At 42.2% G+C, this 57,671-nt stretch carries 44 protein-coding genes and 1 tRNA gene (1 of these 45 running past the window's edge); 17 read left to right on the forward strand and 28 right to left on the reverse strand.

Annotated features, from left to right (window positions below):
• Positions 1–102: 102 nt before the first annotated feature.
• The 3 genes from gyrB to HC965_RS15565 all read right to left on the reverse strand — a co-directional run bounded on the left by gyrB (position 103) and on the right by HC965_RS15565 (position 2,630).
• Positions 103–2,061: a DNA topoisomerase (ATP-hydrolyzing) subunit B gene (gene gyrB, locus HC965_RS15555; RefSeq protein ID WP_191032324.1), complete on the reverse strand. Its 1,959-nt coding sequence runs from the start codon at positions 2,059–2,061 to the stop codon at positions 103–105.
• 199 nt (positions 2,062–2,260) lie between these two features.
• Positions 2,261–2,515: a 30S ribosomal protein S20 gene (rpsT, locus tag HC965_RS15560; protein WP_167961350.1), complete on the reverse strand. Its 255-nt coding sequence runs from the start codon at positions 2,513–2,515 to the stop codon at positions 2,261–2,263.
• A gap of 43 nt (positions 2,516–2,558) precedes the next feature.
• Positions 2,559–2,630 (reverse strand) — tRNA-Glu (locus HC965_RS15565).
• Between the two features lie 342 nt (positions 2,631–2,972).
• Between HC965_RS15565 and HC965_RS15570 the strand changes: the two genes are divergently transcribed.
• The 3 genes from HC965_RS15570 to HC965_RS15580 are packed head-to-tail and all read left to right on the forward strand — an operon-like array spanning position 2,973 to position 4,674.
• Positions 2,973–3,446 (forward strand): RNA polymerase sigma factor, encoded by a 474-nt coding sequence (locus tag HC965_RS15570; RefSeq protein WP_191032325.1) that lies wholly within the window; start codon positions 2,973–2,975, stop codon positions 3,444–3,446.
• 12 nt (positions 3,447–3,458) lie between these two features.
• Entirely contained in the window at positions 3,459–4,040 is a 582-nt protein-coding gene (locus HC965_RS15575; protein ID WP_191032326.1) for a hypothetical protein, read from the forward strand.
• 55 nt (positions 4,041–4,095) lie between these two features.
• Positions 4,096–4,674: a hypothetical protein gene (locus HC965_RS15580; protein WP_191032327.1), complete on the forward strand. Its 579-nt coding sequence runs from the start codon at positions 4,096–4,098 to the stop codon at positions 4,672–4,674.
• Between the two features lie 123 nt (positions 4,675–4,797).
• Here HC965_RS15580 and HC965_RS15585 read toward each other — a convergent pair whose 3' ends face one another.
• The 8 genes from HC965_RS15585 to HC965_RS15620 form a co-directional block, all read right to left on the reverse strand.
• Entirely contained in the window at positions 4,798–6,537 is a 1,740-nt protein-coding gene (locus HC965_RS15585; protein ID WP_191032328.1) for an AAA family ATPase, read from the reverse strand.
• A gap of 479 nt (positions 6,538–7,016) precedes the next feature.
• A complete protein-coding gene (locus HC965_RS15590) occupies positions 7,017–7,742 on the reverse strand; it encodes a DUF5036 family protein (protein WP_191032329.1) in 726 nt (241 codons plus the stop codon).
• A 33-nt stretch (positions 7,743–7,775) separates the two neighbouring features.
• Positions 7,776–8,363, reverse strand: coding sequence for an immunoglobulin-like domain-containing protein (locus HC965_RS15595; protein ID WP_191032330.1), 588 nt, complete (start codon positions 8,361–8,363; stop codon positions 7,776–7,778).
• A gap of 55 nt (positions 8,364–8,418) precedes the next feature.
• A complete protein-coding gene (locus tag HC965_RS15600; RefSeq protein WP_191032331.1) occupies positions 8,419–9,531 on the reverse strand; it encodes a hypothetical protein in 1,113 nt (370 codons plus the stop codon).
• Positions 9,532–9,619: 88 nt separating this feature from the next.
• Positions 9,620–11,266, reverse strand: a complete 1,647-nt coding sequence (locus tag HC965_RS15605) for an MAC/perforin domain-containing protein (RefSeq protein ID WP_191032332.1) — start codon at positions 11,264–11,266, stop codon at positions 9,620–9,622.
• 12 nt (positions 11,267–11,278) lie between these two features.
• Positions 11,279–12,607 carry a hypothetical protein gene (locus tag HC965_RS15610; protein WP_191032333.1) on the reverse strand — a complete coding sequence of 443 codons (1,329 nt, stop codon included), beginning with the start codon at positions 12,605–12,607 and terminating at the stop codon, positions 11,279–11,281.
• Positions 12,608–12,657: 50 nt separating this feature from the next.
• The gene (locus HC965_RS15615) at positions 12,658–13,038 is read right to left on the reverse strand and encodes a DUF3244 domain-containing protein (RefSeq protein WP_191032334.1); all 381 of its coding nucleotides are present in this window, start codon (positions 13,036–13,038) and stop codon (positions 12,658–12,660) included.
• Positions 13,039–13,198: 160 nt separating this feature from the next.
• On the reverse strand, positions 13,199–14,896 hold the full coding sequence (locus HC965_RS15620) for a lipopolysaccharide assembly protein LapB (protein WP_191032335.1): 1,698 nt from the start codon (positions 14,894–14,896) through the stop codon (positions 13,199–13,201).
• Positions 14,897–15,076: 180 nt separating this feature from the next.
• On the opposite strand from HC965_RS15620, the gene HC965_RS15625 reads away from it, so the two are divergent.
• The 3 genes from HC965_RS15625 to recO all read left to right on the forward strand — a co-directional run bounded on the left by HC965_RS15625 (position 15,077) and on the right by recO (position 18,006).
• Positions 15,077–16,015, forward strand: a complete 939-nt coding sequence (locus HC965_RS15625; RefSeq protein ID WP_191032336.1) for a hypothetical protein — start codon at positions 15,077–15,079, stop codon at positions 16,013–16,015.
• Positions 16,012–17,205, forward strand: a complete 1,194-nt coding sequence (locus tag HC965_RS15630) for an acyloxyacyl hydrolase (protein WP_191032337.1) — start codon at positions 16,012–16,014, stop codon at positions 17,203–17,205. The genes HC965_RS15625 and HC965_RS15630 overlap by 4 nt, the downstream gene beginning before the upstream one ends.
• Before the next feature lie 72 nt (positions 17,206–17,277).
• Complete coding sequence (gene recO / locus HC965_RS15635) at positions 17,278–18,006, forward strand: DNA repair protein RecO (RefSeq protein ID WP_191032338.1); 729 nt, start codon at positions 17,278–17,280, stop codon at positions 18,004–18,006.
• A gap of 370 nt (positions 18,007–18,376) precedes the next feature.
• On the opposite strand, the gene HC965_RS15640 is transcribed toward recO, so the two are convergent.
• From HC965_RS15640 to HC965_RS15715, 16 genes are all read right to left on the reverse strand, one after another.
• Positions 18,377–18,826 carry a GatB/YqeY domain-containing protein gene (locus HC965_RS15640; protein WP_167961374.1) on the reverse strand — a complete coding sequence of 150 codons (450 nt, stop codon included), beginning with the start codon at positions 18,824–18,826 and terminating at the stop codon, positions 18,377–18,379.
• A gap of 93 nt (positions 18,827–18,919) precedes the next feature.
• Complete coding sequence (gene ftsZ, locus HC965_RS15645; RefSeq protein WP_191032339.1) at positions 18,920–20,230, reverse strand: cell division protein FtsZ; 1,311 nt, start codon at positions 20,228–20,230, stop codon at positions 18,920–18,922.
• Between the two features lie 55 nt (positions 20,231–20,285).
• Positions 20,286–21,740, reverse strand: coding sequence for a cell division protein FtsA (gene ftsA / locus HC965_RS15650; RefSeq protein ID WP_191032340.1), 1,455 nt, complete (start codon positions 21,738–21,740; stop codon positions 20,286–20,288).
• Between the two features lie 78 nt (positions 21,741–21,818).
• On the reverse strand, positions 21,819–22,556 hold the full coding sequence (locus HC965_RS15655; protein WP_191032341.1) for a cell division protein FtsQ/DivIB: 738 nt from the start codon (positions 22,554–22,556) through the stop codon (positions 21,819–21,821).
• Positions 22,557–22,561: 5 nt separating this feature from the next.
• Positions 22,562–23,938 (reverse strand): UDP-N-acetylmuramate--L-alanine ligase, encoded by a 1,377-nt coding sequence (murC, locus tag HC965_RS15660; protein WP_191032342.1) that lies wholly within the window; start codon positions 23,936–23,938, stop codon positions 22,562–22,564.
• Positions 23,939–24,022: 84 nt separating this feature from the next.
• Entirely contained in the window at positions 24,023–24,949 is a 927-nt protein-coding gene (locus HC965_RS15665) for an HNH endonuclease (RefSeq protein ID WP_191032343.1), read from the reverse strand.
• A gap of 3 nt (positions 24,950–24,952) precedes the next feature.
• Positions 24,953–26,086: an undecaprenyldiphospho-muramoylpentapeptide beta-N-acetylglucosaminyltransferase gene (gene murG, locus HC965_RS15670; protein ID WP_191032657.1), complete on the reverse strand. Its 1,134-nt coding sequence runs from the start codon at positions 26,084–26,086 to the stop codon at positions 24,953–24,955.
• 53 nt (positions 26,087–26,139) lie between these two features.
• Positions 26,140–27,465: an FtsW/RodA/SpoVE family cell cycle protein gene (locus HC965_RS15675; RefSeq protein ID WP_191032344.1), complete on the reverse strand. Its 1,326-nt coding sequence runs from the start codon at positions 27,463–27,465 to the stop codon at positions 26,140–26,142.
• 37 nt (positions 27,466–27,502) lie between these two features.
• Entirely contained in the window at positions 27,503–28,837 is a 1,335-nt protein-coding gene (gene murD, locus HC965_RS15680) for a UDP-N-acetylmuramoyl-L-alanine--D-glutamate ligase (protein ID WP_191032345.1), read from the reverse strand.
• A gap of 144 nt (positions 28,838–28,981) precedes the next feature.
• Positions 28,982–30,250 (reverse strand): phospho-N-acetylmuramoyl-pentapeptide-transferase, encoded by a 1,269-nt coding sequence (mraY, locus tag HC965_RS15685; protein WP_191032346.1) that lies wholly within the window; start codon positions 30,248–30,250, stop codon positions 28,982–28,984.
• 54 nt (positions 30,251–30,304) lie between these two features.
• Positions 30,305–31,753 (reverse strand): UDP-N-acetylmuramoyl-L-alanyl-D-glutamate--2,6-diaminopimelate ligase, encoded by a 1,449-nt coding sequence (locus tag HC965_RS15690; protein ID WP_191032347.1) that lies wholly within the window; start codon positions 31,751–31,753, stop codon positions 30,305–30,307.
• Positions 31,754–31,783: 30 nt separating this feature from the next.
• Positions 31,784–33,913: a penicillin-binding protein gene (locus tag HC965_RS15695; protein WP_191032658.1), complete on the reverse strand. Its 2,130-nt coding sequence runs from the start codon at positions 33,911–33,913 to the stop codon at positions 31,784–31,786.
• A 72-nt stretch (positions 33,914–33,985) separates the two neighbouring features.
• Positions 33,986–34,342: an FtsL-like putative cell division protein gene (locus tag HC965_RS15700; RefSeq protein ID WP_167961391.1), complete on the reverse strand. Its 357-nt coding sequence runs from the start codon at positions 34,340–34,342 to the stop codon at positions 33,986–33,988.
• 8 nt (positions 34,343–34,350) lie between these two features.
• Positions 34,351–35,265, reverse strand: coding sequence for a 16S rRNA (cytosine(1402)-N(4))-methyltransferase RsmH (rsmH, locus tag HC965_RS15705; protein ID WP_191032659.1), 915 nt, complete (start codon positions 35,263–35,265; stop codon positions 34,351–34,353).
• Entirely contained in the window at positions 35,252–35,722 is a 471-nt protein-coding gene (gene mraZ / locus HC965_RS15710) for a division/cell wall cluster transcriptional repressor MraZ (protein ID WP_044654523.1), read from the reverse strand. The genes rsmH and mraZ overlap by 14 nt, the downstream gene beginning before the upstream one ends.
• Positions 35,723–36,190: 468 nt before the next feature.
• Positions 36,191–36,694 (reverse strand): RNA polymerase sigma factor, encoded by a 504-nt coding sequence (locus HC965_RS15715; RefSeq protein WP_191032348.1) that lies wholly within the window; start codon positions 36,692–36,694, stop codon positions 36,191–36,193.
• 258 nt (positions 36,695–36,952) lie between these two features.
• On the opposite strand from HC965_RS15715, the gene HC965_RS15720 reads away from it, so the two are divergent.
• The gene (locus HC965_RS15720; protein ID WP_191032349.1) at positions 36,953–37,771 is read left to right on the forward strand and encodes a 1-acyl-sn-glycerol-3-phosphate acyltransferase; all 819 of its coding nucleotides are present in this window, start codon (positions 36,953–36,955) and stop codon (positions 37,769–37,771) included.
• Positions 37,772–37,797: 26 nt separating this feature from the next.
• Positions 37,798–38,811 carry a GNAT family N-acetyltransferase gene (locus HC965_RS15725; RefSeq protein ID WP_167961397.1) on the forward strand — a complete coding sequence of 338 codons (1,014 nt, stop codon included), beginning with the start codon at positions 37,798–37,800 and terminating at the stop codon, positions 38,809–38,811.
• Here the strand turns inward: HC965_RS15725 and HC965_RS15730 are convergent.
• Positions 38,783–40,129 carry a deoxyguanosinetriphosphate triphosphohydrolase gene (locus HC965_RS15730; RefSeq protein ID WP_191032350.1) on the reverse strand — a complete coding sequence of 449 codons (1,347 nt, stop codon included), beginning with the start codon at positions 40,127–40,129 and terminating at the stop codon, positions 38,783–38,785. The genes HC965_RS15725 and HC965_RS15730 overlap by 29 nt on opposite strands.
• Positions 40,130–40,253: 124 nt before the next feature.
• Here HC965_RS15730 and dut point away from each other — a divergent pair, with 124 nt between their 5' ends.
• The 9 genes from dut to HC965_RS15775 all read left to right on the forward strand — a co-directional run.
• Complete coding sequence (dut, locus tag HC965_RS15735) at positions 40,254–40,685, forward strand: dUTP diphosphatase (protein ID WP_191032351.1); 432 nt, start codon at positions 40,254–40,256, stop codon at positions 40,683–40,685.
• A gap of 25 nt (positions 40,686–40,710) precedes the next feature.
• Positions 40,711–42,480 (forward strand): tetratricopeptide repeat protein, encoded by a 1,770-nt coding sequence (locus HC965_RS15740; protein WP_191032352.1) that lies wholly within the window; start codon positions 40,711–40,713, stop codon positions 42,478–42,480.
• Positions 42,477–43,043, forward strand: a complete 567-nt coding sequence (locus HC965_RS15745) for a DUF4292 domain-containing protein (RefSeq protein WP_191032353.1) — start codon at positions 42,477–42,479, stop codon at positions 43,041–43,043. Before HC965_RS15740 ends, HC965_RS15745 begins: the two co-directional genes overlap by 4 nt.
• Entirely contained in the window at positions 43,040–44,344 is a 1,305-nt protein-coding gene (locus HC965_RS15750) for a murein hydrolase activator EnvC (protein WP_191032354.1), read from the forward strand. The genes HC965_RS15745 and HC965_RS15750 overlap by 4 nt, the downstream gene beginning before the upstream one ends.
• Before the next feature lie 45 nt (positions 44,345–44,389).
• Positions 44,390–48,394, forward strand: a complete 4,005-nt coding sequence (locus HC965_RS15755) for a two-component regulator propeller domain-containing protein (RefSeq protein WP_191032355.1) — start codon at positions 44,390–44,392, stop codon at positions 48,392–48,394.
• A 413-nt stretch (positions 48,395–48,807) separates the two neighbouring features.
• Positions 48,808–51,327: a glutaminase family protein gene (locus tag HC965_RS15760; protein WP_191032356.1), complete on the forward strand. Its 2,520-nt coding sequence runs from the start codon at positions 48,808–48,810 to the stop codon at positions 51,325–51,327.
• A gap of 21 nt (positions 51,328–51,348) precedes the next feature.
• A complete protein-coding gene (locus tag HC965_RS15765; RefSeq protein WP_191032357.1) occupies positions 51,349–52,830 on the forward strand; it encodes an IPT/TIG domain-containing protein in 1,482 nt (493 codons plus the stop codon).
• Positions 52,831–52,850: 20 nt separating this feature from the next.
• Entirely contained in the window at positions 52,851–55,940 is a 3,090-nt protein-coding gene (locus HC965_RS15770) for a TonB-dependent receptor (RefSeq protein WP_191032358.1), read from the forward strand.
• An 18-nt stretch (positions 55,941–55,958) separates the two neighbouring features.
• Positions 55,959–57,671: the 5' portion of a RagB/SusD family nutrient uptake outer membrane protein gene (locus tag HC965_RS15775; RefSeq protein WP_191032359.1), read on the forward strand. 357 nt of this gene lie beyond the right edge of the window; only the first 1,713 of its 2,070 coding nucleotides appear in the window; the start codon lies at positions 55,959–55,961; the stop codon falls past the right edge of the window.

Consider the following 57,671-nt stretch of genomic DNA (forward strand, 5'->3'; position numbering starts at 1 on the left):
GTGTGAGAGGTCGGAAAATGAAAGTAGGAAGAAAACTACTTTTATTTTCCTCCTACTCGATTGTAAGATGTGAGGTTGGTTTATAAAAACGTAATATAATAATTATGCATCGATATTTGCATACGTTGCATTCTCTTCAATAAATTCGCGGCGCGGTCCTACGTCTTCCCCCATCAACATGGAGAATACATAATCGGCTTCTGCTGCGTTGTCGATATTTACCTGTTTCAGCATACGGTTTTCGGGGTCCATAGTCGTTTCCCACAATTGCTGGGCGTTCATTTCACCCAAACCTTTGTAGCGTTGAGTATGAACAGCGTTTTCAGAACCGCCACCATACGTATCGATAAACTTCTGGCGTTGGGCATCTGTCCAGCAATACTCTTCAACTTTACCCTTCTTGCAGAGATAAAGCGGCGGAGTAGCAATGTACAGATAACCGTTCTGAATAATCTGCGGCATATAACGGAAGAAGAACGTCATAATCAATGTGTCGATGTGGGAACCATCGACGTCGGCATCGGTCATGATGATAATCTTGTGATAGCGAAGTTTTGCAATGTTCGCTTCTTTGCTATCCTCTTCAGTTCCGATAGTAACGCCCAGAGCTGTATAGATATTACGGATTTCATCGCTTTCCAAAGCCTTGTGATACATAGCCTTCTCTACGTTCAGAATCTTACCGCGCAACGGAAGGATAGCCTGAAACATACGGTTACGTCCCTGCTTGGCAGTACCACCTGCCGAGTCACCCTCGACGAGGAACAACTCGCACTTGGTTGCGTCCTTATCCGAACAGTCCGCCAACTTACCCGGCAAACCGCCACCTGACATCGGAGACTTGCGTTGCACCATTTCACGGGCTTTCCGGGCAGCGTGACGTGCAGTAGCGGCCAGGATCACCTTGTCAACGATAATCTTCGCTTCCTTCGGGTGTTCTTCCAGATAATATGCTAAAACTTCACCTACTGCCTGATCCACAGCACCCATCACTTCGTTGTTACCCAACTTAGTCTTAGTCTGTCCTTCAAACTGCGGTTCAGCTACTTTTACAGAAATAACGGCGGTCAAACCTTCGCGGAAGTCATCTCCTGAGATTTCCACTTTCACCTTTTCCAGCATCTTGCTGTCCTCGGCATACTTCTTCAGCGTACGAGTCAGTGCACGGCGGAAACCTGCCAGATGCGTACCACCTTCTATCGTGTTGATATTGTTAACGTACGAGTGAACGTTTTCAGAGAATCCTGTATTGTACATGATAGCCACTTCGATAGGAATTCCCTGCTTCTCTGTGCTCAGATAGATAACGTCATTAATCAAGTGTTCGCGTGAAGACTCGATGAAACGTACGAATTCTCTCAAACCTTCTTCCGAATAGAACTGCTCGCTCTTGAAGCTGCCGTCCTCATTTACTACCCGGCGATCGGTCAGGGAGATAGCGAGACCTGCATTCAAATAAGCCAGCTCACGTAGACGTGAAGCCAGAATCTTGTAATCATATACAGTTTCCGTGAAGATAGTGTCGTCCGGCCAGAACTGCTGACGAGTTCCCGTGATTTCGGCAGTACCGATCTCTTTTACAGAGTAAAGCGGTTTACCTATTTCGTACTCCTGCTGATAAGTTTTGCCACCACGGAATACTTGCGTCGTCATGTGAGCAGACAGCGCGTTCACACAAGACATACCTACACCGTGCAAACCTCCGGAAACTTTATAAGATCCTTTGTCGAATTTACCTCCGGCATGCAGTACGGTCATGGCAACTTCCAGGGCCGACTTCTTTTCCTTTTCATGATAGTCAACCGGAATACCGCGTCCGTTGTCCTGTACTGTGATTGAATTGTCTTCGTTGATTGTCACTTCGATATGGTCGCAATAGCCGGCCAATGCTTCGTCGATAGAGTTGTCAACGATTTCGTATACCAAGTGGTGAAGTCCCTTTACGCTGATGTCACCGATGTACATCGCAGGGCGTTTTCTTACTGCTTCAAGACCTTCCAATACTTGGATACTATCCGCAGAATAAGACCCGTTATTGGGAGTGATTTGTTCTTCGCTCATAATTGCCTTTCTAACTTTAATAACAGAGCAAATATAGTGAAAATTGTCGACTTGGCGAAGAATAAATGGTGAAAAATGACGAATGAAAGTGGATTCTCTGCTTTCTTAACAGAACTGATATTCAAGTGTTTATAAACAAGAAAGGCCGAACTTCTGAAGTTCAGCCTGATGCTATAGTAGAATTGTTAAATTCTTGTTATTAAGCGAGCTTGTTGATATAGAGAGCCAACTTAGATTTCAGATTGCTAGCTTTATTCTTGTGAATCACATTTGTTTTAGCTAACTTATCCAACATCTTTGTAATGCCCGGATACATTGCAACTGCTTCTGCTTTATCAGTAGTTGCGCGAAGCTTTCTAACAGCGTTTCTCATGGTCTTGCCATAATATCTGTTGTGAAGTCTTCTAGTCTCTTCTTGTCTGATTCTTTTCAGTGATGATTTATGATTTGCCATCTCGACTAATCTGTTTTTTTAGTTCTTTTATTCTTTTAACTTGTAGCCCGTGGGGGAGTCGAACCCCCCTTTCAAGAATGAAAATCTTGCGTCCTAACCGATAGACGAACGGGCCATCCTATTGTTGCATTTCTGCTTTTGCTTTCTTGAACCAGTGTTTGTTTCTCGATTGCGGATGCAAAGGTAGGAACTTTTTTTAAACTGACAAACAATTAGCGAAAAAAAATAGAAGAAAATTTCACCTTTCTTCTATTGATATCTTATTATGCGCTGATATTCAATAAAATAAATACCTTCTTTATGAATGAAAATTTTTCTCTCTTCTGCAAGAAAGCTGACGGACATGTTTTCACATATACCTTATTATATATAGAGAATGAAAAAACTACATATTTGTGTCTTTTATTTGTAACTAAATGATTATTTTGACGACTAACGGGACAAATACCTTCAAAAGATGAATGACAATAAAGAATTTATAGACATACTGCTGCAAAACAAGCGTATCATTTATAAGGTATGTTTCATGTATGCGAATGACAATGATGATATAAATGACTTGTATCAGGATGTTGTTCTTAATCTGTGGAAGGCATGGCCGTCTTTTAAAGGTAACAGTAGTGTGAGTACATGGATCTACCGGGTTGCGCTCAACACTTGCATCACCGGTTTCCGGAAGAAAAGGAACTATGACTATGTGCCTCTCAAACAGGACATAGATATACTGGACGATTGCGAGCATGATGAATTCCTGAAACAGATGTACCAGCTTATACACCGGTTGGATAGCGTGGACAAAATGTACATCATGCTTTGGCTGGATGAGAAAAATTATGATGAGATAGCCGAGATTGTAGGGGTGAGCCGCAATAATGTGGCAATCCGTCTCCATCGCATCAAAGAGAAATTGAAAAAGATGTCTAACCAATAAATGAATGACGATATGGAACTTGATGATTTAAAGAAAGCGTGGGGCAAATTCAATGATAAGGTTAATGAACAGGCACTTGTTGAAAGCCGGCAGATAGAACAGATGCTCGCTAAAAAGAGAATGACCAATTATAAGAAGTTGTTATGGTATGAAGGCATTTCCCTGGGGATTCTGTTCTTATTGCTCCTGAATCTATGCTTATCTTTTCTAGTGGAGCCTTTCTATCTGACGATTTTAGATGTGCCAATCTCTATCATTATCCTGACGGCTTTTGGAGTAAACGTATTCCAATATTATAAGCTGAGGCAGGCAGGATGCATGAAGTACGACTTGGAGCATCAGATACTTTATATCTTACAGTACAGGGCTTCGCTCTATTGGGGATACATCTGTGTCTGTATTGCTATCATCCCGGGAGTTGTATTGTTTATCATCTACGCTGATATGCTTTGGGGATGCATTATTGTCGGTTTTGTGGCATTAGCCACCCTTCTCGATGTTTTTATATTCGGACATCTGTTCAGGAAAATCGAAAAGATGCTCGAAGCCAATAAAGAACTGAAGAGACTCGTAAAGACGATGCACGACCATTAAGTAATGGAACGTTAACAGGATATTCCCAGTAATAATCACTTAAAAAATAAATAGTATGAGAACCTTTTTATTTACCTCCTTTCTATTGCTCCTTTGGTGCAGCTTTTCTTCATCGACCCATGAGATTGTTCGTCCTGACGGTTGGTATTACGTGATTGATATGGAGACTGACAGCTTGTCTGACACCCCCATCGTAACCCTTAAAGATTTCGCCAAACTAAAACTGGATTCAACGCAGAGTGCGGAGACGGATAGCATAACCTACCGTATCTTCGGCCGGCTGACAGAATCCGGAAGAAAAGTGTGGGCGGAAGCAACGGAGAAATCAATTGGTAAACATGTCGCGTTTCTATTTAACGGCGTCATTCTCACAGCCCCTTTAGTGAATTGTAGAATAGAAAATGGCAATTTCTTTATTACAACAGACCAGGACTATGATATGAAGTTGCTATATGAGCAGATACGTCAGGCATCCGGCTGCACTGAAGAATTTGGTTTTGTAGATGAACTTGGTCGGGGAGAGACGACAACTGCATTCTGGCTGATAAGAGGTGGGCTGATTATCTTAGCTCTGGCTATTTTGTATCTTGGTTTCCTGCGGTTGAGAAAGATTAAGAAGACTACTTCGAGGTGAGGCAGGAAGTCCTGTTTTATTCTTCTGCATCACGAAGTGGTATATTCGAGAATGAGGTATTACATCATCAGACGCAATACCTCATTCTCGCAGAATATTTCTTAGGTATATCTTATAGTTTGTTTATACCTCTTCCACCTTTGTCAATTGCCAACCTTGAAATACTAATATAATACTTTTCAGTTCTGTGGCTCCCTTATCTTGTAGAATCCATTCGCTTGTCGCATATTGCTTCAGTTGGAGGTTGGCATCGGCTAGCAATTTTTCCATCTCTATCTCAGAAGCATCCCGTTTGGCGTACTTCACTTCAATGCAATAACTGTACATCATGTCGGGAAGTTGCAACAGGCGGGGTTGCAGAAAAATATCCGCATATCCTTTGTTGCTTTCATATTCGGGGCGGGCGATATAGTAACTATTTAGACCTAAATAAGCGAGTATGAAAGCTTTTACATGTGCTTCTCCTTCAATAAACTCACGAATACTACTTTGGTTGGCCAAGCGTTCGGCAATATATTTGAAGTAAGGATTCCAATTACCTTCGTAAGCCATGTCGTACATCAAGATATTTAACTTTTCCACATCCAGACTGAGATCTGTTGCTTGTTGATAAATATCGGTCATATAGCCGTAGAGTTGCTCGCGGACAGTTTGGTTGGGGATAGATAGTATATTCATCGGCCCTCGTGTACCATTGATAGTGAGCATGCCATAATAGTAGAGCAGGCTCTTGAAATTCTTCGCTTTGATAATGTCTTCAGTCGGGAAGCTATCGGCAATAATTCCGGTTGTAGAGCCTTTTTCCACAATCTCCTGAACAACACTGGCATTTTCTCCGAAAGTCCTGTCTACGTGGATAAGATGTCGTAGCTTGTTATAGTCAGTGCGAATGTTTGCATCGAGCATATTGTCGGGAATATGTTTGTTCAGCAAGTAGCGGTTCATGAAATAGAGTACCATATCCGAGTTGTACATAGACGGCTCATTTAGTGATTTTGTCGAGAAGCAATAATTGTCATACCACGGTTTCATGATGTTTATCAACTCATTTGTAGTGTGTGGTAGCTTCATACAGTTTTGATAGTAGTCTATTAAGGCACGTACCTCGTATTCATTGAAACCTATCATATTGTTGAATACCGAATTACTGCTGTAATTGTCCGCAATGTTGAATCCGCTGGTAAGGTCGTCCATTGTTACGGGGCTGACTCCGGTGAGGAAAATACGTTCGATGACTGAATTTGAATAATCCTTCACTACTTTGAGGAATCCTCGAAAGAATCCGCTTCCATGTGTAATGCCGTGATAACGCTCGTTGCCATAATCTACCAGAATATTATTGGCAAAGTTATCATATTCATCAAGGATAAGGTATATTTTTTGTTCCTTACTTTTTGCAGACAGACATAAGAATCCTAATATCGCATCTGCGGTATTGTATTGGTTTACTTCTTCTACGATATCTTTTCCTAATATATCACTATAATCTTTAGCAAATGCAGTCATGACTAACTTGCAATAGGTATTGAATGTCTCTTCTAAGCGTTCTATATTGGTGGATATACTACTGAAATTGAGTGTTAATACCAGATATTTGTTACGGTTGGGTGTGGGATGCTTGCCTATATATAGCCCATCAAAGATATTCTCAAACTTATCTTTCTTATTGACATCGTAATAAAGGCTGAGCATATTCAGAAAAAGGCTCTTCCCGAAACGACGGGGGCGGACAAAGAAGAAAAAACGGCTTGTGTTTTCTACCAAGGTAATATAGCGTGTCTTGTCTACATAGTAATAGTTATCACAGATAATGGACTCGAAGTTCGTCATTCCATAGGGTATTTTCTTTATTTCTGTATTCATAACCGCTCTTTTTGATGTTGAGAACAAAAATAGCTTATTTTCTTCTATCCGACAATTAAACAGATGTTTATTCTTGTTCTTTATCCCATTGTCTTACCGGATAATAACTTTTTTATTACTTATGAGAATCAGTAGTTGAATTAGAGTAAAACCGGTATAGAAATGAATATATTCATTTTTTGCAGATTATAATTACTCCCTCTATGTACTATAACTATTCCGGGGATATACTAAATATAATCACCTCGGATGCACAATTTAATTCGTCGGACTATAGTGCGACGCAAAGTTGACTATAGTCTCTCTTTCGAAGCACTATAGTCCGACGAAAGATACACTATAGTCCGACGAATTAATTTATGCACTCGAAGATGCTACTTTATACAGAGCTAGGAATTAAATTTAGTGCTCGAATTCCTTGCCGAAAAGCATTTGATTCAAAACCGTACCATTCTAATTCAACTATTGATTCGTATTGCTTATTTAACGTTAACTTCCACAATTGTAAAAACATTATTCAAGCGGATATAAAGTTCATAGGTTCCATAAGGCCCGCTGACTATATCTGGTGTCTTAGTTAGAGTTATTGTTAATTTGTTATTGGTGGATGTTATATCTAATGCTTTTTTCCCTGCAGAATGCTCTTTTAAGAAAAACTCAGAATTTCGGGGTAATGTTAATTCAACCGTTTCGCCTATGCAGTGAAGACTTCCAATAGTATGCTCATATGGCGGCAATTTATTGTTCTCAGGAACTACTGGTATGTATTTTACAATAGCACCGGTGGTAATATCGCCATTTGATATTTTGGATACAACATAGGCTTGGTAGTAACTAGACTCAACTTGGATGGCGCGATTGCCTGACGGGAAATCTACAAGTGTGCGTTTATCGAAAATCTGATAGATATGCCCGGGGACTACTGCTACTTCGTGTGTGAGATTGGTTAAAGAGGGAGGAATGTTTGCTCCGACTCCTGAGCCATTTCCGACATCAGAAATGAAATTAGAAGAGGCGATGAAATTATTAGCTTCATTGATATAAACACCTGATTCACCTAGGAAGGTTTTTCCGTTGTGTTCATTAAGCATATTAAGTGTAATGGTGTCTGTTGGGTCATTTGGGGTGTCATCATCACTACAACTTATGAAATATACTGTGCAAAGGGATAATAAAGAAATCCCAATAATTTTTTTCGTATTCATAATTCTTTAAAATAGATTGACTTAATTAATAATTTATTTGAGAGTGGTACTTAAAAAGAACTTATCAATGTAATAGTAAGTATCTTTTGAAGTACTACGAAATAGTAATTGTAGCTTGTATTTTCCTTTAGGATATTCTTCTTGAGGTGGTAAAAAGATTTTGATTTGAATACTTTTCTGGGAGGGTATTGAGTATCCAATGTCATTTTTTACATAATTATTTGGATAAACTAGAGGAAGCCATGAATCATCACTTTCCTTATAGTATGAAAATATATTGTTAATATAGAAAATTGTATCATTTGTATTATTTGTAATTTCAGTTTTCAAGAATCCATCCTTTGAACAAGGGTCTTGTAATAAGAGGCTAACTTTTATTTTCTCATTTATCCTTTTTATAAGCTCTTTGCCTTGCATTTGTTTTTCTTCTACAATAGTTTCTCCAGGTTCGATAGAATTGATGAAATGTGACGCATCCATTTTATGTGAATTTAGAGAGTCGGTACTATTTTCATATTCAAGGTTTATGGTGTTTCTTGAATTATTTGTTTTATTATGACAACTGATTAGTATTAATAAAACAATTCCATTAATTATTAATATAGATATTAATTTGAACATAGATTAAATATGAAATGGATTAGATAAGTTTACTTATCTAATCCATTGATAAATATTAATAAAAATGAGCATTCAATTTTGATGCTATATTATCAACCTTAACAAATATTGATGTAAAAGCTGCGCTTCCTTTGTGTATACCTACTACTTTTTTACTGCTTGTAAGATATACTGGCCCTCCACTATCACCGGGCGCACTCAAATATGTAGCTTCGCCCATGTCTGTATAGCTGATTCCCTCGGCATTTATATTTGCGTTGGTACTTGTAATATAACCCTCAGATTGAGATATAGTCTGTCCTAGCTTGGTAACGTTATCTCCTGCCCAAATGTAATATTCTTCTCCAGTAAGATCTCCATTATTGGGAACGGTGGTGAAACTTGTGACACTAATGAATGCTGCGTCGACAGAACCGCTTAGGATTGAATTATCACAGTTTCCGATTAATGTATTGTTATAATATGCCGGGTCACCTGTGTCATACGCGTGTCCTGCAGTGACAAAACCTTTTGCATTGAATCTAGTAGCCCTATATCCCATTGATGCGACACCATTGGGTGTACCTATAGTACTACCTGGGGATAATGAATGATTTTTAAATTCTTTTGTACATTGCTTAAATACAATTCCTGGAAAGTTCATCACTTCTGTCTTAAACTCTTTTATTCCCATTTCATTAGCCTTGTTAAGTTCTACCACGACATTATTCTCAAAATCATTCAGGTAATAATATTTTATATTCTTTGCAGTCTGAGAATCTTTATTACTTTCAATAAATAAAGTGATTTTGGTTAGAGCATTATTCAACTCTGTATAAGAATAATTGCCTTTTATATATGTGACATCCTTATCACCAATCAACTTTATAAGGGTGGCTTTGGCATTTTCTACATCTCCCTTGAGGAAAACGATAAGTTTTCCATCTTCGTTAATATAACTTCCTCCGTAATAGTCTGGATAGTCACTAACACTTAATGAACGAGTTTTCGTCATACCGAATGATTCTAATAATCTCATGCCAACCTCATGGGCTTTTGCATTGCTTTTTCTAGTAATACTTGGCAGCTCGTTATTTTCTTTTTGAAGTACATCGTCTTCTGAAGAGCATGATGATACTACTAATCCGAAAAATAACATGAATGTCAAAGGTAGTAATAATTTTTTCATAAGCGGATAATTTGAATTAATAAATAATGCAGAGTATTTCCGTTAAAGGATTTTCTTTCTAATAGATGAATATCTATTAGTATTTTCATTATAAACCGAATATTCTGTATCTTTGATACAAAGTTGTCATAGAAACCGATTTTACTGGTATGTTGTTAACCCATTCATAAATCCCATATGCATCAAGAATATAGTCATCATCGTAGTATGCGAAACAATATAAAGATTTAGGATTGTATATATACCAAATATTTGTATTTGGGTTTTTGAACTTGTACATTTCTGCTTCATTCACATTGTCTATTGGGAATGATAATGTTGTTTGGATAATAGGATTAATAACCTTATTCGGGTTTGCTTTAATTGCTAATTTATAATATTTACTTTTTTCATCCTTTATAGCATTACTTTTTTCCGTAAAGGTTGTGATAATACTGTTTGCTTTTAACTCAGCATCGGATTGATTGGTTGCATTCGGGTTTGAGAATATAAGTTTGTCTCCTTGTCTTGTACTTAATACAGGAACAATATCATATAATTTTTCTCCCGAACTACTTTTGCGAACATATACTTTCATTATTTCAATATATGGTTCTTCTAGAACTTCTTGATATTGAAATTCCATATGTGTGTCATTGTATCTTTGCTTGAAATTTTCTTCTAGAATAAAGTCTGATATGGGATAGAGTCCACCATCTTGAATATCAATCATGGTATGTGTTCTCGAATCATTTAATGACTGCAACCAACTCGTTAAATTAATAGAAGCAGCTTTAACGTCATATGGAGGTGTTGCAACGTTGTATCCATAGGCTCCACCTAATGTTTTAATAGAGACACGTAATTCTGAGAAAGCTTCGTTTGCTGTGGATGAATTACCATCTTTTGTTCCGATAGTAAAATCTCCTGAAACAGAGTTCTTATCCCATGAATAGGATGCATTTATTGATGTATCCATATCACGTTCTTTACTCTGGAAATCAGTGCTTTTCTTATCAAGACCATAATATAAAGCTGAAGCTCGTCCTCCTGTATAATAGCATGTTAAGACAAATTCCCCATAACTTTGCATTAATTCAACCATAGATGAATTATAAAGAGCATCTACAAATAATTCATCTAAATAATCCGCTGAAATTCTTTTCAATGCACTAGGGGCAGTTTGTAGGGATATCATTCCATTAATGACTTCAACACTAAGTTCACCGTGTACTGCTTGTTGGGAATTATCTGTGTTATGTTTGAAAACATCGGTTATGGTTTTTGTTCTTCCCATTTTGAAAGGCCCTATGTTTAGTGAAAATCCCGATTTTATGGTTTTAGTATATGATGAGGTTGTTTCTAAACGCTCGAAACTTGCGTATGACATAGCTTCTGTTGATGTTGTCCTTAACTCTTTGACAACTATGTATGAGGGATATCTTTCAAGTAATTTTTTCATATTTACAATTGGAAATCTTGCATTAGAGAAGTCCCCAATAATTGATGTTCCGTTTTCTATAGCATAAGAGTTCCCTAGAAAATCTGTAGCATCGGTATATGAAGCTCTTGTATTGGCTCTTGGCGTTGTTTTCTTTGACCAAACTCTAGGCAGATTTGGGTCACGCTCTTTCAAAATGATTTCTGATGTTGTATTATCTTGATCGTATAATGATGTAGGGTCACTAATCTCATCTTCATTGCTGCATGACATAACGAACAGTATAATAAGTGAAAATGATAATAAATTTTTCATATTGATGTGGTTTTAGAATGTGATTGGTGATGACTGATTTGCATTTCTGATATTGACTTTTCCTTTTACACTTCGTTGAGTGTCTAGGTTTATTTCTTCAAAATCTGGTTCAAAGATTTCGTCTACATATATTCTTCCGCTCCAACGTCCGGGCAGTTTGGCTTCTCTATCATTATAAGTAATAGTAGCTACATAGTCTATTGATACATCATAGACTTTATAGTAATATGTCATTACGAGTTTAGTGCGAGGCTTGACTACAACTGGTACGAGTTGGTGCAATTTTCTTTCAAACACTTTGCGTACGTTGCGCTCATATTTGGTATCGGCTGGTATCTGCATGTTGGGAATAAGGTCAATTTCACCTAATGTAACTGTGGGACGGGCAAATTTTAAATCAGAAGCAGAGACTCTAAATGCGATTCCTTTCTCTTCTTCAAAATAAGACTCTTCTTCTACAATTTTTTCAAATTCTAAATTTTCTCGTCTTAATTGTGATGATGAATTTGTTGTTGCTTGTTGAATGGCAATATTTTCTCTTTGAGTTACTGTCGCGGAATAGGAATTAATAAATTCTAGATTCTTCAACTTGAATAGGACATCAGGAGTTATAGAAAATTCTTGGTGTGTGAGTTGTGTATATTTACTAAAACCTACTGCTGCTCTTTTGATATCTACTACATAATTAAATATATCCCACCATGAGCCACTGCTCCCTTGTCCAATATATAATTCATTTTGAATAACATATTTTCCAGGATTACTGGTTGCAGGTATAATATCCCACGAATCCATAGCCCCTTCAGTGGAATTATTACTCATTGCAAGTAGGATTTTGACATTTGGATTATCTGTATAATGACCAACAGCTAAACGTGTTCCTGAATAGTTTGAATAAATTAAATAGGGAATACCAGTTATTGATGGTGGTATTTGGACATGGAATTGTACATCAAATCCTCCATTGCGTCCCGTAGAAACAACTTTTTGTCCCGCTCCGGTACTTGATAGATATTGACCATCAGTGCTAAATGTGAAAGGTAGCTCTCTGATAGCCCACATGTTTCCTGAAAAGTATTGGTCATAATTGCTTGAAGCTACCCTTGCCTTTTTCTTTTTCAATTCTATCATTCTTTCCTTTAATGCTTTTAATTCATTTGTCATTTTAAAAGGTTCTAAACTTCCTGACTCAAGACTGTCTGTTTCCAAGGCTCTTGTTTTTGGTGATAAATTTAGTCCTTCGGTGGAAAACTGCATTTCGCTTTCAATCTCATTCTCACAAGAATACAATAATAGTGTGATGCAAGACATCACTAATAAGGATTTAAAAATGTTTCTCATAATTATTAGTTTTAGTGGGTTTGTATTATTTTTCATTAATATGATATTGTTTACTGTTCAATGCTAAATTTTCCAATGAAAGTCGTATCTTCTTCTATATAAAGTAGTTCATAATGACCGACTTTGAAACCTTCCAAATCAATCTTATAAACTTCTGCTTCATTAGGAGTTACTATCACATCTTGGAACATGATGTTTCCTTGCTGATCTTTTACTTGGAAGATGACTTGCTTGTCTACATGTTCTAAAAAACGAACTTCGATGGAGTTTTCGTCGAGGATAGCTTCTATAGGAATAGAAACTGGTACTTCTCTATGCTGATGCCATATTTTGATAACTAAACGCTTAGTTCTATGCTCTGATAGAGTATTGGCTTCCATCGTCATAAATGAAATGCCAATTAATAATAATACAATACTTAGTCTTTTCATATCTTTAATTGTTTTCTGCAAAGTTATAGAGATATGAAGGGGTGCACAAGCAAAAGACGTTTTTCGGCGTGGACAAAAGACTGTTGATAATCAGTAGTTTATGCACTTTTGCGTGGACGGCTTCTTAAACTGTAGTTTATTTCCTTCTAAAATGAAGGTATTAGTGCATATTTTCAATCAAGTACTCATATAATGTAGCATTATCATTCAGCAATGCAATGTTCAGTTTTTCTCTAAGCCTAAGCCGTTTTTTTCTTACTGAATCGCTTGCAATATTTAGTAACTTCGCTTCTGTGTTAGTGTCAAATCCGCACATACATAAACAGCAATACAAAAAGTCTTGTTCTGGTAAATTGGGGCATAAACTATATATGTATTTTGATAAATTTGGATAGATATATGTTATTTCATCTGCAATGAGTTCCCATTGTTTATCTGTTATTAATGGCTTATCATTTCTTGGCTTATTTTGTTTGGCTAATCGTACCAACTCTTTAAATACCGGTGAATTTTCTAGAGATTTATGTTGTAATTCCTTATAATTGCTAGTTAAAAGTGATATTTCTTCCTCTATCTTATTATAGTTGTCATCTTTTTCTTTAAATGTGTCTAATAACTTTTTTCTCTCTTCCAATTCTAATGAGACATAGAGAAAATCTGTTTTAATCCGGTTTAATTCATCGCGTTGTCTTTGGATTTTCTCTTTTACTTGTTTTCGATATAATAAGTACACTATCGTTATCAATAATAAGCATGAAATGCAGATAACTGAAAATATAATGTAGCTTTGTTGTTTAATCTTTAATCTATCGACTTCTTGGCTGATTTTTAAATGATTATATTTAGATTCTATGTTTAATATCTTAGATTGGTTGTCAGCGTATACGATAGAATCTACCATGTCAACATATTCTTCCAGGTAGGCAAGCGCTTCTTTATAGTTTCTCTCTGCATTATGGATTTGATAATATAAATAATTGATGCTACACGTATATTGGGGATCATCTTGTGGCATTTTAGATAATAGTTCTTTAGCTTTATCTATAGAATCAGTTGTGGTATATAAGTCAATCAGTGCTACATAATCAGGCATTTTTTCTTTTCCCGTCGATAATGCTTTAAGAAAGTACTTTTCGGCTTTATTATATTCTTCTCGCATTACATAAATATTTCCTAAAGCATTATTTATTGAAGCGGTAACTTCTATATCTTTAGTATTAGCTGCTACGGAATCAGCGATAGTCAGTATTTCTAAAACACGTGATAATGAGTCTATGCATGCATATTCACGTCCTATGTTTTTTAATGCACAGGCATAACTATCTGTATTATTTTCTTTTTTGAAACATTCGGCAGCGGTCTCGTATTTTTTGATAGCTTCTGTGAACATGAATTTTTCTCTATACAAATCACCTATATAGCCATATGTGTATCCAGTGAGATTATTGAGATGATTCTTTTCTGTAATCTCTAAGGCATTGGTGTATATTGACATTGCTTTATCATAATCTCCTTCTGCAAAATAGGCGCGGCCTAAATAAATTAAGATTTGCGCTTGTTCATTGGGAGTGCCATATGATGAATACCAATCATAAGCTCTCTCAAATTGATAAGTTGGTAGAATGTCATTGAAGATTTTATCTGTTACTTTTCCTGATAGCATACACCAGCGTGCAAATGTTCCGTCGTCTAACTTTTCGGGGGATGGTATATTGCTTAGCATATTTGATGCACTGTCGGGATTAACTTCAATGATTTTCTCGATTTCATTGAGTAGTTTATCGGAATCGGTATGTTGTTTACTACATCCTGATAGTAGAAATGTCAATGTGAATAATATATAGATAAGCTTTTTCATCAGTTTGTGTGTTTTAGTTTTGTTATAAAAGTAGTCTATTTTTCGATAGGATGTCATTTAATCGGATTTTATTTAGGGAATTTTCTCTCACAGGATTAGATTTTTAACTGAATGCGCGGTCTTATGTTTTAAAATATATACTACTTTTGTCCTCAACAAAAACGACAAAAGAACAACGTCATGAAAAAATTCATAGACTTAACGGCATATCTTCTTATTCTATTGGTGTTTTATGGTTGCAACGGTGATGTATTTGTTGATGATTTCCGGTCTTCCGATTCCGAACTGACTTTGGATGGGAACGGTGATGTTAAAACCATCCGATTTGCATCTTCTAATTGGGATTTTTTAATATATACTTATAGTGATGGTTTCTCTTATCCATATAAAATCTATGATGAGGATGGTAACCTGACAACGACAGGAGAAGTTGCATATTTGGAGGGATTGGGAAAGGTTGTGTGTGATGAAGATTTGACAGGCTTCACAATAGAACGCAGTAACTCTAAAGAACTGAAGATTACAGTGGACGAAAATGCCCGAGCTACTAACTTCCGATTCATGATTATGGCGGCCAATGAATATGAATACCAGGAAATTTATGTTGATATTTCGCCGTCGGACAGATATGTGTTCGATCATATCACTTATTCTTTAGATGCGTATTCTTATGCAAAGAAAAGAGAGAAACAGAAGAGTTTCGTGCAAAGTAACGGTTGGGATATTCCTTATCCTTGTCCCTTGTTTCCATACGAGAATGCTCGTTATGAAGTAATATTCAGTAGTGAAATGCCTGGAGCCTTTCAACTTTTGGGAGGAGGCAATTTGACAGTAGAAATACCGAGTATGAAAAGCGGATATTTGGGGTTGAATGGTAAGCAGGCACAATATTCTTCTGTACAACAGACACTGCCTCTCCCCGATACGGGGCAGATAGAAGTTCCTATCCCGGCTTATACAACTCAGCGTATTACTCTATGGATGGACTATGAATGGTTTGAAACAAGATACACTCTCCATGCCACTCATCCCAAGACAGGAAAACAACGGGTCATAACCGGTATGTTGCAGAGTAAAATGCCCGGGGAATATGAAATAAAACAGGAGGATTTCAAATGACTAAAAATGTAAAAGTCAAACAGTTACTGTATGTTATTTACCTGTTGGTACTCCTGACAGTTGGCGGAAAATTGAAGGCACAGATAGTTGAGAAACATAGGATTGGTTTGGACATTCGTCCGGGCTATGTTGTTCCGACAAACAGTTTTCTTGAAGGAGATAATTTGCAGCAGAAAATCATCGAACAATCGCTCTCTCTGCATCTGAAGTATGCTTTCCAGTTTAGTAAAGATTCCAATTTGGGCAGGATGTATCCTCATGCCTATCAGGGAATCGGTGTTTCGTACAATACTTTCTACTGCCCTGCTGAATTAGGGAACCCGGTGACGGTATATGCCTTTCAAGGGGCACCCATAGTACGACTTTCGTCTCGTCTGTCGTTTGATTATGAGTGGAATTTCGGAGCATCTTTCGGCTGGAAGAAATATGACGAACAATATAATCCACAGAATGAGGTTATCGGTTCTAAAATCAATGCTTATATCAACCTGGGATTTCTACTGAACTGGCAGTTTCATCCGCAATGGAAACTTGCGGCAGGTGTAGACTTCACGCATTTTTCTAATGGAAATACTCATTATCCTAATGGAGGACTCAATATCATCGGTGGGAGAGTCGGTATTGTACGTACTTTTGGCGATACAGATAATACGTCCGAAGGAAGAGTTCCCAAACGATTGTTCATAAAGCCACACGTCAGCTATGATTTGGTGTTGTATGGCGCAACTCGCAAAAGGGGATTCGTTAAAGACAATGTGCCGAGTTTGGTGCCCGGTTCGTTTGGTATCGCAGGGCTCAATTTTGCTCCGATGTATAATTTCAATAACTATTTCCGGGCGGGACTTTCTATGGATGCGCAGTATGACGAAAGTGCTAATATCAAGGATTATAAACTGGAAGGAAGCTATTCGGACGATTTAAAGTTTCATCGTCCTCCTTTCCGTGAGCAATTTGCGGTGGGGCTGTCCCTTCGTGCAGAACTGGTGATGCCGATTTTCTCAATCAATGCCGGATTTGGACGAAACTTGATAGGTAGTGGAGAGGATACGAAAGGTTTCTATCAGATTCTGGCTCTTAAGACTTACGTCACCCGCCATTTGTTTCTGCATGTAGGATACCAGTTGAGAGAGTTCAAAGACCCTAATAATCTGATGTTGGGGATAGGATATAGATTCCATGATAAGAGGTAAGCGAGTAATATTCGTTGTGTGGAATACTTTTTTTTGTAATTTTGTTCCGGATTGATAATGAGATAGTTTGCTATGTTACAAAAAACAAAAGGAATAGTCCTGCATACGTTAAAATATAATGATACGTCCATCATTGTAGATATGTACACGGAATTGTCCGGTAGGGCTTCTTTCCTTGTAGCAGTACCTCGTTCGCGAAAGGCGGCAGTAAAGTCCGTCCTATTCCAACCGTTGTCTTTTATTGAATTTGAAGCAGATTACAGACCGAATACGACTCTCTATCGTGTGAAGGAAGCGAAATCTTTTTATCCTTTTTCTTCCATTCCTTATGACCCGTACAAGTCTGCGATGGCACTTTTCCTTGCGGAGTTCCTTTACCGTGCTATCCGGGAAGAAGCTGAAAACCGTCCCTTGTTTGCCTATCTTCAACATTCTATTATCTGGCTGGATGAGTGTGGCGAGGGTTTTGCCAATTTCCATTTAGTTTTCCTGATGCGTCTTTCCCGCTTTTTGGGACTTTATCCCAATCTCGAAGATTATCATACCGGCGATTATTTCGACTTGCTGAATGCCTGCTTCACTTCGATTCGTCCCCAACTACATTCATCTTATATCAAGCCCGATGAGGCCGGGCGTCTTCGCCGACTGATGCGCATGAATTATGAGACGATGCATCTTTTCGGTCTGAGCCGTGCGGAACGTACCCGATGCCTGACAACCATAAATGATTATTATAGCCTGCATTTGCCGGACTTCCCGGCTTTAAAATCACTGGAAGTACTGAAGGAATTATTTGACTAAGGCTGCTAAAGTCCGCCATCCCTGGGGATAGTTTCTGTTTCCCGGCTCTGAACACTTTGTTTCAAGCTGCTGAACATTTTGTTTCAAGGCTTGAAACAATTAGTTTCCCCGGTATGAAACTGTTTGTTTCTCGGTGTGAAACACTTTGTTTCCCGGCATGAAACAAACAGTTCCAACGGATGAAACTGTTTCTGAAACTATTTGATAAAAAAATAAGGTGACAATAGAAAGCACGCAGCCCTTCTATTATCACCTTATTATCACTGTCTATTGTCACTCTAAGATTGCTGATTACCAATGGGATGGCTTGAAAAAGTGACAAGTGACAATAAAAACAGCATGAAACTCTTTGTGTAGAGTCGTTGGGAAGTTATCCCAAAAGTTCTTTCACTTTTGCGGAGATGGCACGTCCTTCTGCAAGGCCGGCCAACTTCTTGGAAGCAACTCCCATCACTTTACCCATATCCTTACCGCTGGTAGCACCTACCTCGGCGATGATTTCCTTCAATGCAGCTTCCAGTTCTTCGGCAGACATTTGTTTCGGCAAGAATTTTTCCATAACGGCTACCTGACCCAATTCCACGTCAGCCAAGTCCTGACGACCCTGTCCGATATAGATTTCAGCAGAATCTTTTCCTTGTTTTACCAGTTTCTGAATGATTTTGAGTGCTGCATCATCTGTCAGTGTATCATTAGCTCCCGGAGCAGTCTTTGCTTCCAGGAAAAACTTCTTTATATTTCTCAAAGTTTCCAAGGCAACTTTGTCTTTTGCCTTCATTGCGGTTTTAATGTCTTCGCTGACTTGTTCGAATAAATCCATATCTTTATCTAATTTACAATAACATATTAATTTAAAAACACGAGAGTGGCTATCTTCCTCCTTCTCCTTGGGAGAGGGTCGGGGAGAGAGTTCTTAGAACGTAATCACTCCGTTGTCATCTGTCGCTTCTTCCGTCGCTACTTCTTCTTCAAGAGCCGCTTTCGTGCGAATCTTAGTCAGAGTCGTCTTATCGCGCATATACGTAGGAGAATCCTCTACCATGGCGATGATGTCGTCGTTGTCCAAGTCTTCCGTGTTGAAGAGATAGATGTGTCGGCGTTTGCGGAGACTCTTGCTTCCGATGTTGCTGGCACTTTCGCCGTATGCCTTGCGGATACGTTCCTTGTTCTTCTCTTTCTCTTCTTCCAGTTGCAACTGGCGTTCTTCCTCTTCCTGACTGCGTGCTGCATGCAGGCTGTCCATACCGGGAACGTCTTCTACACCGAATCCGGTTGCCAATACGGTAATCTTCACTCTTGACTCCAGGGAATTGTCGATGGCAACACCCCAGATTACTTCCACACCTTCGCGGAATTTGCTCATGAACTCGTGTATCTCGTTCATTTCCTCCATCATCAGTTCCGACGATGGGCAGAAAGATACGTTCAGCATTACCTTCTTGGCGTTGAAGATATCGTTATTATTGAGCAATGGAGAATGGAGGGCGTCGTCGATGGCCTTGGTGACACGGTTCTCTCCTTCGCCGAATCCGGTACTCATGATGGCAACCCCACCATCTTTCAGGATGGTCTTGACATCGGCAAAGTCCAGGTTGACCGTACCACGCATGGTGATAATCTCGGCAATGCTTTTGGCGGCAATGGAGAGGGTATCATCAGCTTTGCCGAAGGCGTTCATAAAGGTAAGGTCGGCATATATTTCGCGCAGGCGTTCGTTGTTGATAACCAGCAGGGCATCAACGTGCTGGGCGATGCGTTCCACGCCGTCCAGTGCCTGGATGATTTTCTTTTCTCCTTCGAAGATAAAGGGGATGGTGACGATACCGACAGTCAGGATATCCATTTCCTTCGCGATGCGGGCAATGACAGGGGCGGCTCCGGTTCCGGTTCCTCCTCCCATTCCGGCGGTGATGAATACCATCTTGGTGCCGTCGTTCAGTTGGCTTTTGATATCTTCTATACTTTCTTCGGCGGCGTCGCGTGCCCGTTCGGGACGGTTGCCGGCTCCAAGTCCTTGGGTGATGCTACGGCCCAGTTGCAGTTTCACCGGGACGGGTGATTCGGCTAATGCCTGGTTGTCCGTGTTGCAAAGAACGAACGTTACATCATGGATACCTTCCCGGTACATGTGGTTTACAGCGTTACCACCACCACCACCTACACCAATCACTTTGATGATCTTCGGTGAATCTGTCGGGAAATCGAATTGTACTATCTCGTCCATATCTTGATTGAATTATGAATTACAAAATTATGAGTTACAAGCTGTGCTCCGGGAATTATTTCATATCGTCGTCGGAGAAGATTTCTTTCGTCAGCGAGTCAATCTTGCGCTGAATCCAGCTCGGGCCAGCTTCTCTTTTCCGTCTTTCCTTCTCTTCTTTCTCCTTCTGCTTACGGAGCTTTTCCGCTTCTTTGGCTGCTATTTTCGCTTCCCGTTCCTCCTCCTCTTTTTTGAGTCGGGCGATGCGGGCTTGCTCTTTCAGTTCCTGGTCGTCCTCAAACATATCTACCGTTTTGTGGACTTCCACTGGTTCCGGTCTGGAAGTCGTCGGAGTGGGAGCAGGCTGCGGAGCGGTTTCTGTCAGGCAGCAGTTTTGGTTTCCTTCAAACAGAAGTCCGAACAGGGTGTTTTGCGAACCGTCTTTTTTCAGGATATTGCTTGGGGCATGAACCGTGTTGCGAGGAAGTTTCGCCATCCGTATTTTCTCTACTTTACTGCGTTTGCGCAGCATTTCTTCGATATTCTTCAGATTGGCGGTTCCTCCTGTCAGGATGATTCCTGCCAGCAGTTTGTCATCAAAACCGGATAGCTGTACCTGGTTCCACACGTTGGCGATGATTTCTTCGGCACGGGCTTCGATGATATTGTTGAGGTCGGCTACTTTGAGGGTACGGCTGTCGTCGTCCAGTTTGCAGGTAGCTTCTTCTTGTTCCGGGTCTTCCTCGTAGAGGGCGTCACCATAGGCTTTCTTCAGGCGTTCCGCTTCTTCTTCCTCCATTTGCAGGGTGGTGATGTCGCGCGTGATGCTGTTGCCACCTAGCGGCAGTACGGTCAGGAAGCGGAGAATGTTGTTCTTGTAAACAGAGATGGTGGTCGTGTCAGCGCCGAGGTCGATGAGTGCGCAACCCGAACGGCGTTCGCTTTCCGTCAATACGGCGTTGGCTGTAACGAGTGGAGCAATCAGTTGGTCGGCAATGTCGATTTTAGCCTGTTGGAAACAGTGTTCCAGGTTCTTACGTACGGAAGCGCGGGCAACGATATTGAGGAAGCGGCCTTCGATATGGCTTCCTACCAGTCCGACGGGATTGGCTTGCAGGTTATTGCCTACCTTATATTCCTGTGGCGCTACGTCCAGTATATCCATATCGACCACCGGGATGGCGATATTCTCGTCACCGATAGCGCTTACGAGCTCTTCCGATATGATGGCTTCATCTTCCAGGTCGCGACTTACTACGTTGCGGACTGTGCGGAGTGACTGTCCGCCGATGCCTACATATACTTTGGCAATTGAGTTTTTCAACTCACCTTCCAGTCTGTTGATGATAGAAGTAAGGCTTTGTGCCGTCTTGTCCAGGTTAAAGATTACTCCCTTACGGATGAACGTAGAAGAGTCTTCCTGGGCATATGCCAATACCTGCATACTTCCGTCACTGTTCTTTCTTCCGGCCACACCGGTTATCTTCGATGAACCAAGTTCAATAGCGGCGATAAATTCTGTTGTTGCCATCTCTTTATTTACAATTTAATTATTTACAATTTACTATTTAGAGAGACTTGTCACTCATCACTCATAATCTATTACTCATCACTCTCTCTTCGTGCAGATAATTTGGTTACTGAACTCGAGGTTGATGCGTGAATACTTGTTCCAGCCTACCTGGTTGAGTCCTTTCTTATAGAATTCTTTCAGGCGTGCCAGTTTGTTTTCAAAGTTTTCCAGTTTGCCTAGATAGATAAGGTGGTCGCCTACACGCGGCACTAATTCGATACTGCGGTCGGACAGCACATGAATTTGTTCTATCTGGGCATCCCAAAACTTATTGTTATGCAAAAATACACCAAACTTATATAAATCCTTCATTGCAAACGACTTTTCTACGTTTCCGGTGACAATTACCCGGTGCGCGACGCATTTTGCTTCCGGTGGCATGACGGTTCCTTTGTTGTCGAGGTAGTAATTCTCGCCGTTGGCACTCATCACCCGCAGGATGGGGATACGCTGTGTCACCTCCACGCAGACTTTACCGCTTGGGGTTTTGTAACATTCTGCTTCATCAATCAACGGATGCTTGCTTAGCTCCCGTTCCAACGACTTGGTGGAGATGCGCTCCATCTTTTTCCCGATAGGATAGATGCCTTTATGCTGAAGGATACCTTTCAGTTCGTCCTTGGTGATGAAGCCGGCGTAAGCGGTATCCTTGATAACCAGTTCCATGTCACGGCAGGTCTGGTCGGCAGGCTTGCGGTTGAAGGCGCTGATAGCTACGACGAGGTAGGCTATAAGCACCAGCATGACGATGGACAGAAGGATTCTCTTTACCATAAGCTTTATCGGTTTTCGAGGATTTTACAAATCCCGGGGACATAGTTGTCGATGTCTCCGGCTCCCAAAGTTATTAATACTTCAATGTTTTTATCTTTCAGAATGTTCAGTATATCTTCCTTTTTGCACATACTTTTTTCGATGCCGGGGCGTAGATTGTCATAGATTAACTGACTGGTGACGCCGGGAATCGGTGCTTCACGTGCCGGGTAGATGTCTACAAGGATTACTTCATCGAGCAGCGAGAGGCTGTCGGCAAAGTCCTGGTAGAAGTCACGCGTACGAGTGTAAAGATGCGGCTGGAAGATGGCTGTGATTTTCTTGTCTTTGTAAAGCTCACGCATAGACAGCACGCTCTGTTTGATTTCAGAGGGGTGGTGTGCGTAGTCGCTTAGGAAGACAATGCGGTCGTTCTTGATTTTGAAATCGAACCGGCGGTCTACTCCGCGGAAACTGGCCATTCCTCTTTTGATTTCCTCGGCAGTCACTCCGTTCAGGTATGCCAGTGCCATGGCAGCTACGCCATTCTCTATGTTGATGCTTACCGGAACTCCCAGTTGGATGTCGTTGATACGGGTGTCCGGGGCTACAAAGTCAATGAATATTTCTCCGTTGCCGATGCGGATGTTCTCTGCGTGGAAATCTCCTTCGTCACGTGAATAGGTATAGACACGTACGCCGGGCTGTACTTTCGGTTGTAGGGAGATGCCTTTGCGGATAATCAGTGCGCCACCCGGTTGGATAAGGGTGGTGTAGTGCTCGAAACTTTCCAGGTAGGCTTCCGCTGTTCCGTAGATGTCGAGGTGGTCCGGGTCTGTCGAGGTGATGACAGACATAAATGGAGACAACCAGTGAAAAGAGCGGTCGAACTCGTCTGCTTCGATTACCGTATAAGGACTTTCCTGGGAAAGCAGCAGGTTGGTTCCGTAATTCTTCGAGATTCCTCCGAGGAAGGCGGTACATTCTACGTGTGACTGGTGAAACAGATGGGCTGTCATGGTAGACGTGGTAGTCTTGCCATGAGTACCTGCCACGCATAATCCTTTGCTCGAATGGGTAATCGTTCCCAATACCTGGGCGCGTTTCTGTATTTCGAATCCGTTGTTGCGGAAATAGACTAATTCTTCGTGTTCCTGCGGAACGGCGGGAGTAAATATGACGAGGGTGCTTTCCTTGTCTTTGCAGGCTTCCGGAATCAGGTCGACGTTTTCTTCGTAATGTATTTGTGCGCCTTCGGCGATTAGTGTTTCAGTCAATGGAGTGGGCGTGCGGTCGTATCCTGCCACTACTTTGCCTTTGAAGAGAAAGTAGCGTACAAGCGCACTCATACCGATGCCGCCGGCACCAACGAAGTAGACTGATTTTATTGTTTCGATATTCATTGATAAGTAGTCTCTAATTTTGTAATTAACTTTGTGAAATATTCATCTATCTTTGGGCGTAATTCTATGCTCTCTTCTTGAGTATTAGTTAGCACCATATTTTTTTATGATTTCTATTATTTCTTCTGGTTTATATGGTGGATTCATTCTATGTACCATAGAATGACAATTAGAACATAATGGAATTAAATCTTTTTGAGGGTCAGTTCCTTCATAACCTACTGAATTTGAAAGAGTTTTTATTGAAATAATATGGTGTACTTCAATGTAATCTTTTCCTAATTCGCCGTATTGTTGTTGAAAATCAAAACCACAAATATTACACTTACAACCTTTCAATTCGATACATTTATTACGGGCTTCTTTGCTTCTTTTAATTGCTTGTGTTGTAGCTATATAGCTTTTCTTTTCATCGTAAAGATTATACTTGTGTTCTTCTGATATACTATTTGTTAATATATCATTTACATATTGAATCACTTCTTGCCGAATAGTGTTATCACTATCTTTATTTGCATACCAAATATTTGATTGACCGTGTCCACTACCATTATTTGATTTGGAGCTAGGTATTTCAAAATTTCTATCATTTTGAGAAATTAAAACGGCATTTGAAGCATCGCATATCAAATTGTAATTTATATTCACTTCATTATAAATACGAGTAGTCCTTTTATCAGATACTTCTTTTTCATATACTCTCGCTTTTTGATAAAAGCCTGCAATCACTCTTTTCCCATTTTTTCCTTGACAGGTGAATATAACAAGAACATCGTCTAAGTATTTGCCATGTGCGTCTTGACAAATTTCTATTTTTGAAATTTTGTTTAAATTTACTCGACAATGCGGGGCTGTATATCCATAACATTTTCCATTGTCATTTTTAAAATTAAATAATTCGTGCCCAAAACCTCGGGAATCAACATATCTACCTCCTCCGATAACATTTTGTTCAAAACCACTATATTTTTCCATATTTGTAATATGGTCAAAGAATATTTTTTTTTCCATAATTTATTGTCCTTTTAAATGAAATGTCATTTCTGCCAGCTTTATTACCTCTTGGGCGATGATTCTCGCTGAATCGGGTAAGGCTAACTTGGCGATATTTTCACTTAGTTCTTTTAGCTTCCGCTCGTCGTTGACGGTGGACAGGGCTACATCCATCAAAATGCTTTCCGCTTCACTGTCTTTGACGTAGATGGCTGCCTGCTTGTTTACCAGTGCTAAGGCATTCTTAGTCTGATGGTCTTCCGCCACATTGGGCGAAGGCACTAAGGCGACCGGTTTATGCAAAAGGCAGAACTCGGAGATTGACCCTGCTCCTGCACGGGAGATAACAAGGTCGGCGGCGGCATAAGCGGCTGCCATATCTTTGATAAAATCTGTCACGTACAGGTTCGGGAGTTCTCCTGCCGCTTTCACGGCTTCGGTCACTTGCGGGTAATAGTATTTTCCTGTTTGCCAGATGAACTGCACGTCGCTGTTCTCTTTGATAGTCGTTAATCCGGCTGTCAGTGTATTGTTAATAGTGCGTGCTCCCAAACTCCCCCCTACGATGAGGATTGTTTTTTTACCCGGTTGCAGATTGAAAGAACGCAATGCGTCTTCTTTGGACGGCATCTCTTTCGTCAGATTCTGTCGCACCGGATTGCCTGTCATAATGATTTTATCCGCAGGGAAGAACTTTTCCATTCCATCATAAGCAACGCAAATAGCTTTTGCTTTCTGTGCCAGTAGTTTATTGGTTACTCCGGCATATGAGTTCTGCTCCTGTATCAGAGTAGGGACACCCATCATTCCGGCAGTCTTTAAGGTCGGTCCACTGGCGTAACCGCCTACACCTACCGCTACTTGCGGACGGAAGTTCTTGATAACTTTGCGAGCTTTCCACTGACTGCGTATCAGCTTGATTACTACCGAAACGTTTTTCCATAAATGCTTGCGGTCGAAGCCGGCTATCGGCAGACCGATAATCTGATAGCCTGCATCGGGGACCCGTTGCATCTCCATACGTCCTTCTGCTCCTACAAAGAGTATTTTTGCGTCGGGACGCAGTTCCATTATAGCGTTCGCAATGGAGACAGCAGGAAAGATATGTCCTCCTGTGCCCCCACCGCTAATGATAATTCTAAGTTCTTTTTCCATCATAATCCTTTCTTTCTATCCGTTGCTCATCCTTTCCGATGCACCTCCGTCCGTTAACTGTTCTTGTTCATATCGTTCTCGTCTTCGAACTTGGCATCGCTGTTCAGAATCGGCGCGGTCGGTTCGGCGGCAGTTTGTGCTTCGGAATTGGCTGCTGCATCTGTTGCTATCTGCAACTGAAGCTGTGCGTCATGCTCTTTCTGTTCTGCCAGATGAGCAGTATATCGGCTTACACTTAATATCATGCCGATATAAGCGCAGTTGATTAATGTACTTGTTCCTCCCTTGCTGACTAATGGCAGCGGTTGTCCTGTGACGGGGAATAATCCGACCGCCACCATCATATTCAATATCGCTTGCGATACCAATAGCAACGCAATACCCATGACCAGAAAAGCAGGGAAAGTGCGTTCGCACTTCTGGGCGATTTTTCCCGCTCGATACAGCAGGCATAAATAGAGGAATACGACGAATATACCTCCTATCAGTCCCATTTCTTCAATTACAATAGCGAAGATAAAATCGGAGAATGCCTGGCTAAGGAAGTCACGTTGTACGGAGTTACCCGGGCCTTTGCCGACTACATTGCTGGTGGCAACAGCAATACGGGCATGAGCAATCTGTGCGTCCTTATCAATGTCAAATTTGGCGGCAGGTACTTCTTCTTTCTCAAAGAAACCGGAAACACGGTTCTGCCAGGTCTCGAAGCGGTGAAGACCGGGAGTGCTGTGTAGTGTCTTTGCAGGGATAGCCATTAATATGCCTACGGCTACTCCACCCAGGAGTGCCATTATTCCCAACATTCCGAACAGCTTTTTAGAAGATACCCGTCCGATGAACATCATCATGCATACCACGCCGAATAGCAACATGGCTGTCGAAAGGTTCTCCGGTGCGATGAGAAGAAAGACGAGTCCGGTGAGAATCATGATATATTTAAAGGCGTTCGGGTTGGCTCCGTATTCGTCCTGTCGTTTGGACAGGATGAAGGAGACGGCAATGATAACAGCCATCTTTGCCAGTTCCGAAGGCTGGAATTGCAATCCCATGAAGGTCATCCAGCGGGCGGCTCCGTTGACACGGTCGCCTGTGATGATACCCATCAATGTGACGAATGCCAGCAGCACCAGGGAAATCGGGTATAGGAAGACTGGAAATACCTGGAACCATTTGTAGGGTACGTTGTGTAGAAATACCACTACTACGGCACCTACCATAAGGATGATAGAGTGTTGCGTAATCGGACCCCAATGGTCGCCGCTTTTGTAAGTCAGCGTCGATGCTGCCGAGAACACCTCGACAATCGAGATGAGGCAGAGACAGAGGAAGATAATCCAGATTACCTTGTCGCCTTTGAATATGTTCTTTAATAAATCCACTTCGTTACTCTCTAATTACTTATCCGTTAAACGTTATCTAAAGTTCTCTCACGCATTGCTTGAACTGGTCGCCGCGGTCCTCGTAATTCTTGAAGAGGTCGAAAGAAGCGCAGCAAGGGCTTAATAATACGGTTTCACCTTTCTTCGCCAGTTTGTAGGCTGCTTCCACAGCATCCTTCATTCCGGTTTGCACGTCTGCTACGGGCAGGCCGAGGCGGTCGAAGAACTCGTGAAGTTTCTCGTTGTGCAGTCCCATATATACGAGAGCTGAACATTTCTCACGTACCAGGTCTTCGATTTCCGTATAATCGTTTCCTTTATCTTTTCCGCCAAGAATCAAGACCGTTTTGGTAGTCATGCTTTGCAGGGCATACCAGCAGGAGTTGACGTTCGTGGCTTTCGAGTCGTTGATAAAATCAATTCCGCGGACACGTGCCACTTTTTCCAGACGGTGCTCTACTCCTTTGAAGTCGGAGAGGGCTTTGCGGATGTTCTCTTTGGTGATACCGGCCAGGTTGGCTGAAATACCGGCTGCCAGAGAGTTGTATAAGTTATGTTGTCCTGTCAAAGCCAGTTCTTCCTGTTCCATGTTGAAGGCAATCGGTTCGTTGATTTTCACTTCGTGGTCTTCAACGTAGGCGATAGCTCCATCCTCTTTCACTGCGGCGAAAGGATACAGGTGTGCTTTCAGACCATGCTTGGCGAGCTCGTGTTTGATAATCGGGTCATCATTCCAGAAGATAAAGGCATCGTCCGGTGTCTGATTTTGAGTGATGCGGAATTTAGCGTCGATATAATTCTGCATACAGTGGTCGTAACGGTCGAGGTGGTCGGGAGTGATGTTCATCAATACGGCGATGTTCGCACGGAAGTTATACATATTATCCAACTGGAAAGAACTCAGTTCAATAATATAATAGTCATGGTGTTCTTCGGCTACCTGCAAAGCCAGACTCTTACCGATATTGCCTGCCAAACCTACATTCAGGTCTGCACTCTTGAAGATATGGTAAATCAGGGAAGTCGTAGTCGTCTTCCCGTTGGAACCGGTGATACAAATCATTTTGGCATCCGTATAGCGTCCGGCAAACTCAATCTCTGATATAACCGGAGTACCTTGAGCTTTCAGTTTAAGGATGAGTGGGGCGTCATTCGGGATACCGGGGCTTTTGATAACCTCGTCGGCATTCAGAATGAGTTCTTCGGTGTGGTGTCCTTCTTCCCAGGCAATATTATGGCTGTCAAGAAGTTCCTTATACTTGTCCTTGATGGCGGACATATCCGAAACAAATGTCTCAAATCCTTTGACTTTGGCAAGTACGGCTGCACCTGCGCCGCTTTCGCCAGCTCCTAAAATTACTATTCTTTTCATCTACAATAATGTGCTCTTCTTTTCAATATGCTGAATTGCTTATTAGTTGTGCACATCCTTTAAAAGTTAATAATCGGGTTAATACTCTCTATAAAACTTGGTTCCCGCATGGAAACCTGGCCCCGGCACCTTGCCGGTTGCCGGTTATCTTATCTTTAGTGTTATAATCGTTATAGCTGCCAGCACAATAGTCACAATCCAGAAGCGGATGGTAATTTTTGATTCGTGGAACAGCTGGTCGGGCTTCGTGAACTTCACTGTGCAGCCCGGTTCTATCAGACTCATAGAAGTACGGAAGTGGTCGTGAATCGGTGTCCGTTTGAACAGCCGTTGTTTCACTCCTTTCCGTTTTCCTGCCTTATAGTAAGCCCGTTGCAGGATAACCGACAGGTTTTCTACGAGGAATACACCGCAAAGAATCGGTATCAGCAACTCTTTGTGGATGATAATGGCAAATACGGCGATGATACCGCCGATTGTCAGGCTACCGGTGTCACCCATGAATACTTGCGCCGGGTAGGCGTTGTACCACAGGAAACCAATCATGGCACCGATAAAGGCACAGATATAGATTACCAGTTCTTCCGAGCCCGGGATATACATGATGTTCAGATAACTTGCAAATTCGATGTGCGACGACACGTACGCCAATATACCTAGCGTGGCACCGATAATGGCAGAGTTTCCCGCGGCCATTCCGTCCATACCGTCGTTTAGGTTAGCGCCGTTTGATACGGCGGCAACTACGATGATTGTGATAATAACAAACAATACCCAACCGGCTGCCTGTGCGTGTTCGCCCATGAAAGAAACCAGGTCGGCATAGTCGAGGTTGTTGCTCTTGAAGAAAGGAATGGTGGTTTGAGTCGATTTCAAGTCATTCGTTCCGTGTATCACTTCCATCTCCTGCCCCGGAGTATGCACTTCGATGTTTTCTCGGATTACCACATCCGGGCTTAAATACAAAGTAAGTCCGACGATTAAGCCTAAACCGACCTGTCCGATAATCTTGAATTTGCCGTGCAATCCTTCCTTATCTTTCTTGAAGATTTTGATATAGTCGTCAGCGAATCCGAGTGAGCCCAGCCATACGGTGGTTATCAACATCAATATCATATATATGTTGCTCAACTTACCCAGTAAAAGGCAAGGAATGAGAATGGCTACAATAATAATAACACCGCCCATGCTTGGCACACCTACCTTGTTGACTCCGAACGGGTCTATTTTGGCATCACGCTGTGTTTCCGTGATTTGCTTCCTCTTCAGCAGGTTGATAAATTTATCTCCCCATATACTTGAAATAAGTAGCGCGAGGATAACAGCCATCAAAGCACGGAATGAAGTGTAACCAAACATTCCTGCTCCGGGAAAATTGAGCTTATGCAGCCATTCGAACAGATAGTATAGCATGATGAAATTTACTATTTTACAATTTACTATTTACAATTTACTATGCAGACGACGTTATTGGAATACCTCTTTGAGTACTTCCTTGTCGTCGAAGTGATGTTTCACTCCTTTTATCTCCTGGTAATTCTCGTGTCCTTTTCCGGCAACGAGTATTACGTCTCCTTTTTCTGCCAACATGCAAGCCGTGCGGATTGCTTCCTTACGGTCGGCAATGCTGAGTGTTTTCTTCATATCCTCGGCGTCGAGTCCTGCCAGCATATCATTGATAATATCCTGCGGCTCTTCAAAACGGGGATTATCCGAAGTGATGATGACACGGTCGCTGGCTTTGGCAGCTTCTTTCGCCATGATGGGGCGTTTACCCTTATCACGGTTGCCGCCTGCACCTACCACAGTGATAACCTTTCCTTTTCCTTCGAGCACTCCGTGTATGGCATTCAGCACATTGATAAGCGCGTCCGGCGTATGTGCATAATCCACAATCGCCGTAACACCCTTCGGTGAACGGACAGCATCGAAACGCCCTGCCACCGGATGAAGTGTGCTAAGGGCGACAAGCACCTCTTCTTCCTTCTTACCCAGCAGAACCGCCGCTCCGAACACAGCCAATAAATTGGAAGCGTTGAACTTGCCAATAAACTGAACAGCCAGTTCGTGATTGTTGAAATCAAGCAACATTCCTTCGAAATGAGATTCCAGCACCCGGCCTTTGAAGTCACTAAGACTTCTCAATGAATACGTATAAACCGTAGAACGAGTATTCTGCGTCATTACCAATCCATTCTTATCATCGAGATTAGTAAGGCTGAACGCATTCTTCGGCATGTCGTCAAAGAACTTTTTCTTGGCTTTCAGATAGTTCTCCACTGTTTTATGATAGTCAAGATGGTCGCGTGTGAGATTGGTGAAGATACCACCTGCAAACTTCAATCCACTGATGCGCTTCTGTGCAATGGAATGAGAACTAACTTCCATAAACGCATATTTGCATCCTTCGTCCGCCATTCGTCCTAACAAGCGATTCAGCGTGATAGGGTCGGGCGTAGTATGCTCTGTCGGAATAGGCTCATTGTCGATATAATTGCAAACGGTAGAGATAAGCCCCACCTTATATCCGAAATAGCGGAAAGTATCATATAATAAGGTAGCAATGGTTGTCTTACCATTCGTTCCCGTGACACCGACCAGTTCCAGCTTGGAAGTCGGGTCATCATAGAATGTAGTGGCAATCTTGCCTACCGCATCTTCGCTGTCCTTCACTTGTATATAAGTGATTCCCGCCACAGGTTCTTCCGGCATATCCTCGCAGAGGATAGCGATAGCTCCTTTATTAATGGCAGCAGGTATATAGGCATGACCGTCGGCTTGCGTGCCGCGCATAGCCATGAACAGTTGTCCGGCTTCTACCAAACGGGAATCAATGTTGATTCCGGTGATTTCTATGTCTGAATTTCCGGCTATCTGTTCCGGCTGAATTGCTTTCAGTAACTTGCTTAGTAACATAGTCTCTTTTTTAATACTTCATTTTTACTTTTAATGCATCGAAAGGGTAATCGTCTGCCCCTTCTTTACGATTGTTCCGTTGGCTATCGACTGGCTTTTCACCTTGCCTACTCCAACCAAGTGGACTTTTAATCCCTTACTTTCCAGTAGGTACACAGCGTCTTTCGCCCCCATGCCTATGACACTCGGCACGAAATTCTGCATATTGCTCCGGCTTTCAAGGACTACCGCCTGAGGTGCCGAATGGGTATTTCCCCACACTTCCTTTCCTGCGTCGGCTATCTTGCCCTGTACCTGAATATTCAACTCTTCCAATACCCGTTGCGCTTCCCTCATTTCTCCGGCCTTAACGTTCGGAATAACTACGGAATTCGTATCAACCGCATTCGCAAGCGGCAAACGCAGGTCTTTGGCATACACCCTTTCGGCAATCTTGCTGAATACGCTACCTGCCATCAAACCACCCGACGCCGGTAAACCCGGTTTCTGAATGGAAACAATCATACTATATTTAGGCGCTTCCGACGGGAAATACCCGCAGAAACTTACAAGATAATTCGTCCTTCCTGTTTTATATCCGGCCGCTCCCTGTGAAATCTGTGCCGTTCCCGTCTTACCTGAAACATGGAACTGCTTGCTTCCCGCAGGCTTAGCCAACCCTTCACCTACTACTTTACGCAGTATCTCACGAATTTGTGCCAAAGTCTTGTCCGAACAAATCTTCGGATTGATAACCTCTGTCGGATAATCCTTCACTATTTCCCCGTCTTTCACCGCAGCTTTTACGAACTTCGGACGTACTGTAACGCCATTGTTCGCTATTCCATTGTAGAACGTGAGAATATTTATCGGCGGAACTTGCGTTTCATAACCGATACTCATCCACGGAAGAGCCGTCTTAGAGAAATAACTTCTTTCTTTCGGGCCACGGATATTCGGCTTACCTTCTCCCGCAATTTGCAGGTGAAGCGGCTGGTCGATACTCATTCGTCTCAATCCGTCAATGAACTTCTGCGGATTGCTGCCGTAGAAATGGTCTATAATATAAGATGTACCGACATTGGAAGAAACTCCCAGAATCTCGGTAACCGTTAATTTTCCGTATCCCCCGCGATGCCAGTTGTGGTCTTTCATCACACGACCGTGCATCGGCATTTGCCCGTTGCCGGTATCCACTACATAATCGGGAGTGATTTTCCCGTCTTCAAGAGCTACCATGATAGACGCTGTCTTGAAAGTTGACCCCGGCTCAAGCATGTCACTGATGGCATTATTACGCATCTCGTAATACTCGCCGTCTTTGCCCTGCATCATATTAACGATGGCTTTCACCTCTCCGGTAGCTACCTCCATCAGTACGACTACCCCTACACTGGCATTCAGCTCTTTCAGTTTGTCTACCAATGCTTTCTCACAAATATCCTGCATACCTACGTCAATGGTCGAAATGAGGTCGCAACCGTCAACCGGCGGCACATCTACGATATTCAGATATTTGTTCATCACCTTTTGGCGGTGCGTCAATCCGTCCCGTCCCTTCAGAATTGTATCAAAAGCAAGCTCGATACCATTTCTAGCCCCTTTCGCAGTGTCGGCATACACATCGCCCAACGTACGGGCTGCCAATGAACCGAAAGGTTTTTTCCGCTGATTGTAAGCCAGTTCCTTGAATCCCCCTTTGTAACGGTTCAAGCAGAAAACAGGCAATCTCTTTACCTCTTTATATTGTATATAAGAGATACGTTTCGGATAAATCAGATAATTACGGCTCTTTGCCTGACGTCCTTTTTTCAAGTGCGCCTTGAATTGAGCTACGCTCTTATCCGGGAATATTTTGTTCAGTCCGATGCAGATTGAATCCATGTTGGCAGTAAGGATGGAATCCCGGCGTGCCTGGTCCTTAATTCTGCGTTTTTCCTCCTTTTCACCGGACATAAAGTCCATATATATTCTGTATTCGGGTAGAGAACTGGCCATTAGTTTGCCGTCGGAAGATATAATGTTTCCGCGGTTGGGTTTCACTGTCACGTTTTCTTTCACGAAACGGTCGGCTACGTCCTGCCAGTATTGACGCTCGGCAAACATGGTGATGCCTGCCTTTACGACAATTGCCACGCCTATCAACGCCATCAGAAGGAGGACGAAGAAGTAACGGGTCATTATATTCTTTTTATTAACTGCCACAGTGCTTGTCTTTTTTTAACTCTCAACTCTCTGTTGTCAACTCTCTACTTATTTAATAAGGTAAGGGGGATTTGTGGATGTCTGCAAATCACTCTCCTTACTTGAGATATAATCTTCAATGCGTGACTGCCGGCTCTTTTCCATCAGTTCCGAACTGCGTGTCAGCGCATCATATTTAATATCTATCAGTTCTTGTTTCAACTTGTCTATCTCAATCTGCTGCTGCTGACTGGCATAGCGGTTGTGGATATAGAAGATGATGAATACCATAATCAGTACCAGCAACTTCGTCTGACGACGGAAAAAGTCGGTAGCCAGAATGTCTCCACCCAGAATACTTTTCAGTGAGGTGCGTTTTTTCTTCTTACCCTCTTCTGCTTTCTTGTTTACTACTTCTTCTTCCATTTCTTTTCTTATTTCTTTTCTGCAATACGTAATTTAGCGCTTCTCGACCGTGGATTCCTTTCTATTTCTGCCTGGTCGGGCACAATCACCTTGTTGTTGACAAGGCGGAAAGGCGTCTGTAGGTTTCCGAAGAAATCCGTTTTGGCTTTACCTTCCACGTTTCCTGTTTTCATGATATTCTTCACCATGCGGTCTTCCAGTGAGTGGTAGGTGATCACTACCAGTCTGCCACCCGGCTTCAACGCTTCGGTTGCCGCCAATAGCATCTCTTTCAGTGCTTCCATCTCCTGGTTCACTTCAATTCTTAGTGCCTGGAATACCTTCGCGAGCTCTTTCTTTTCCCGTTCACGACCGAAAAGCGGTTTAATGATTTCGAGAAACTCTCCGATAGTGCGGATGGTTCGCCCGCTTCTGGCTTTGACGATGACAGAAGCCAGCTTGCGGCTGTTTTTTAATTCTCCATACAGGTAGAGAACGTTTGCGAGACGCTCTTCTTCATAAGTATTCACGATGTCTGCCGCCGTAAGTCCCGCACGTTTGTTCATACGCATATCCAAATCTCCGTCGAAACGGAAAGAGAAACCGCGCTCGCTGTCATCGAAGTGGTGGGAAGATACGCCGAGGTCGGCAAGGATGGCATCCACCTGTTCGATGTCGTGATAGCGCAGGAAATTGTACAGGTAGCGGAAATTGCTGCGTACAAAGATAAAATGGGGGTCATTGACAATGTTCCGTTCGGCATCCTCGTCCTGGTCGAATCCCAGGAGCCGTCCGCCCTCGCCGAGCCGTGAAAGAATCTCGCGCGAATGTCCCGCCCCTCCGAAAGTAACGTCTACATACGTTCCATCCGGCCGGATATTCATCCCGTCAACGCTTTCCTTTAGCAGTACAGGTATATGATATGTCAATTCATCTTTCTCCATCTTGTCTATTTTCATCGTTCATAATTTCTTCTAATGCCGCTCCGAACTCTTCGGGTGACATAAACGGCTGTTCTGCCCGCTCCTTCGACCAAATCTCTATTTTGTTGTCGATGCCGATAAAGCGTATATCCCCGTGGATGCTGCAAATCTGCAAATATCGTTTCGGGATTAATATGCGACCGTTATTGTCGGGTGTCACCACCTCAACGTCGCTCACAAACTGCCTGAAAATGAGTTGATGCTTGCTGTTCCATTTGTTGAGCCTGCTTCGAAGCTCGTTCAACTCCTCGTTCCACACGCTCTCGGGGTACAGGGTCAGACAGTCCTGAAACACGTCTTTACGCATAATGAGCCTCTCTTCAGAAGCAGCCTGTAATTGCTTCCTGAAGATGGCGGGGATGAACACCCTTCCTTTGGTGTCCGCCTTGGCTTCAATATTACCTAAAAAACGTATCATTACCTTATTATAATAAGAGACCGTAAAAGTATGAAATTCCCCACAATTCCCCACAATTTTCCATAGAAAACTTTTAGATAAGTTTTCAACCGATTGTTAAATGGTTATTTGCTTGAAAATGAATGGGCTTTTCAAAGCCCTTATTCGTGGGGAATCAGGGGGGATGGTAGTCAAAATAACTTTTATTTGTCTATAACCGTTTTTTGCTGTGCTGCATACCCGTTTTTTTTCTTATGCAGGAATGGTTTGTCTGACACCCGGGTCTCGTACATACTGACACCCGGGTCTCAGCATACCTGACACCCGGGTGTTGGTATGCCTGACATCCGGGTGTCAGATATCTTGTTTGTGGGAATGAAAAAAAAAGCAGAAGGTATTGAACCCTTCTGCCTTTTAATCATTGACACAACTAAAAAATTACATTTAAATATTTAATCTGGAATCAAAATTTATATAGTTAAGGTCGGCTTAGCGGAAGTCTTTCAATTCTTCCTGCAATTTCTGGCGTGTGAAGAAAATGCGGCTTTTCACTGTACCCAGCGGGAGATTCAGTTTTTCCGCAATCTCACGATATTTGAACCCTGAAACGTGCATGGCAAACGGAATCCTGTATTCTTTAGGGAGTTTGTTTACCACCCGGTGCATCTCTTTCAGGTCGTACGCTCTTTCTGTATTCTCCGAACTTGCGTCTTGCGGCAAATTCAGATGATATAAGTTGTCGGTTTGGTCAATAAAAGTCTGGTCGCGAACCACTTTACGGTAGTTGTTGATGAATATATTGCGCATGATGGTATACATCCATCCTTTAAAATTCGTATCGGGCATGTATTTGTCTTCATTATCCAATGCTTTCAATGATGTTTCCTGCAACAAATCGTTTGCTTCTTCACGGTCGGTTGTCAGTTTATAAGCGAAACGAAGCAGTTCGTCCTGTACTCCTACTAAATCTTTTCTGAAGCTTAAACTTTTCATATGCGTTGCTTTTAAATTGTGAATATTCGTTCGTTAATTTCGATGTTGCAAGTTTACGGGATTTTTGAAAACCTGACGGGGGAGAATCCGACTAAATTTCACCTAAAAACTATCCGCGGATAGATTTCGGGTGTTATTTGATAGTTTTTAGGTGGTATTTTTTCGCCTTCTGAACTTAAATCCTGCATTTTCTACTGATTTATTGCAATTAATAAAAAAGAACCGTTAATTTTGTGGCATCATTTTTATTTGAAAAGAATGACTGATGACTCTTTATTTTTAATCGATGTCGATAAGATACTTCGGACGAAAGCGCCGAAGCAATATAAGTACATCCCTAAGTTTGTGGTTTCTTATCTGAAGAAAATTGTTCATCAGGATGAGCTAAATGTGTTTTTGAATGAGTCGAAAGATAAATTAGGGGTGGACTTCCTGGAGGCATGCATGGATTTTCTGGATGCAAAAGTAGATGTGAAAGGTATTGAGAACCTTCCCAAAGACGGTTTGTATACCTTTGTTTCCAATCATCCGTTAGGAGGGCAGGATGGTGTAGCGCTCGGTTACGTGCTGGGACGTCATTATGACGGAAAAGTGAAATACCTGGTGAATGACTTGTTGATGAACCTGCGCGGATTGGCTCCGCTTTGTATCCCTATCAATAAAACCGGCAAACAGGCGAAGGATTTCCCTAAGATGGTGGAAGCCGGATTTAAGTCTGACGACCAGCTTATTATGTTTCCTGCCGGACTATGTTCGCGCCGTCAGAACGGAGTAATCCGTGATTTGGAATGGAAAAAGACATTTGTCGTGAAAAGCATACAAGCAGAACGTGATGTGATACCTGTGCATTTTGGGGGCAGAAATTCAGATTTCTTCTACAATCTGGCAAATATCTGTAAGGCACTGGGTATTAAGTTTAACATCGCTATGTTGTATCTTGCGGATGAAATGTTTAAGAACCGCCACAAAACTTTTACTGTCACCTTTGGCAAGCCAATACCCTGGCAGACTTTCGATAAATCGAAAACTCCGGCGCAATGGGCCGAATACGTAAAGGATATTGTATATAAACTGTAACTGATAGAACAACTATAACAAGAAATATGGAAGAGATTATCAAACCGATAAGCAAGGAACTGCTGAAAGCCGAGTTGACGGAAGACAGGCGCTTACGAATGACGAATAAGAGTAATAATCAGATTTATATTATTACTCACCAGAATGCTCCCAATGTGATGAAAGAGATTGGTCGTTTGCGTGAAATAGCTTTCCGTGCTGCTGGTGGTGGAACAGGCATGTCGATGGATATAGACGAATACGACACAATGGAACATCCATACAAACAGCTGATTGTGTGGAATCCGGAAGCGGAAGAAATCCTGGGCGGTTATCGGTATTTGCTTGGAACGGATGTTTGTTTTGATGAAAAAGGGGCTCCGATTCTGGCTACTTCCCATATGTTTCATTTCTCAGACCCTTTTATCAAAGAGTATCTGCCACAGACGATTGAGTTGGGACGTTCGTTCGTTACGCTTGAATATCAGTCTACCCGTGCCGGAAGCAAAGGTTTGTTTGCCTTGGATAATCTCTGGGACGGATTGGGCGCATTGACGGTCGTAATGCCGAACGTGAAATATTTCTTTGGAAAAGTGACCATGTATCCCAGCTACCATCGCCGCGGTCGTGATATGATTCTTTATTTCCTCAAAAAACACTTCTATGATAAGGATACGCTTGTCACCCCGCTGGACCCGTTGATACCGGAGACTTCAGAAGAGGAACTTCGTGCTTTATTCTGCAAAGATACCTTTAAGGAAGATTATAAAATCCTGAATTGTGAGATTCGTAAGCTGGGTTACAACATTCCGCCGTTGGTGAATGCTTATATGAGCCTGAGCCCTACCATGCGGATGTTCGGAACAGCTATCAACTATGAATTCGGTGATGTGGAAGAAACCGGAATCCTGATTGCTGTGGATGAAATCCTGGAAGATAAACGGATTCGGCACATCCAGACGTTTATAGAAAGCCATCCGGATGCGCTGAAAATGCCTTGTGAGGATGATGAAGCGTTTACTCCTAAAGTGGTTACACCGCAGGCAGACTGTTGCCGTTAATCTTACGATATAAATCGAGGGCAAAGACATCGGTCATTCCCGAAATATAATCAAGTACCGCCTGTATTCTTTCATAGAGTGCAGGCGCTTTTATATTGTACTGGCCGGATACCCGGTTAATCAGAAGTTCGGAATATGCCTTTTCGGGTGAAGTTACCGCATCTACCATCAATTCGAGCAGGGTGCTGATCACACGGAAACCGGCTAATTCTATATCCAACACATCCCGTGAACGGTAGATTTTCTTCAAAGACACCTCGGCGCAGTGCTTATAAGCTCCCGCCGGACGTTCGGAAATGTGTTTGATAAGCGCCCCTTCGAAAGTGCCGGCTAATATCTCTTGCTCATGTTCCAGGAATACGCGGGTACATTCACGAATCAGTAATCCGATTACGGAAGAGCGTAAATAAGCGATTTGCTCGTTCGTGTCGCTGACAATCAGGAATGTTTTTCGGATATGCTCCTGCCGTCTTTCGTCGAAATAGGCCATTAACAGCTCTTTCGTCTCTTCGGTAGTGAGTATTTTCAGCTTATGAGCATCTTCAATATCCATCATCTGGTAACAGATATCATCCGCGGCTTCCACTAAATAGACCAACGGGTGGCGTGCGTACTTTAAAGGGTGCTCATTCAGCAAGGATAACCCCAACTCTGACGCAATCTTATGAAAACTGTCTTCTTCGCTGACAAAGAAGCCGAATTTGGATTTTTTACCGGCAAGGCTCGATGAAAAGGGGTATTTTACAATGGAAGCCAATGTGGTATATGTCATGGCGAAACCACCTTTCCGACGTCCTTCGAATTGATGGGTCAAGAGTCGGAACGCATTCGCGTTTCCTTCGAAATGTGTCAAATCTTCCCATTCCATCGCTGAAAGTTGCTCTCCGTCCGGTTGTTTCTCTTTCAGGCGCAGCCCTTTTCCTTCTGAGAAAAAGGTCGATATAGCCCGTTCGCCGGAATGTCCGAAAGGTGGGTTCCCTAAATCGTGCGCCAGGCAAGCGGCGGATACGATAGAACCGATTTCAGGCAGGAAAGATTCCTGAAGTTCCGGTTGACGTTGCAGGATAGCTTTGGCTACATCGTTGCCTAAGGAGCGACCTACGCAGGAGACTTCGAGACTATGTGTGAGCCGGTTGTGCACAAAGACGCTGCCCGGCAGGGGAAATACTTGTGTTTTGTTCTGTAGTCTGCGGAAAGGCGCGGAAAAGATAAGGCGGTCATAATCCCGTTGAAATTCCGAGCGATTTTCCTGGCGTTCTTCGTGGAACTCTTCCATTCCGAAACGTTTAGCTGATATTAATTGATTCCAATTCATCATTTTATTTGTAATTTCAGTGTTTACCGTCCGCAAATTGGTTGCCGGTACATTATTTAACTGCAAACTTAACTATTTTTCAGTTCAAAATGTGTATTTTCGCCCGTTAAATAGTAAACGTGCATTTATGAATATTCAAGTTATCAATAAATCGAAGCATCCGCTTCCGGCTTACGCCACCGAATTGTCTGCAGGAATGGATATCCGTGCTAATCTTTCTGAACCTATCACACTGGAGCCACTACAACGTTGCCTGGTACCGACAGGATTATATATTGCTCTCCCGAAGGGATTTGAAGCACAAATCCGTCCTCGTAGCGGCTTGGCTATCAAGAAGGGTATTTCCGTACTTAATTCTCCGGGAACGATTGACGCGGATTACCGGGGAGAAATCTGCATTATCTTAGTCAATCTTTCATCTGAGGCTTTTGTGATTGAAGATGGAGAACGTATTGCCCAAATGGTGATAGCAAAGCATGAGCAACCAACATGGCAGGAAGTGGAAGTGTTGGATGACACAGAACGGGGAGCCGGTGGCTTCGGTCATACCGGAGTATGATGAATGCTTAAATCAAGAAAATAAAATGAAGATAAAAATAGGATGGCTGCTGGTCGCAGTTTGGGTGCTGACCTCATGCGGAACGACACGTACAGGACGTACGGCGAAGTCCGCGACAGGTGAGGGAGTTTCTTTCCTTCCACAGATACAGGTGACTGCCGAGCAACAGCGCAAGTATGACTACTTCTTTCTGGAAGCCATGCGGATGAAGGAAAAGAAAGAATATGATGCAGCTTTTGGCTTGTTGCAGCATTGTCTGGATATTAACCCAAGTGCTTCATCTGCGCTTTACGAGGTTTCCCAGTATTATATGTTTCTCCGCCAGGTGCCGCAAGGCCAGGCAGCTTTGGAGAAAGCGGTAGCTTATGCTCCCGACAATTTCTGGTATAGTCAGGGATTAGTTAACTTATATCAGCAACAGAATGAGCTGGATAAGGCAGTGACTTTGCTCGAAAGCATGGTTACCCGTTTTCCGGCGAAACAAGACCCATTGTTCAGCCTGCTTGATATTTACGGTCGTCAGGAGAAGTATAATGAGGTGATTTCCACATTGAACCGTTTGGAGAAACGGCTGGGCAAGAATGAACAGTTATCTATGGAGAAATTCCGTATTTATCTTCAGATGAAAGATGATAAGAAAGCGTTTCAGGAAATCGAGAGCCTGGTGCAGGAATATCCGATGGATATGCGCTATCAGGTAATTCTGGGCGATGTGTATCTTCAAAATGGAAAGAAGCAGGAAGCATATGAAGCGTATCAGAAAGTACTGGTGGTAGAGCCGGACAATCCGATGGCTCTTTTCTCGATGGCTTCTTATTATGAACAGACCGGGCAAAAAGAACTGTATCAGCAACAGTTGGATACACTGCTGTTGAACAAGAAGGTGACTCCTGACACGAAAATCACTGTCATGCGTCAGATAATTGTGGAAAACGAACAGTCAACGGCTAAAGACAGCACACAAGTGATTGCTTTGTTTGACCGGATGATGAAGCAGGACCAGGATGACCCGCAAGTTCCGATGCTTTATGCGCAGTATCTGCTGTCGAAGAATATGGAGCAGGAAGCTGTCCCTGTCCTAGAACAAGTGGTTGATTTGGACCCGACTAACAAGGCTGCCCGCTTGATGCTAGTTGATGCTGCCAGGAAAAAAGAGGATTACAAGCAAATAATAAAAGTCTGCGAGCCAGGTATCGAAGCTACCCCGGATGCTTTGCCCCTTTATTATTACCTGGCTATTGCCTATCATCAGGCTGAACAAACGGATAGTGTATTAAGTGTTTGTAACAGGGCGCTGGAACATATCACACCCGATACACGAAAAGAAGTTATTTCGGATTTTTACTCGATAATGGGTGACATTTATCATACGAAGAAACAGATGTCGGAAGCCTATGCTGCCTATGATTCAGCTTTAGTGTACAATCCTTCCAATATCGGCGCATTGAATAATTATGCTTATTACCTGTCGGTAGAACGACGTGATTTGGATAAGGCGGAAGAAATGAGTTATAAGACCGTAAAGGCTGAACCCAATAATTCGACTTATCTCGACACTTATGCTTGGATTCTTTTTGAAAAAGGAAATTATGCTGAGGCACGTATTTATATTGATAATGCGATGAAGAGTGACGGAGAGAAAAGTGATGTGATTGTGGAGCATTGCGGAGATATTTACTTTATGACCGGCGATGTGGAAGGTGCGCTGAAATACTGGAAACAGGCGTTGGAAATGGGTAGTGAGTCGAAAACATTGAAACAGAAAATAGAAAAGAAGAAATATATTGCAGAATGAAAAGGTTCGTTTATCTATTGTTGGTTGTAGTCGTGTTGGCTGGTTGTAAGAGTTCAAAGCGTTTGGCGACTTCAGAAACAAAGGCTCCTGTATCCAGTTATCTGACTTCCAAACTTCAACTGACTATTCCCAACAAAAAGGGGGGAAGTATGTCCGTAGGGGGAACTATGAAGATGAAAACTCATGAACGGGTACAAGTCTCCTTGTTGATGCCTATTCTGCGTACGGAAGTGGCTCGTATCGAAATCACCCCCGATGAAGTATTGTTGGTAGACCGGATGAACAGGAGATTTGTCCGTGCGACCAAAGAAGAATTGAAAGGTATGTTACCGAAGAACGCGGAGTTCTCCCGTTTGGAAAAGATATTGATGGATGCATCCCTGCCCGGTGGAAAAACAGAATTGACGGGAAAAGATGTAGGAATCCCCTCAATGGACAAAGCGAAAGTGCAACTTTATGAGTTTTCCACGAAAGAATTTTCCATGACTCCTACGGAACTTACTGCTAAATACAGGCAAGTTCCTTTGGAAGAATTAGTAAAAATGCTGACGGCCTTGTTATGATGAAACGCTTCTTTGTTATTCTTATCAGTTGCCTGTGGTTGGCAGTTCCACTTTTCGCTCAGTCGAATAAGTTGATTCGAGAGTTGGAAAGCAAGCGCGGTGCCCTGCAAAAGCAGATTGCCGAGTCGGAATCTATATTGAAGGATACAAAGAAGGATGTAGGCAGCCAACTGAATAGCCTGGCTGCATTGACCGGACAGATTGAGGAACGGAAACGTTATATTTTGGCTATAAACAATGATGTGGATGCCATTGAACGTGAGCTAAACTCCTTGGAACGCCAGTTGCGGACACTGGAGAAGGACTTGAAAGACAAGAAGAAGAAATATGAAGCCTCTGTCCAATATCTGTATAAGAATAAATCAATAGAAGAAAAATTAATGTTCATCTTCTCAGCCAAGAATCTGGGACAGACATACCGCCGTATGCGTTATGTACGTGAATATGCCACTTACCAACGTTTGCAAGGGGAGGAAATCCTGAAGAAGCAAGAACAGATACGCAAGAAAAAAGCCGAACGTCAACAGGTGAAAGCTGCCAAGGAGAATCTGCTGAAAGAGCGTGAAGGCGAAAAGGCGAAACTGGAAGCTCAGGAAAAAGAAAAGCGTACCTTAGTAGCCAATCTGCAAAAGAAACAGAAGGGGTTGCAAAATGAAATCAATAAGAAGCGCAGAGAGGCAAACCAACTGAATGCACGTATTGATAAGCTGATTAATGAAGAAATAGAACGTGCCCGCAAGCGTGCACAAGAGGAAGCCCGCCGGGAAGCGGCTGCACGTAAAAAGACAGAAGGTAAAGAAGGCCAGTCTTCTTCCGGCACAGGAACGGCTGAAAAATCAAAACCTTTGGAAGCGTATACCATGAGCAAAGCAGACCGGGAACTATCCGGTAACTTTGCCGCCAACCGTGGAAAACTTCCCATGCCTATTTCCGGTGCTTATATTATCACCAGCCATTACGGACAATATGCAGTAGAAGGTTTGCGCAATGTGAAGTTAGATAATAAGGGGATAGATATTCAGGGAAAACCGGGCGCACAGGCACGTGCCATCTTTGATGGTAAAGTAGCAGCCGTATTCCAGTTAAACGGATTATTCAATGTACTTATCCGTCACGGTAACTACATTTCCGTTTATTGCAATCTTTCTTCCGCTTCAGTCAAAATCGGTGATTCGGTGAAGACGAAGCAATCCATCGGACAAGTCTTTTCTGACGGAACGGATAATGGACGAACGGTGCTGCATTTCCAGTTGCGGAGAGAGAAAGAAAAGCTGAATCCGGAGCCTTGGCTCAATCGATAGCTAATCTTGAGTCAACCGATAATAATATAAAAAACACGCGCAAGAATGAAGTTAACTAAAATACTAATATGCTTATTGACCTTTTGGGTCGGAACACTGTCCGCATCTCCCTATTTCTCATTCAAGAAATATCAGGTAGAAGACGGCTTGTCGCATAATACGGTGTGGTGTGCTCTTCAGGATAGTTATGGCTTTATTTGGCTGGGTACCAGTGACGGACTGAATCGTTATGATGGAAGCGGAAATAAAGTGTATCGGAATGCGCTGAATAATAAGTTCTCATTAGAAAATAATTTTGTAGAAGCCTTGATAGAGGTGGATCAGGATATATGGGTAGGGACGAATGCCGGAATCTATATTTACGATCGTGCTACTGACAGTTTCTCATATTTCGACAAGACAACCCGCTATGGCGTATATATTAGTAGTGAGATTAAGAAAATCATAAAGACACAGAACGGCCTTCTTTGGATTGCCACTTTAGGGCAAGGCTTCTTTATTTATGACCCGAAGATAGGTGTACTCACACAGAATAGTGTCCAGACTTCTTTTGTTTGGGATATCTGTCAAAGTAGTGACCAGAAGAAAATCTATATATCTTCCTTACAGGAAGGACTTCTATGTTTTGATGAAAATGGTAAATTTCTGCAATCATATGAGATTTCATTAGAAAAGACCTCTTCGGATAGTTATAAAGTGAACTGTATCCGGAATATTGGAGGAGATATTTGGATTGGTGTCGGTAGCAATCTGTTAAGCCGTTTGGATGAAGAAACCGGGATCATCGAAAATCATAGTGGTGCAGCATTTAATTTTGGAGCTATCCGGTGTTTATTGGAATATGCAGAGAATGAGTTGTTGGTAGGGACGGATAATGGCCTTTATCTGTTTGACCGGTCTGCAAATACATTTCAGCGTGTAGATAATCCGGCCGACCCGAGAAGTTTGAGTGACCAGACTATCAATGGAATGATGTGGGATGCGGAAAATGCACTTTGGGTGTTGACCAGCTTAGGTGGGGCCAACTATATGTCCAAGCAGACCAAACGTTTCGATTATTATTCACCCGCTTACCTGTCGGGAGTGTCGGGAGCAGGAGAAGTAGTCGCTCCCTTTTGCGAGAATAAAGAAGGAAATTTGTGGATTGGAACACAAAGTGGCTTGTATTTCTTTAATACGACTACCCGGGAACTTTCCCCTCACATAATAGGCGACCTGAAAAATCAGAAGTACGATATCCGTTCTTTAATGCTGGACGGTGATCGTTTATGGATTGGAACATACGCAGGAGGAATACGAGTCCTGAATCTGAATACCGGGGCGGTAAAAGCATATACACATTCCCGTGGAATCCCCAATACGATTTGCAGTAATGACGTATTATGTATTTATAAGGGGCGGCAAGGACAAATCTATGTAGGTACGAGTTGGGGGCTATGCCGTTATAATCCCGATACGGATAATTTCATGACTATTACAAGTGTCGGCTCGATGGTATCCGTAGTCGATATATACGAAGATATGTACAATAATCTTTGGATAGCCACTTCCAATAGCGGTGTGTTCTCTTACAATACGATAAATGCCCATTGGAAACATTATCAACATGAACGCGAAGACTCGACCACGATTACTAGTAATTCGGTCATTACTTTGTTTGAAGATATAAAAGGGACAATGTGGTTTGGTACGAATGGGGGCGGGTTGTGTTCTTTTGATTCCAAGACAAAAACATTCACGGATTTTGACCCGGATAACACTTTATTGCCCAATAAAGTTATTTATTCTATTGAACAAGATCAGACCGGTGACTTTTGGATATCCACCAATGCCGGAATTTTAAAGATTAATCCTGTGACAAAAGGACATTTCCGGCAATTCACCATCAATGATGGTTTGCAGGGAAACCAGTTTATGGATCGTTCTTCTTTGAAATCTTCTGACGGAAGACTCTATTTCGGAGGAATCAATGGCTTTAATGCTTTCTATCCCGAGCAGTTTGTAGATAATAAATACATCCCGCCGGTTTATGTGACCGATATCCGGTTCCCTTATCAGACTGATGAAGAAGAAGTGCGAAAGTTGCTTCATTTGGGCAAGCCGTTCTATATGGCCGATAAGATAACTCTGTCCTATGAAAATAATAGCTTCTCCATCCGTTTTGTCGCTTTGAGTTTCGAAGACCCGGCAAGAAACCAGTACTCTTATATACTAAGAGGAGTAGACAAGGAATGGATTATGAATTCGGGAAATAATACAGCTTCCTATACCAACCTTCCTCCCGGTGAATATCAGTTTGAAGTGAGAGGCTCTAATAATGACCGCCAATGGAATGAGAAAACTACCACACTGACGGTAGTGATTACTCCCCCGTGGTGGCGTAGTACGTTTGCTTACGTCATTTATATTCTCTTGCTATTGGGCTGGATCGGCTGGCTGGCCTGGCGATGGAATCTTCGTGTGAAGCTCAAATATAAGCGCCGGATGGAGAAATATCAAATCACCAAGGAACAAGAAGTCTATAAATCAAAAATCAGCTTCTTTATCAATTTGGTGCATGAGATACGCACCCCGCTTAGCCTGATACGTCTTCCTTTGGAGAAACTACTGGAAAAAGAGCATGAAGGGAAAGATGGCAGATATCTGTCTGTGATAGACAAAAACGTAAATTATCTGTTGGGAATTACCAATGAACTGCTCGATTTCCAAAAGATGGAAAGTGGCACATTACATTTGAATCTGAAAAATTGTGATATCAAGGAACTCGTCAGTGATGTTTATAATCAATTTACAAGTCCCGCCGAATTAAAGGGAATTGACTTACAATTAACTTTACCCGAACAAGAACTGGTATCTGCGGTCGATAAAGAAAAACTGAGTAAAATACTTGTGAATTTGATGGGAAATGCCATTAAATATGCTCATGTTCGTATTGATTTGAAGTTAGTTGTTTCTGATACGGGATACGAGATACAAGTGAACGATGATGGTGCCGGAATACCGGATGAAAAGAAACAAAAAATCTTTGAGGCTTTCTATCAGGTACCTGATGACAAAGTAGCTACTACTGTAGGTACAGGTCTCGGATTGGCTTTTGCGAAGTCTTTGGCTGAAGCACATCAAGGAGATTTGATTTTGAAAGATAATATAGGAGGAGGTTCTTCGTTCATCCTGTCTCTTCCGTTTGAAGGACGGAAAACAGAAGAGATTCAAGCTATGGTTGAAATACATTCGGAAGATGAAGTTTCCGCTGATAAGGAACCTTTTGAATTCTCGGGAAAGAAGTTTACTGTATTGCTGGTAGAAGATAATGTTGAACTATTGAATCTGACTCGTGAGTCCTTATCCGAATGGTTCCGTGTGTTGCGGGCGTCCAACGGATGCAAAGCCCTTGAAATACTAGCTCAAGAGAGTGTGGATGTCATAGTCAGTGATGTCATGATGCCCGAGATGGACGGTTTGGAGCTGTGTAGTAAAGTTAAATCGGATATTGCCTATTCGCATATTCCGGTTATTTTATTGACAGCCAAGACTACTTTGGCCTCTAAGGTAGAAGGCTTTGAGTGCGGAGCAGATGTATATATTGAAAAACCGTTCTCTGTGAAGCAACTTTATATGCAAATTGTGAATTTGCTCAAACTGCGGCAGTCATTCCATAAATTGATGGCAAGCTTGTCCGAAACTGCTGTTACTGCGACTACTTCCTCAGCAGAACTTGTGATGACTCAGAAAGACTGTGAGTTTATAGCAAAAATACAAGCGGTAATTGCCGAACAACTGGGAGATGAGAATTTCTCAATTGATACGTTGGCCGAACAAATGTATATGAGCCGCTCTAATTTTTACCGGAAAATAAAAGCCCTTTCCGGTATGTCTCCCAATGATTATCTGAAAACACTTCGTATGAATAAAGCGGGTGAGTTGTTGAGGAGTGGCATTCAAATTTCTGAGGTGGCCGCACGAGTCGGTTTTACCTCCTCTTCCTATTTTGCCAAATGTTTTAAAGTACAGTATGGCGTTACTCCTAAAGAATATGCCGGCCAGTCATGATGTAAACCTTTCGTCTCATTCTATCTTGAAACGGAAGGTTATGATAAATACTGGTCATAAATAAGTAAATCCTCTTCAGAACCTTTCAGAAGGCTATCTCCCTATGCTCAAAATCTGCTCTTAATTGAAAAAAGAGCAGATTTTGTCCTTTCTTGAACATAGATTTTCCCAATTTTTATTATCAATTCTGTTATTTTGTGTCGTTACACAAACGATGGTATATAAATAGGTATTACACAGTACTGATTGCAATATATAATAAGGTATTAACTGAAGGGTATGAAAAATAACTGTTTCAAAGGTATTGTAAAGATAATAATAATGTAAGGTAAACGGTAGGTTTGTTTTTGTAAGGGTAGAAAAGATTGGTGGACGGATAACCTTGAATTTGTAAAGAACTAAAATAAATATTTATGAAGAAACTACTTGCCGTAATGGCATTTTCCACAGCCTTGTTGGTTAACGCACAGACAACCGGCTTTTTTAAACCGGTTAATGAAACTGCGCTGCGTGCACCATCTGTACCTATTCTCGTATCAGATCCTTATTTTTCGGTTTGGTCTCCGTATGATAATTTAATGGAAGGTAGCACTGAACACTGGACGAATGCCAAGAAGCCGTTGTTGGGTGCCTTGCGTGTAGATGGTAAAGTATATCGTTTTTTGGGGAAAGATAAGATTCAGTTAATTCCCATTGCACCCATGGCTGGTGTAGAACGTTGGGAAGCTTCTTATACCAATCAACAACCGGCTGATGGATGGCAGGCATTCCAGTTTGACGACAGTAGTTGGAAGAGAGGTAAAGCTGCTTTTGGCGACCGTGAAATGAAATACATTCATACAGAATGGAAGGGGGACAATACCGATATTTATATTCGCCGTGCCTTCGAACTTGCAGATTTGGATACCAACGAAGATTTTTATCTCACTTACTCCCACGATGATGTGTTTGAACTCTATCTGAATGGAGAGAAAATAGTGTCTACTGATTATTCCTGGAAAAACGATATCACCATAGCACTGTCTCAGTCGGCGAAAGCTAATCTTCGTAAAGGAACTAATGTGATTGCCGCTCATTGCCACAATACAGTCGGAGGTTCTTATGTCGATTTCGGTTTGTACCGTGGAAAGAAAAATGCGGTGAAGTTTACTGATGAGGCAGTACAGAAGTCTGTGAACGTGTTGGCAACTTCCAGTTATTACACCTTTACTTGTGGCCCGGTCGAACTGGATGTAGTATTCACGGCACCCCAATTGATTGATGACCTCGATTTACTGTCGACTCCTGTCAATTATATCTCTTATCGCGTACGCTCTCTGGATAAGAAAGAACACGATGTACAATTCTATATGGAAACAACTCCCGAACTGGCTATCAATGAAAATACGCAGCCTACCGTTGCCCGTACTCTCCAAAAGGGAGGCATAAGCTATGTGGAAGCAGGCTCGATAGACCAGCCCATATGCGACCGTAGAGGTGATTTGATTTGTGCTGACTGGGGATACCTATATCTTGCCGGTGTGAATGGAAAAGGTAAATCCGTAAGTCTGGGCGACTATTATGGAATGAAAGAGTCGTTTGTTAAAAACGGTACGTTAGCTCCTGCAAAAACGAAATGGATAACCCGCAAAGAAGAAGATATGCCTGCTATGGCGTATGTACATGACCTGGGTAGTGTCTCAAAAGAAGGAAAAGAAGGCTTTATGATGATGGGCTATGATGATATTTACTCTGTTGAGTATATGTATGAGAAGCGCATGGGATACTGGAAACATGACGGCAAAGTGACAATCTTTGACGCTTTCGAAAAATTGAGAGACAACTACCAGTCAATTATGGAACGTTGCCGGGCTCTCGACGGACTTATTTATGATGACGCCGAAAAGGCAGGAGGTAAGAAATATGCTGAAATCTGTTCCGCAGCTTACCGTCAGGTGATTTCCGCTCACAAACTTTTCACAGATAAAGAAGGCAATCTGCTGTGGTTCTCTAAAGAGAACAATAGTAACGGCTGTATCAATACGGTTGATTTGACCTATCCTTCCGCTCCTCTCTTCCTGGTTTACAATCCGGATTTGGCAAAAGCGATGATGACCAGTATTTTTGAGTATAGTGCCAGCGGCCGTTGGAACAAACCTTTCCCTGCACACGACTTAGGAACCTATCCTGTAGCCAACGGGCAAGTATATGGTGGTGATATGCCGATTGAAGAAGGGGGCAACATGGTAATTTTGACTGCTGCTGTTTCCTTGATAGAAGGAAATGCCGATTATGCCAAGCGTTACTGGGATTTGTTGACTGTCTGGACTGATTATCTGGCAGAATATGGACAAGACCCCGAGAATCAACTTTGTACAGACGACTTCGCCAGACATTGGGCACATAATGCCAACCTTTCCGTCAAAGCCATTATGGGAGTAGCAGGATATAGTGAAATGGCCCGGATGCTCGGTTTGAATGAGATAGCGGATAAATATGCCGCAACAGCCAGGAAAATGGCGGTGAAATGGGAAGAAATGGCGAATGAAGGCGACCATTACCGCTTGGCATTCGACCGTAAGAATACTTGGAGCCAAAAGTACAATATGGTATGGGACAAGATGTGGAACTTGAATCTCTTTCCGAACAATGTAATCGGTAAAGAAATCAACTACTACCTGACCAAACAGAACACCTATGGATTACCCTTGGATTCACGCAAAGAATATACGAAGTCCGACTGGATTATATGGTCTGCTTCCATGTCTCCTGATAAGGCGACGTTCGAGAAATTTGTAAATCCCTTCTATCGCTATGTCGATGAAACAACAACACGTGTACCTATTAGTGACTGGCACCATACGGATAGCGGTGAATGGGTAGGCTTCAAAGCCCGTTCGGTTATCGGCGGTTATTGGATGAAGGTACTGATGGATAAAATGAGAAATGACTAATCAACAAAAATCTAATATAGTATGAAATGTAGAATGCAAAAAAATGGAATTTGGAGAGTCCAATGGATTCTATTGTGTTTGTTTACGCTTTGTAGTGTAAGCTGTAAAGATGATGAAACCAATCAGGTACTTCCGTATAATCCGAATTTGCCTGTGGAGATAACAGGCTTTACTCCGGAAACCGGTGGTGGAGGAACTCGTATGGTCGTGTATGGAAAGAACTTTGGAACAGATGTTTCGTTGATGAAATTGACTGTTGGCGGACTGGATGCTAAAATCATAAATGTTTTGGGAGACTGTATGTATTGTACTATTCCCCAGAAGGCCTATAAAGGTAATCTGGTATTGACAGTCGGTGAAGGGGAACAGGCACAGACTGTGGAAGCAGAAAAGAAGTTTGCTTATGTCAGGCAAATGGTAGTTTCTACACTTTGTGGAAAGGTGGATGAAAAAGGGAAATTTGATGTAAAAGAAGGACCGTTCGACGATTGCGGAGGTATTGATTACCCTACCTGGTTTTCGTTTGACCCGAACAATAAGGACATTCTTTATTTGGCACAAGACGGACAAAATATGCGTGTACTTGATTTGAAAAGTAAGTATCTTCATAATGCCGTACCTAAAGGAGGAGCTGGGCTTGACCGCATGCGTACTATAACCTGGACGCTTGATGGCGATACGATGATTATTGCCAATGACCGTGACGGTGATACTTATGCCAATAATATCTACATAGTCCGTAAAAAAGGAGAAGAACTACATAAGCAATTTATAGATAATCCCCGTGCAATGCAACAAGGAAGAGGGTGCAATGGTTCGGCTGTTCATCCCACCAATGGGGAGTTATATTACAATAGTTTTTATTCCGGTGAGGTTTTTAGATATGACTATTGGGCGGCTAAAGATGATAAGGGTGGATTCGATTATTCTTTGAGAGAGAAACTCTATAATATACAGGATAAAGACTGGGAATTTAATTTCGTAATCCACCCGACCGGAACTTATGCTTATATTGTTGTTATCAACCAGCATTATATTATGAGAACTGATTATGATAGAGATAGAAAGACGTTCGGTACTCCTTATCTTATTTGTGGTTTGGCAGGTAAAGGTGATGAAGGTAGAGGTTGGGTAGATGCAGTAGGTGAAAAAGTACGTTTGAACGAGCCTTATCAAGGAGTATTTGTGCTCGACACCAATCCTGAACGTAAAGGCGATAAATATGATTTCTATTTTACAGATAAGATGAATCATTGCATTCGTATTCTAACTCCTGACGGGCAGGTAAGTACATTTGCGGGACGTGGTAGCTCGGCGTTGAACAATGACCCGTGGGGATATGTGAATGGCGGGCTACGTTCGGAAGCGCGTTTTGACCGTCCTTGCGCCTTGGCTTATGACGAAGAAACAAAAACCTTCTATGTGGGCGATACGTCCAATCACTGTATTCGTAAAATCGCGATGGAAGAAGGGGATGAACAAGAAGAAAGCGAGAATAACTAATTTATGAAAAACAGACGGATATGAAAAAAATCCTACTAACATTTGTGTTCCTGCTTGCTTGCACTATAGGGGCATGGGCACAGGAAACAATTATAGTAACGGGTATCGTTACAGACGCAAATAAGGAACCGCTGGTCGGAGTCAATATCACCGTGCGTGATGTTGCCGGATTGGGAGCTATTACCGATATGAATGGTAAATTCAAGCTAAAGATGGAACCTTACCATCGGCTCATTTTTTCCTATATAGGGTTTGATAAGGTCGAAGTTTTAGTGAAACAGCAGCAGGTAGTCAATGTAATGATGAAGGAATCATCTGCCAGCGTATTGGATGAAGTTGTTATTACTGGTACCGGTGCGCAAAAGAAACTGACTGTGACAGGTGCGGTTACTACAGTGAATGTGGCTGATTTGAAATCAAACCCTACCGGTAGCCTTTCGAATGCGCTTGCGGGTAACGTTGCCGGTGTGATGGCTATGCAGACTTCCGGACAACCGGGACAGAACACTTCCGAATTCTGGATTCGTGGTATCTCTACTTTTGGAGCAGGAAGCTCGGCCTTGGTGCTTGTCGATGGTTTTGAACGTAGCCTGGATGAAGTGAATGTAGAAGATATTGAAACATTTACAGTGCTGAAGGACGCTTCCACCACTGCCATTTATGGTGCCCGTGGTGCTAACGGAGTAGTATTGATAACAACTAAGCACGGTAAGGCGGGTAAAGTAAATATCAATGCCAAAGTAGAAACGATGTATAATACCCGTACCAAAACTCCTGAATTCGTTGATGGATATACTTATGCCACAATGATTAATGAAGCGCGTGCTACACGTGCGCAAGAGTTGCTCTATCAACCTTATGAAATGGAACTTCTGCGATTGGGACTGGAACCTGACTTATACCCGAATGTGGATTGGAAAGACGTATTGCTGAAAGATGGAGCCATGAATTATCGCGCTACATTGAATCTGGATGGTGGTGGTACTACCGCACGCTATTACGTTTCCGCCAGCTATACGGAAGAACAGGGAATGTATAAAACGGATAAGGCCTTGAAAAATGATTATAATACCAATGCCAATGCCAAACTCTGGAATTACCGCTTGAATACGGATATTGATATCACTAAGACTACCCTGCTGAAAATCGGTGTGTCAGGCTCTTTGAAGAAAATGAACGAACCGGGTTTAGGTGGTGACATTTGGCGTTCGGTGATGGGGCAGTCTCCTATATCTATTCCGCTGATGTATTCCAATGGATATGTACCGGCTTATGGAAAGGGCTATCAAACGAATCCATGGGTACTGGCCACGCAGACCGGTTATCGTGAATCTTGGGAAAACAAGGTACAGACCAATGCGACTTTGGAACAAAAACTCGATTTCATTACCAAAGGACTTCGTTTTGTCGGACGTTTCGGATTTGACACAAACAACAAGAGTTTTATCAAACGTGAGAAATGGCCTGAGCAATGGAAAGCGGAACGCTATCGTGACGAGAATGGAGTAATCAAATATAACAGAGTATCGGAAGAGCAAAAAGTGCTGAAACAATCCAGTGAATCGGAAGGGGACAGAGTGGAATTCTTTGAAGCGGAGTTGCATTATGACCGCGCTTTCAAGGCTCATCACGTAGGCGGTACTTTGAAATATAATCAGGACGCAAAAGTGATGACGGTTAAAATCGGAGAAGATGTAAAGAACGGTATTGCACGCAAGCATCAAGGATTGGCTGGACGTGTAAGCTATAACTGGAATTATCGTTATTTTGCAGATTTCAACTTTGGCTATAATGGTTCCGAGAACTTTGCTACCGGACACCAGTTCGGATTTTTCCCGGCTTTTTCATTAGCTTGGAATATCGCTGAAGAGAACTTTATAAAGAAGAACCTGAAATGGATGAATATGTTGAAGGTGCGTTACTCTTATGGAAAGGTTGGTAACGACAATCTGAAGATTGGTGACAATGAAATCCGTTTCCCTTATCTGTATACTATAGACAAAAGCGGTGAATACCAGTGGGCAGACTACAATTCAGATAAGAAATATAGTGGTAAGACTTATACCGAACTTGCTTCTAATAATGTAACTTGGGAAATTGCCACTAAACATGACTTGGGTATCGACTTGTCTTTGTTCAATGATAAGTTCACGGCTACTCTGGATTACTTTCACGAACAGCGCGACGGCATTTTTATGGAACGTAAGTATCTGCCCGAGATGGTGGGGGTACAAAGTTCCCCGAGAGCGAATGTAGGTAGTGTATTGTCAAGAGGGCTGGATGGAAACTTTACTTTTCGACAGAATATCGGTAAGGTGGCCTTGACGGTGCGTGGCAACATGACGTATAGTAAGAACGAGATTCTGGACAAAGACGAAGAACCTAGTATTTATCCTTACAGAATGGAAAAAGGGTATCGTGTCGATCAGGCGAAAGGATTGATTTCATTGGGATTGTTTAAGGATTATGATGACATCCGTAACAGCCCGCAGCAAACGAATTGGGGCAAAGTACAACCGGGAGATATCAAGTATAAGGACGTGAACGGTGACGGAGTCATCAATGATGATGACCAGGTGGCTATCGGAGCTACTACCCGCCCGAATCTGATTTATGGCGTAGGTATCTCTGCACAATGGAAAGGACTTGATGTAAACGTCCACTTCCAGGGAGCCGGAAAATCATCTTTCTTTATTGACGGGCCTACCGTATATGCGTTCCAAAACGGATTGTGGGGAAATATCCTGAAAGAAATAGCAGAATCAGACCGTTGGATTTCGGCCGATTTGTCAGGGAACCCTGCAACCGAAAACCCCAATGCAGCATATCCCCGTTTGAGCTATGGTGGAAATGATAATAACTACCGCAAATCGACATTCTGGTTGTGTGACGGGTCTTATTTGCGCCTGAAAACAGTTGAAGTGGGCTATTCGTTGCCGAAATCTCTTGTCAACAAGATTCATTTCAATAATGTGCGTATCTTCTTTATCGGGACTAATCTGCTGACTTTCTCTAAATTTAAGTTATGGGATCCCGAGATGGGTAGCTCAAACGGAGAAAAATATCCGTTAGCGAAAAGTTTTACTTTGGGACTAAGTGTTAACATGTAATTTGAAAAACAAGGAACAATGAAAAAGAAATATATTCTTCTAACTGTCATATTGGGGCTGGGCTTGGGATTGGCCTCTTGTACAGACCAGTTGAATACGGATAAATTCTTTAAAGACCGTATGTCTTTAGAAGACGTTTTTAAGGATGAAGATTATTCGGAAGAATGGTTGGCGAACGCTTTCAGTTATTTGACCGGTTCGAATGCGGATGTATCCAGTAAAGGGCATACTCCTTTCTGCTTTGCGGACGATATGTATTTTGGCGACCGTGATAACTTTTATAGAAGACTGAAAAATGGAGATTATGGTGAAGGGGATCAGCAAGGACCATGGGGTGCTTGTTATAAGGGAATCCGTCAAGCTACTATTTTCATTCAGAATATTGATATAAACGAGGATTTTACCGCCGAAGAAATAGCGGACTATAAAGCGCAGGCGCGTTTTGTCCGTGCCTACTATTATTGGCTGCTGTTGCGTAAGTATGGACCTGTGCCATTGTTGGGAGATGAGTTGCTTGACTATGATGAAGCTTATGAAGATTTAGCCCGTCCACGCAATACATATGATGAATGTGCTGACTATATCGCTTCTGAAATGGCGTTGGCCGCTAAAGATTTGCCACTGGAACGGGGGGCTTTATCCATCGCCCGTCCTACTCGTGGAGCTGCTTTGGCTGCTCGTGCCAAGGTGCTGTTGTATGCTGCCAGTCCCATCAATAACCCTCGTCCTACGGATACGGAAAAGTTTACGGACTTGGTAGACCGTGAAGGAAAATGCCTGATAGCCCAAGAATATGATGAAACGAAATGGGCTAGGGCTGCGGCTGCGGCAAGAGATGTGATGGAACTTCCCGGAAAATATAATGGACATCGGTATGAATTATATCATGCCGGATTTAAGGACGTGGAAAGTTCTCCCGGATTCCCTGCTTCAGTAAAGCCGGTGGACGATGGCGATTTTTCAACGATGGAATGGCCGAATGGTTGGAAAGGTATTGACCCGTATGAATCCTATCGTGCTATCTTTAATGGGACAGTGGCTGCTGAAAATAATCCGGAACTGATTTTCACTCGCGGACAAAATCAAAGTACGGAAGGAATTAATGTAATGGTAGGGCACCAGCTTCCCCGTGCAACCAATGGTTGGAACACTCATGGCTTAACACAAAAACAATGTGATGCCTATTATATGTATAACGGTTATGATATTCAAGGAAAGGATCATGAAATGCCGGGTGGAGATCCCGCGGAACGTGTAAAAGGTTTTATTACAGATGAGAACAAAGGTGACTATAAGTATTGCAATGTAGCGACCGGAGTTTCTTTGCAATATGCTAATCGTGAACCTCGTTTTTATGCCTCAGTGGCCTATAACGGTTCTATATGGTATTTCTTGAATGCAGAGAAGAATGAAAATAAAGGTCCGAAACAGATTTTCTATTATCGGGGTGAAGGTAACGGGTATATCAATACTATGTTCTGGCTTCGTACGGGGATCGGTGTCATGAAATACGTTCATCCGGATGATGCAAATGACAATAGTAGTCAAGATAATAAAGACAATCCGTGGGATCATATTCGTAAGAAAACGGAACCTGCTATCCGTTATGCTGAAGTATTAATGATTTATGCGGAAGCCATCAATGAGTTGGGCGGGTCACATAATGTTGCATCCTGGAATGGCGAAAAAATGTATGTGCTTGAACGTACGGAAGCAGACTTGAAAAAAGGA

It is taken from the genome of Bacteroides sp. GM023, from assembly GCF_014750685.1.
Taxonomy (GTDB): domain Bacteria; phylum Bacteroidota; class Bacteroidia; order Bacteroidales; family Bacteroidaceae; genus Bacteroides.

What these genes read in the sequence shown, in the direction of transcription:
- gyrB (WP_191032324.1), bottom strand. Translation starts at nt 2,061, where the DNA reads ATGAGCGAAGAACAAATCACTCCCAATAACGGGTCTTATTCTGCGGAT.
- rpsT (WP_167961350.1), bottom strand. Translation starts at nt 2,515, where the DNA reads ATGGCAAATCATAAATCATCACTGAAAAGAATCAGACAAGAAGAGACT.
- HC965_RS15570 (WP_191032325.1), top strand. Translation starts at nt 2,973, where the DNA reads ATGAATGACAATAAAGAATTTATAGACATACTGCTGCAAAACAAGCGT.
- HC965_RS15575 (WP_191032326.1), top strand. Translation starts at nt 3,459, where the DNA reads ATGGAACTTGATGATTTAAAGAAAGCGTGGGGCAAATTCAATGATAAG.
- HC965_RS15580 (WP_191032327.1), top strand. Translation starts at nt 4,096, where the DNA reads ATGAGAACCTTTTTATTTACCTCCTTTCTATTGCTCCTTTGGTGCAGC.
- HC965_RS15585 (WP_191032328.1), bottom strand. Translation starts at nt 6,537, where the DNA reads ATGAATACAGAAATAAAGAAAATACCCTATGGAATGACGAACTTCGAG.
- HC965_RS15590 (WP_191032329.1), bottom strand. Translation starts at nt 7,742, where the DNA reads ATGAATACGAAAAAAATTATTGGGATTTCTTTATTATCCCTTTGCACA.
- HC965_RS15595 (WP_191032330.1), bottom strand. Translation starts at nt 8,363, where the DNA reads ATGTTCAAATTAATATCTATATTAATAATTAATGGAATTGTTTTATTA.
- HC965_RS15600 (WP_191032331.1), bottom strand. Translation starts at nt 9,531, where the DNA reads ATGAAAAAATTATTACTACCTTTGACATTCATGTTATTTTTCGGATTA.
- HC965_RS15605 (WP_191032332.1), bottom strand. Translation starts at nt 11,266, where the DNA reads ATGAAAAATTTATTATCATTTTCACTTATTATACTGTTCGTTATGTCA.
- HC965_RS15610 (WP_191032333.1), bottom strand. Translation starts at nt 12,607, where the DNA reads ATGAGAAACATTTTTAAATCCTTATTAGTGATGTCTTGCATCACACTA.
- HC965_RS15615 (WP_191032334.1), bottom strand. Translation starts at nt 13,038, where the DNA reads ATGAAAAGACTAAGTATTGTATTATTATTAATTGGCATTTCATTTATG.
- HC965_RS15620 (WP_191032335.1), bottom strand. Translation starts at nt 14,896, where the DNA reads ATGAAAAAGCTTATCTATATATTATTCACATTGACATTTCTACTATCA.
- HC965_RS15625 (WP_191032336.1), top strand. Translation starts at nt 15,077, where the DNA reads ATGAAAAAATTCATAGACTTAACGGCATATCTTCTTATTCTATTGGTG.
- HC965_RS15630 (WP_191032337.1), top strand. Translation starts at nt 16,012, where the DNA reads ATGACTAAAAATGTAAAAGTCAAACAGTTACTGTATGTTATTTACCTG.
- recO (WP_191032338.1), top strand. Translation starts at nt 17,278, where the DNA reads ATGTTACAAAAAACAAAAGGAATAGTCCTGCATACGTTAAAATATAAT.
- HC965_RS15640 (WP_167961374.1), bottom strand. Translation starts at nt 18,826, where the DNA reads ATGGATTTATTCGAACAAGTCAGCGAAGACATTAAAACCGCAATGAAG.
- ftsZ (WP_191032339.1), bottom strand. Translation starts at nt 20,230, where the DNA reads ATGGACGAGATAGTACAATTCGATTTCCCGACAGATTCACCGAAGATC.
- ftsA (WP_191032340.1), bottom strand. Translation starts at nt 21,740, where the DNA reads ATGGCAACAACAGAATTTATCGCCGCTATTGAACTTGGTTCATCGAAG.
- HC965_RS15655 (WP_191032341.1), bottom strand. Translation starts at nt 22,556, where the DNA reads ATGGTAAAGAGAATCCTTCTGTCCATCGTCATGCTGGTGCTTATAGCC.
- murC (WP_191032342.1), bottom strand. Translation starts at nt 23,938, where the DNA reads ATGAATATCGAAACAATAAAATCAGTCTACTTCGTTGGTGCCGGCGGC.
- HC965_RS15665 (WP_191032343.1), bottom strand. Translation starts at nt 24,949, where the DNA reads ATGGAAAAAAAAATATTCTTTGACCATATTACAAATATGGAAAAATAT.
- murG (WP_191032657.1), bottom strand. Translation starts at nt 26,086, where the DNA reads ATGGAAAAAGAACTTAGAATTATCATTAGCGGTGGGGGCACAGGAGGA.
- murD (WP_191032345.1), bottom strand. Translation starts at nt 28,837, where the DNA reads ATGAAAAGAATAGTAATTTTAGGAGCTGGCGAAAGCGGCGCAGGTGCA.
- mraY (WP_191032346.1), bottom strand. Translation starts at nt 30,250, where the DNA reads ATGCTATACTATCTGTTCGAATGGCTGCATAAGCTCAATTTTCCCGGA.
- HC965_RS15690 (WP_191032347.1), bottom strand. Translation starts at nt 31,753, where the DNA reads ATGTTACTAAGCAAGTTACTGAAAGCAATTCAGCCGGAACAGATAGCC.
- HC965_RS15695 (WP_191032658.1), bottom strand. Translation starts at nt 33,913, where the DNA reads ATGACCCGTTACTTCTTCGTCCTCCTTCTGATGGCGTTGATAGGCGTG.
- HC965_RS15700 (WP_167961391.1), bottom strand. Translation starts at nt 34,342, where the DNA reads ATGGAAGAAGAAGTAGTAAACAAGAAAGCAGAAGAGGGTAAGAAGAAA.
- rsmH (WP_191032659.1), bottom strand. Translation starts at nt 35,265, where the DNA reads ATGGAGAAAGATGAATTGACATATCATATACCTGTACTGCTAAAGGAA.
- mraZ (WP_044654523.1), bottom strand. Translation starts at nt 35,722, where the DNA reads ATGATACGTTTTTTAGGTAATATTGAAGCCAAGGCGGACACCAAAGGA.
- HC965_RS15715 (WP_191032348.1), bottom strand. Translation starts at nt 36,694, where the DNA reads ATGAAAAGTTTAAGCTTCAGAAAAGATTTAGTAGGAGTACAGGACGAA.
- HC965_RS15720 (WP_191032349.1), top strand. Translation starts at nt 36,953, where the DNA reads ATGACTGATGACTCTTTATTTTTAATCGATGTCGATAAGATACTTCGG.
- HC965_RS15725 (WP_167961397.1), top strand. Translation starts at nt 37,798, where the DNA reads ATGGAAGAGATTATCAAACCGATAAGCAAGGAACTGCTGAAAGCCGAG.
- HC965_RS15730 (WP_191032350.1), bottom strand. Translation starts at nt 40,129, where the DNA reads ATGATGAATTGGAATCAATTAATATCAGCTAAACGTTTCGGAATGGAA.
- dut (WP_191032351.1), top strand. Translation starts at nt 40,254, where the DNA reads ATGAATATTCAAGTTATCAATAAATCGAAGCATCCGCTTCCGGCTTAC.
- HC965_RS15740 (WP_191032352.1), top strand. Translation starts at nt 40,711, where the DNA reads ATGAAGATAAAAATAGGATGGCTGCTGGTCGCAGTTTGGGTGCTGACC.
- HC965_RS15745 (WP_191032353.1), top strand. Translation starts at nt 42,477, where the DNA reads ATGAAAAGGTTCGTTTATCTATTGTTGGTTGTAGTCGTGTTGGCTGGT.
- HC965_RS15750 (WP_191032354.1), top strand. Translation starts at nt 43,040, where the DNA reads ATGATGAAACGCTTCTTTGTTATTCTTATCAGTTGCCTGTGGTTGGCA.
- HC965_RS15755 (WP_191032355.1), top strand. Translation starts at nt 44,390, where the DNA reads ATGAAGTTAACTAAAATACTAATATGCTTATTGACCTTTTGGGTCGGA.
- HC965_RS15760 (WP_191032356.1), top strand. Translation starts at nt 48,808, where the DNA reads ATGAAGAAACTACTTGCCGTAATGGCATTTTCCACAGCCTTGTTGGTT.
- HC965_RS15765 (WP_191032357.1), top strand. Translation starts at nt 51,349, where the DNA reads ATGAAATGTAGAATGCAAAAAAATGGAATTTGGAGAGTCCAATGGATT.
- HC965_RS15770 (WP_191032358.1), top strand. Translation starts at nt 52,851, where the DNA reads ATGAAAAAAATCCTACTAACATTTGTGTTCCTGCTTGCTTGCACTATA.